59 protein-coding genes (1 of these 59 running past the window's edge) are annotated in these 57671 nt (G+C 41.6%); 20 read left to right on the top strand and 39 right to left on the bottom strand.

Going from position 1 to position 57671, the window contains the following annotated elements; all coding sequences use genetic code 11:
- The first annotated feature begins 107 nt into the window (after positions 1-107).
- Entirely contained in the window at positions 108-998 is an 891-nt protein-coding gene (locus QT716_RS04645) for a hypothetical protein (RefSeq protein WP_317934800.1), read from the top strand.
- 105 nt (positions 999-1103) lie between these two features.
- On the opposite strand, the gene coaD is transcribed toward QT716_RS04645, so the two are convergent.
- Both coaD and rsmD read right to left on the bottom strand, forming a co-directional pair.
- Complete coding sequence (gene coaD / locus QT716_RS04650) at positions 1104-1583, bottom strand: pantetheine-phosphate adenylyltransferase (protein ID WP_317934801.1); 480 nt, start codon at positions 1581-1583, stop codon at positions 1104-1106.
- Positions 1584-1592: 9 nt separating this feature from the next.
- Positions 1593-2186, bottom strand: coding sequence for a 16S rRNA (guanine(966)-N(2))-methyltransferase RsmD (gene rsmD, locus QT716_RS04655; protein WP_317934803.1), 594 nt, complete (start codon positions 2184-2186; stop codon positions 1593-1595).
- 53 nt (positions 2187-2239) lie between these two features.
- Between rsmD and QT716_RS04660 the strand changes: the two genes are divergently transcribed.
- The gene (locus QT716_RS04660; RefSeq protein ID WP_317934805.1) at positions 2240-2656 is read left to right on the top strand and encodes a DUF7147 family protein; all 417 of its coding nucleotides are present in this window, start codon (positions 2240-2242) and stop codon (positions 2654-2656) included.
- Here the strand turns inward: QT716_RS04660 and QT716_RS04665 are convergent.
- Positions 2638-2910, bottom strand: coding sequence for a YlbG family protein (locus QT716_RS04665; RefSeq protein ID WP_317934807.1), 273 nt, complete (start codon positions 2908-2910; stop codon positions 2638-2640). The genes QT716_RS04660 and QT716_RS04665 overlap by 19 nt on opposite strands.
- A gap of 127 nt (positions 2911-3037) precedes the next feature.
- Between QT716_RS04665 and QT716_RS04670 the strand changes: the two genes are divergently transcribed.
- Positions 3038-3814: a PI-PLC domain-containing protein gene (locus QT716_RS04670; protein WP_317934809.1), complete on the top strand. Its 777-nt coding sequence runs from the start codon at positions 3038-3040 to the stop codon at positions 3812-3814.
- Positions 3815-3878: 64 nt separating this feature from the next.
- Here the strand turns inward: QT716_RS04670 and QT716_RS04675 are convergent, their stop codons facing one another.
- Complete coding sequence (locus QT716_RS04675) at positions 3879-4322, bottom strand: YlbF family regulator (protein ID WP_317934810.1); 444 nt, start codon at positions 4320-4322, stop codon at positions 3879-3881.
- Between the two features lie 64 nt (positions 4323-4386).
- Positions 4387-5814 (bottom strand): UDP-N-acetylmuramoyl-L-alanyl-D-glutamate--2,6-diaminopimelate ligase, encoded by a 1428-nt coding sequence (locus tag QT716_RS04680; RefSeq protein ID WP_317934811.1) that lies wholly within the window; start codon positions 5812-5814, stop codon positions 4387-4389.
- Positions 5815-5899: 85 nt separating this feature from the next.
- On the opposite strand from QT716_RS04680, the gene QT716_RS04685 reads away from it, so the two are divergent.
- Positions 5900-6667, top strand: a complete 768-nt coding sequence (locus QT716_RS04685; protein WP_317934812.1) for an amino acid kinase family protein — start codon at positions 5900-5902, stop codon at positions 6665-6667.
- Between the two features lie 7 nt (positions 6668-6674).
- Here QT716_RS04685 and QT716_RS04690 read toward each other — a convergent pair whose 3' ends face one another.
- Positions 6675-7739 carry a CAP domain-containing protein gene (locus QT716_RS04690; RefSeq protein ID WP_317934813.1) on the bottom strand — a complete coding sequence of 355 codons (1065 nt, stop codon included), beginning with the start codon at positions 7737-7739 and terminating at the stop codon, positions 6675-6677.
- A 205-nt stretch (positions 7740-7944) separates the two neighbouring features.
- Between QT716_RS04690 and QT716_RS04695 the strand changes: the two genes are divergently transcribed.
- Positions 7945-8304, top strand: a complete 360-nt coding sequence (locus tag QT716_RS04695) for a YugN family protein (RefSeq protein ID WP_317934815.1) — start codon at positions 7945-7947, stop codon at positions 8302-8304.
- A 100-nt stretch (positions 8305-8404) separates the two neighbouring features.
- The gene (gene ytvI / locus QT716_RS04700) at positions 8405-9463 is read left to right on the top strand and encodes a sporulation integral membrane protein YtvI (RefSeq protein WP_317934817.1); all 1059 of its coding nucleotides are present in this window, start codon (positions 8405-8407) and stop codon (positions 9461-9463) included.
- A 60-nt stretch (positions 9464-9523) separates the two neighbouring features.
- Here ytvI and QT716_RS04705 read toward each other — a convergent pair whose 3' ends face one another.
- From QT716_RS04705 to cyoE, 7 genes are all read right to left on the bottom strand, one after another.
- Entirely contained in the window at positions 9524-9985 is a 462-nt protein-coding gene (locus QT716_RS04705) for a DUF420 domain-containing protein (RefSeq protein WP_317934819.1), read from the bottom strand.
- Between the two features lie 31 nt (positions 9986-10016).
- Entirely contained in the window at positions 10017-10931 is a 915-nt protein-coding gene (gene ctaG, locus QT716_RS04710; RefSeq protein WP_317934820.1) for a cytochrome c oxidase assembly factor CtaG, read from the bottom strand.
- Between the two features lie 137 nt (positions 10932-11068).
- Entirely contained in the window at positions 11069-11416 is a 348-nt protein-coding gene (locus tag QT716_RS04715; RefSeq protein ID WP_317934821.1) for a cytochrome C oxidase subunit IV family protein, read from the bottom strand.
- 1 nt (position 11417) lies between these two features.
- A complete protein-coding gene (locus tag QT716_RS04720) occupies positions 11418-12044 on the bottom strand; it encodes a cytochrome c oxidase subunit 3 (protein WP_317934822.1) in 627 nt (208 codons plus the stop codon).
- Positions 12044-13924, bottom strand: coding sequence for a cytochrome c oxidase subunit I (locus tag QT716_RS04725; protein ID WP_317934824.1), 1881 nt, complete (start codon positions 13922-13924; stop codon positions 12044-12046). Before QT716_RS04725 ends, QT716_RS04720 begins: the two co-directional genes overlap by 1 nt.
- Positions 13925-13959: 35 nt before the next feature.
- Positions 13960-15024, bottom strand: coding sequence for a cytochrome c oxidase subunit II (gene coxB / locus QT716_RS04730; protein WP_317934825.1), 1065 nt, complete (start codon positions 15022-15024; stop codon positions 13960-13962).
- Between the two features lie 97 nt (positions 15025-15121).
- The gene (gene cyoE, locus QT716_RS04735; protein WP_317934827.1) at positions 15122-16042 is read right to left on the bottom strand and encodes a heme o synthase; all 921 of its coding nucleotides are present in this window, start codon (positions 16040-16042) and stop codon (positions 15122-15124) included.
- A gap of 322 nt (positions 16043-16364) precedes the next feature.
- Between cyoE and QT716_RS04740 the strand changes: the two genes are divergently transcribed.
- Positions 16365-17276, top strand: a complete 912-nt coding sequence (locus QT716_RS04740; protein ID WP_317934828.1) for a COX15/CtaA family protein — start codon at positions 16365-16367, stop codon at positions 17274-17276.
- A 68-nt stretch (positions 17277-17344) separates the two neighbouring features.
- On the opposite strand, the gene pyc is transcribed toward QT716_RS04740, so the two are convergent.
- Genes pyc through QT716_RS04755 form a run of 3 tightly spaced genes read right to left on the bottom strand, consistent with a single transcriptional unit; the run spans position 17345 to position 22311 of the window.
- On the bottom strand, positions 17345-20782 hold the full coding sequence (pyc, locus tag QT716_RS04745) for a pyruvate carboxylase (RefSeq protein WP_317934829.1): 3438 nt from the start codon (positions 20780-20782) through the stop codon (positions 17345-17347).
- Positions 20783-20805: 23 nt separating this feature from the next.
- Positions 20806-21969, bottom strand: a complete 1164-nt coding sequence (locus QT716_RS04750) for an FtsW/RodA/SpoVE family cell cycle protein (protein ID WP_317934830.1) — start codon at positions 21967-21969, stop codon at positions 20806-20808.
- Between the two features lie 60 nt (positions 21970-22029).
- On the bottom strand, positions 22030-22311 hold the full coding sequence (locus tag QT716_RS04755; protein ID WP_317934831.1) for a YlaN family protein: 282 nt from the start codon (positions 22309-22311) through the stop codon (positions 22030-22032).
- 180 nt (positions 22312-22491) lie between these two features.
- On the opposite strand from QT716_RS04755, the gene QT716_RS04760 reads away from it, so the two are divergent.
- Together QT716_RS04760 and QT716_RS04765 are read left to right on the top strand one after the other, a co-directional pair.
- Entirely contained in the window at positions 22492-22989 is a 498-nt protein-coding gene (locus tag QT716_RS04760) for a peptidyl-prolyl cis-trans isomerase (protein WP_317934833.1), read from the top strand.
- A 14-nt stretch (positions 22990-23003) separates the two neighbouring features.
- Entirely contained in the window at positions 23004-23207 is a 204-nt protein-coding gene (locus QT716_RS04765; protein ID WP_317934835.1) for a YlaI family protein, read from the top strand.
- 18 nt (positions 23208-23225) lie between these two features.
- On the opposite strand, the gene QT716_RS04770 is transcribed toward QT716_RS04765, so the two are convergent.
- Positions 23226-23558 (bottom strand): YlaH-like family protein, encoded by a 333-nt coding sequence (locus QT716_RS04770; RefSeq protein ID WP_317934837.1) that lies wholly within the window; start codon positions 23556-23558, stop codon positions 23226-23228.
- 24 nt (positions 23559-23582) lie between these two features.
- Positions 23583-25415: a translational GTPase TypA gene (gene typA, locus QT716_RS04775; RefSeq protein ID WP_317934838.1), complete on the bottom strand. Its 1833-nt coding sequence runs from the start codon at positions 25413-25415 to the stop codon at positions 23583-23585.
- 100 nt (positions 25416-25515) lie between these two features.
- Between typA and QT716_RS04780 the strand changes: the two genes are divergently transcribed.
- Positions 25516-25701: a YlaF family protein gene (locus tag QT716_RS04780; RefSeq protein WP_317934839.1), complete on the top strand. Its 186-nt coding sequence runs from the start codon at positions 25516-25518 to the stop codon at positions 25699-25701.
- Positions 25702-25739: 38 nt separating this feature from the next.
- On the opposite strand, the gene QT716_RS04785 is transcribed toward QT716_RS04780, so the two are convergent.
- Both QT716_RS04785 and QT716_RS04790 read right to left on the bottom strand, forming a co-directional pair.
- Entirely contained in the window at positions 25740-26534 is a 795-nt protein-coding gene (locus tag QT716_RS04785) for an inositol monophosphatase family protein (protein WP_317934841.1), read from the bottom strand.
- A gap of 136 nt (positions 26535-26670) precedes the next feature.
- Complete coding sequence (locus QT716_RS04790; RefSeq protein ID WP_317934842.1) at positions 26671-26865, bottom strand: hypothetical protein; 195 nt, start codon at positions 26863-26865, stop codon at positions 26671-26673.
- 153 nt (positions 26866-27018) lie between these two features.
- Between QT716_RS04790 and QT716_RS04795 the strand changes: the two genes are divergently transcribed.
- Positions 27019-27642: a YktB family protein gene (locus tag QT716_RS04795; protein WP_317934843.1), complete on the top strand. Its 624-nt coding sequence runs from the start codon at positions 27019-27021 to the stop codon at positions 27640-27642.
- Between the two features lie 115 nt (positions 27643-27757).
- Here QT716_RS04795 and QT716_RS04800 read toward each other — a convergent pair whose 3' ends face one another.
- The 6 genes from QT716_RS04800 to QT716_RS04825 form a co-directional block, all read right to left on the bottom strand.
- Positions 27758-28027: a UPF0223 family protein gene (locus QT716_RS04800; protein ID WP_317934844.1), complete on the bottom strand. Its 270-nt coding sequence runs from the start codon at positions 28025-28027 to the stop codon at positions 27758-27760.
- 81 nt (positions 28028-28108) lie between these two features.
- Positions 28109-29521: a dihydrolipoyl dehydrogenase gene (lpdA, locus tag QT716_RS04805; RefSeq protein WP_317934845.1), complete on the bottom strand. Its 1413-nt coding sequence runs from the start codon at positions 29519-29521 to the stop codon at positions 28109-28111.
- Between the two features lie 3 nt (positions 29522-29524).
- Positions 29525-30913: a dihydrolipoamide acetyltransferase family protein gene (locus tag QT716_RS04810; RefSeq protein ID WP_317934846.1), complete on the bottom strand. Its 1389-nt coding sequence runs from the start codon at positions 30911-30913 to the stop codon at positions 29525-29527.
- A 36-nt stretch (positions 30914-30949) separates the two neighbouring features.
- The gene (locus tag QT716_RS04815; RefSeq protein ID WP_317934847.1) at positions 30950-31927 is read right to left on the bottom strand and encodes an alpha-ketoacid dehydrogenase subunit beta; all 978 of its coding nucleotides are present in this window, start codon (positions 31925-31927) and stop codon (positions 30950-30952) included.
- A 3-nt stretch (positions 31928-31930) separates the two neighbouring features.
- Positions 31931-33046 carry a pyruvate dehydrogenase (acetyl-transferring) E1 component subunit alpha gene (pdhA, locus tag QT716_RS04820; RefSeq protein ID WP_317934849.1) on the bottom strand — a complete coding sequence of 372 codons (1116 nt, stop codon included), beginning with the start codon at positions 33044-33046 and terminating at the stop codon, positions 31931-31933.
- 212 nt (positions 33047-33258) lie between these two features.
- Entirely contained in the window at positions 33259-33897 is a 639-nt protein-coding gene (locus QT716_RS04825) for a YkyA family protein (RefSeq protein ID WP_317934850.1), read from the bottom strand.
- Positions 33898-34006: 109 nt separating this feature from the next.
- Here QT716_RS04825 and def point away from each other — a divergent pair, with 109 nt between their 5' ends.
- From def to rnjA, 3 genes are all read left to right on the top strand, one after another.
- A complete protein-coding gene (gene def / locus QT716_RS04830) occupies positions 34007-34561 on the top strand; it encodes a peptide deformylase (RefSeq protein WP_317934852.1) in 555 nt (184 codons plus the stop codon).
- Between the two features lie 248 nt (positions 34562-34809).
- On the top strand, positions 34810-35019 hold the full coding sequence (locus QT716_RS04835) for a DNA-dependent RNA polymerase subunit epsilon (RefSeq protein WP_317934853.1): 210 nt from the start codon (positions 34810-34812) through the stop codon (positions 35017-35019).
- 3 nt (positions 35020-35022) lie between these two features.
- Positions 35023-36690, top strand: coding sequence for a ribonuclease J1 (rnjA, locus tag QT716_RS04840; RefSeq protein ID WP_317934854.1), 1668 nt, complete (start codon positions 35023-35025; stop codon positions 36688-36690).
- A 48-nt stretch (positions 36691-36738) separates the two neighbouring features.
- On the opposite strand, the gene QT716_RS04845 is transcribed toward rnjA, so the two are convergent.
- The 4 genes from QT716_RS04845 to QT716_RS04860 form a co-directional block, all read right to left on the bottom strand.
- Positions 36739-37398 (bottom strand): potassium channel family protein, encoded by a 660-nt coding sequence (locus QT716_RS04845; RefSeq protein ID WP_317934856.1) that lies wholly within the window; start codon positions 37396-37398, stop codon positions 36739-36741.
- Between the two features lie 113 nt (positions 37399-37511).
- Positions 37512-37961: a redoxin domain-containing protein gene (locus QT716_RS04850; protein ID WP_317934857.1), complete on the bottom strand. Its 450-nt coding sequence runs from the start codon at positions 37959-37961 to the stop codon at positions 37512-37514.
- A gap of 79 nt (positions 37962-38040) precedes the next feature.
- Positions 38041-38583, bottom strand: a complete 543-nt coding sequence (locus tag QT716_RS04855) for a peroxiredoxin (RefSeq protein WP_317934859.1) — start codon at positions 38581-38583, stop codon at positions 38041-38043.
- 149 nt (positions 38584-38732) lie between these two features.
- Positions 38733-39065, bottom strand: coding sequence for a hypothetical protein (locus tag QT716_RS04860; protein WP_317934860.1), 333 nt, complete (start codon positions 39063-39065; stop codon positions 38733-38735).
- 233 nt (positions 39066-39298) lie between these two features.
- Between QT716_RS04860 and QT716_RS04865 the strand changes: the two genes are divergently transcribed.
- The 6 genes from QT716_RS04865 (at position 39299) to QT716_RS04890 (ending at position 45293) form a co-directional block, all read left to right on the top strand.
- Positions 39299-39841: a helix-turn-helix domain-containing protein gene (locus QT716_RS04865; protein WP_317934862.1), complete on the top strand. Its 543-nt coding sequence runs from the start codon at positions 39299-39301 to the stop codon at positions 39839-39841.
- A 17-nt stretch (positions 39842-39858) separates the two neighbouring features.
- Positions 39859-40962 (top strand): ABC transporter ATP-binding protein, encoded by a 1104-nt coding sequence (locus QT716_RS04870; RefSeq protein WP_317934863.1) that lies wholly within the window; start codon positions 39859-39861, stop codon positions 40960-40962.
- The gene (locus QT716_RS04875) at positions 40952-41779 is read left to right on the top strand and encodes an ABC transporter permease (protein WP_317934865.1); all 828 of its coding nucleotides are present in this window, start codon (positions 40952-40954) and stop codon (positions 41777-41779) included. Before QT716_RS04870 ends, QT716_RS04875 begins: the two co-directional genes overlap by 11 nt.
- Positions 41763-42563 (top strand): ABC transporter permease, encoded by an 801-nt coding sequence (locus QT716_RS04880; protein ID WP_317934867.1) that lies wholly within the window; start codon positions 41763-41765, stop codon positions 42561-42563. The genes QT716_RS04875 and QT716_RS04880 overlap by 17 nt, the downstream gene beginning before the upstream one ends.
- On the top strand, positions 42560-43633 hold the full coding sequence (locus tag QT716_RS04885) for an ABC transporter substrate-binding protein (RefSeq protein WP_317934869.1): 1074 nt from the start codon (positions 42560-42562) through the stop codon (positions 43631-43633). The genes QT716_RS04880 and QT716_RS04885 overlap by 4 nt, the downstream gene beginning before the upstream one ends.
- 463 nt (positions 43634-44096) lie before the next feature.
- A complete protein-coding gene (locus QT716_RS04890; RefSeq protein ID WP_317934870.1) occupies positions 44097-45293 on the top strand; it encodes an MFS transporter in 1197 nt (398 codons plus the stop codon).
- Between the two features lie 54 nt (positions 45294-45347).
- On the opposite strand, the gene QT716_RS04895 is transcribed toward QT716_RS04890, so the two are convergent.
- The 9 genes from QT716_RS04895 to QT716_RS04935 form a co-directional block, all read right to left on the bottom strand.
- Positions 45348-47933, bottom strand: coding sequence for a VWA domain-containing protein (locus tag QT716_RS04895; protein WP_317934872.1), 2586 nt, complete (start codon positions 47931-47933; stop codon positions 45348-45350).
- Complete coding sequence (locus QT716_RS04900; protein WP_317934874.1) at positions 47917-49665, bottom strand: vWA domain-containing protein; 1749 nt, start codon at positions 49663-49665, stop codon at positions 47917-47919. Before QT716_RS04900 ends, QT716_RS04895 begins: the two co-directional genes overlap by 17 nt.
- A gap of 15 nt (positions 49666-49680) precedes the next feature.
- A complete protein-coding gene (locus QT716_RS04905; RefSeq protein WP_317934876.1) occupies positions 49681-50547 on the bottom strand; it encodes a DUF58 domain-containing protein in 867 nt (288 codons plus the stop codon).
- Positions 50547-51539, bottom strand: coding sequence for an AAA family ATPase (locus QT716_RS04910; RefSeq protein ID WP_317934878.1), 993 nt, complete (start codon positions 51537-51539; stop codon positions 50547-50549). The genes QT716_RS04905 and QT716_RS04910 overlap by 1 nt, the downstream gene beginning before the upstream one ends.
- Positions 51540-51565: 26 nt before the next feature.
- Positions 51566-53101 (bottom strand): hypothetical protein, encoded by a 1536-nt coding sequence (locus QT716_RS04915; protein WP_317934880.1) that lies wholly within the window; start codon positions 53099-53101, stop codon positions 51566-51568.
- Between the two features lie 13 nt (positions 53102-53114).
- Positions 53115-53963: an ABC transporter permease gene (locus tag QT716_RS04920; RefSeq protein ID WP_317934957.1), complete on the bottom strand. Its 849-nt coding sequence runs from the start codon at positions 53961-53963 to the stop codon at positions 53115-53117.
- Entirely contained in the window at positions 53944-54894 is a 951-nt protein-coding gene (locus tag QT716_RS04925) for an ABC transporter ATP-binding protein (protein ID WP_317934881.1), read from the bottom strand. The genes QT716_RS04920 and QT716_RS04925 overlap by 20 nt, the downstream gene beginning before the upstream one ends.
- Positions 54891-57287 (bottom strand): hypothetical protein, encoded by a 2397-nt coding sequence (locus QT716_RS04930; RefSeq protein ID WP_317934883.1) that lies wholly within the window; start codon positions 57285-57287, stop codon positions 54891-54893. Before QT716_RS04930 ends, QT716_RS04925 begins: the two co-directional genes overlap by 4 nt.
- Before the next feature lie 61 nt (positions 57288-57348).
- Positions 57349-57671, bottom strand: partial view of a LysR family transcriptional regulator gene (locus QT716_RS04935; protein ID WP_317934958.1) — the 3' portion only. The gene runs 595 nt beyond the window's last position; 323 of the gene's 918 nt are visible here — the last part of the coding sequence; the start codon falls outside the window, past its right edge; the stop codon is at positions 57349-57351.

Below are 57671 nucleotides of genomic sequence, written 5' to 3' on the forward strand. Positions count from 1 at the left end.
ACCATTTGAAAATTGAACGGCACAATGATTTTTATTTGGACTGAATACACAAGAGAGAAAGGAGACGCAAGCGTGAATTCATTGCAATCTGTACTTGCACAAGACGCATGATAAATGTAATCATGATTTGGTCACTTATCGCTTTGTTCATCTTACAGCCAGGTATTGCACACGATGGAGCAGAAACAGGAGTAAAGTTATTTGTGCAGGCGCTATTGCCTTATTTACTTCCTTATATTATTTTAACTCAGTGGCTCTTAAAATTGCCTGTTTCAGAGAAATCGTCTCCAGCTTGGATGCGGTATATAAAAGCGTATACGCTTGGTTCGTTTGGGGGATTTCCTGTTGGAGCTGTTACAGTAAGTGAAATGAAAAAAAATGGACAGCTTTCTAAATATGAAAGCAGCCTGCTGCTTGCTGCATGTCATGCACCAGGACCTATGTTCATCGTCGGATATGTTGGTCTTGAGCTGTTCGGTGATTCTATGTCCGGTTGGAAATTACTCTTCGCAATCCACGCAGCTAATATTGTCTTCTTCTTATTCGTATTGCTATTGATGGCGTCTCGGCGTACTCCTGATGGAGAGAGGAAGCATAGTTCTATTACGAACCCCAGCTCTGCACCTTTGCTGGACGCATTTAAGGAAAGCTCTACAATCATCATTTTAGTGGCAACCACCGTGGTTTTCTTTTCTTCACTAGGCAGCGTTTTGACAAACGTGATTCAAGCTGCTGCATCTGTTGAAATGGGCATTGTGAAAACGTTCGTCTTGTCGATATTTGAGATGACCTCGGGTGTACAATCCGCCGCCTTACATTTTTATGGTGCCCCTATCTTTCCTTATTTAATCGCTGCGATTCTATCCATAAACGGCCTTAGCATCCATATGCAAGTTTTTGTCATTGCGCGTTCAGCTGAACTGTCACTGAAACCTTATGTGATTGGTCGAATCTGGAGCGTTCTTGCAGTGCCCGTTTTTCTATATATATTGCTTTAAGAAAATTTATGGTTATTGAATTTATGGGAACCTTAAAATGGCAGATGTATAAAAAAAGCTGAACCGGGAAGTCATGGTTCACGACTTCTCAGCACAGCTCACTTATTATGTATACATTTTCTTCAATGCTCTATTTACAGTTTCCGGTACAAGTGCAGAAACATCCCCGCCGTATTTTGCAACCTCTTTTACAATACTAGAACTTAAAAAAGAATATTGGTTCTTCGTCATAACAAAAAACGTTTCGATGTCTTCATCTAAAAATCGGTTCATAGATGTAATTTGCATTTCATACTCAAAATCCGATACTGCACGCAACCCTCTAACTATTGCAGCTGCATTAATGGTTTTTGCGTAGTCAATCAGCAAACCAGATGATGAGTCAATCTTGACAGACGGATACTCAGCAGTGGCTTGTGCAATAAGCTGCTGACGTTCTTCTACTGAGAATAATGGATTCTTAGACGAGTTATTCATCACCACTACATGAACTTCGTCAAAGATTTTTACTGCGCGCTTAATGATATCCAAATGACCATTCGTCAGTGGATCAAAGCTTCCTGGCACAACTGCCACTTTAGACATTTCAGAACCTCATTTCTTATAAATTGTAATTGCACTTCCACCGTAAACAGTGGTTCCTGTTGACTCAAAACTGCCATATGAAAGGGGAAGTGTAAGCTGCTTGTCATGCTCGCAAACAATTATCGCGCGGTCCGTCAATAAGCCTTCGTCGGCGAATTGAGCTGCAATGTCGTAAAATTCTTTTTTTGCATAGGGAGGATCTAGAAAAAGCAAGTCTGCTTGGATGCCCTCTTTACTAAGTTTAGCAGCTGCAGAGCGAGCATCCCCTCGAATAATTTGAAGTTCGTTCACAAACTTACACTTCTCAGCGTTAGCTTTAATAACAGCAATTGCTTTAGGATTCCTTTCAAAAATCCATGCGTGTTCTGCACCTCGAGAGAGCGCTTCCAATGACAAAGAACCGCTTCCGCCAAATAATTCAACAGCAGTGCCTCCATCAAAAAATTGGCCGATTTTACTAAACAACGCTTCTTTTACTTTGTCTGATGTAGGACGAGTATCTGTACCAGTAATCGACTTTAAAGGAATTCCTCTTCTCGTTCCAGCAATAACTCTCATTTTTGTAACTCCTTTTGTCAACCCTTCAAACCATTCTGCAAACAATGTGCACGCGTGCTATGATATGAATTATACTTTTTGAAAGGTGTGGTTCTGTCATGCGACAACAACGATTCATCGAGCTTGGTGAAGGGTACTCAGATATTTATGAACTATGCGAACTGATATCCGCCAATTCTTCTAGACTAAAACGAACATTTTTATTTACCTCAACAACACCGGATGGGAAACGGGTTGTTTCACTTGCAGCCTCTTTTGCTCCAGCAGGTGAAGGCGGGCTGTTCCCTATCTATATCTGTCGTGAAGGCATTCCATCCAGAGAAGGCAGTATTTCAAAACGGCAACAAGTATTCGAAGAGGCTGCAGCCAGTGTTGACAGCAAGCCAGTCCCAGTAGACATTAAGCATTCCTCAGAATTTCCAGAAACGAAGTTATTCTATCAATACTTGACTGGCATATTACGCCTTAACCATTTACTGCCGCCTCTTGACGATCCTTATAGACCGGTTTTGTAATCATATTCCTTCGCTTTGTCAGGACGTGCATTCTCGTATTCTGTGCGTACAAACGGCCGGTAAGATGGGATTGCTTTTTTTACTGATGAAAGCCGTTCCACTTTGCGAATGACGTCCTCGACATCGCTTTGACTGCAATAGAGGACTACATACTTCATACGACGTGATATATAGTGAACGTGTCCGTATTTACGAAACGATTTCGCCTGTTTCAAATGATGGAGATAAATGATAACTCCTTGACGATCTACCAATAGTATCCCTCTTTTCTATCCCTAACAATACCATAAGTTTTAAAAAAGCCGCAACCAGACTTTACTGACAGTTCATCCAATTTGTCTTATAATGAATTCAAAGGATTTAACAGAGGAGGAATTAGAAGTGGGAAGAAAAACAAAAGTTGCACTGTCCGTAGGTGCCGCAGGTGCTGCAGCCTGGGCTGCTTCCAAAGCAATTATCCGTCCAACGGCCCGGCCTAGTAAGGAAGCACTTCACTTTGAAGGTCCCATTGTAATCCAACAACTTTCCGGTTCAACAACTGTTAAACAAGCAGCAGAAGCTGCCGCACTTGGTGTACAAGGTCTAGCGATGAACGTAAGACTTACAGCTGATGAGGAGATTATTCTGACAGACAGCACCTTGTCAGAATCAGCCCGCTGCTTATTAAAAGATATGTTGGAGCGCTATCCCCACCTGCTATTCCTCATTAGAATTGTAGATTCTCCTGATACGTATGAGGGGAGCTTAATGCCTTCAAAACTTTGGAAGTTACTTGAAGAATGTAATGCACAAAACCAAGTCGCAGTCATTAGTCATTATGATGAGCAGGTTGATCGCTTTAACTTATATACACAACATCTCGCAGCGGTCGGAGCTGGCGCAGAAGAGATGAAACAAGCATATGCAGCTTATTCTAGCCGCTTCGGTCATCTTTACAACCCGCGCACAGATCTTTTTGTGTTGTCCGATAGGATTGGACCATTCCAGCCAGCAAGTGTTGGCTTCATCCAATTTCTCAAGAAACTGAACGTTTCGGTATACATTGATCATGCAGAATTTGACGATGTGTTGAAGCTCGCACATGCTGGTGCTGCAGGGTTCATAACGGATACACCGGAGACAGTTATGAGTCAATTGGATACGTTACACGAACAATAAAAAAAGCAGAGGCTGCGAAACATTCGCCCTCTGCTTTTTTGTATTTGCGGTGAAGCACTATTCGTTACGCCGAACACGAACAGCCTCCGCCAGTGCCGCAACTTCCTCCACATGAAGAATCCGTTACGAATGTATTGTCTGTCGGCAACTTCACCGATTCAGATACAGAATGTGCGATACCTGCGCTGATTTCATCCAGCAAATATTGTACATCATTTTCTGACAAACGCAGTGCAGCTACTTTCTCATTCATATCTAATGCTCGTTTGTCGAGTCGAATCGATTTCATTACTCTATTGTAATCCGGATGGTATTTTCCAAATCGTTGTACCTCTTCATAGCGTTCTTTCAACTCCGAGAAGTCTCGAATCTGTTTTACCAAATCCGGATCGCTATAAACTTGCTGATGAGCAGAACGGTAGTCTAACAGAACATCGGATGTCATAATCATCTCTGCTAATTCATCTGTATGCTCGATGATGGTAAGCCATTCATCGGTTATCATCATAAGTGGTTTCCCTCCATTCACACTTATTATACCAAATAGAGGGAGTAAGCGCATCACTTGAAAACTACTTCACCGTTCCTAACTGATTGAGAGCTGCCATTACTTCTTTAAAATCAGACAAAACGGTTTCTTTGCCAGACACGAGTTGAGATGTTTCATGTCCTTTTCCTGCAATCAGAACAATGTCTTGAGGCTCACTTAATTCGATCGCCTGTTGTATCGCACGCTTTCTGTCAGTTTCTATGATGACAGCTGAAGAATTCTTCATTCCGCTTACGATGTCTTGAATGATGTGATCCGGATTTTCATTCCGAGGGTTGTCAGAGGTTACATAAATCTTATCACAATAATTCTCTGCTACCTCGCCCATAATGGGTCTTTTGTCTTTGTCACGTTCTCCGCCACAGCCGAATACACAGATAAGCTGTTTCTTTTTTAACGATGTCAATGCTTGTAAAACAACTTCTAGCGCATCCGGAGTATGAGCGTAATCCACAAAAACTTGGCGTCCAGCCTGCTCCGCCAGCTGCATTCTGCCTTCAGGCAAACGCAGCTCTGAAAACATCGAAAATACGTGTCTCTCCGGAAAACCGAGTAGACAAACTGCCGCTGCAGCAGCCATTGCATTTAAACGATTATGCTCTCCAGGAGGAAGTGTCGCTATCAGATTTTCGCTAGGCATAAACCGGCCCGCAACTTTTCTTCCAAATTCATGGACAGGCACATTCGCATCTGCAACAAGTTTCATGCATTCCGCATCTTCACGATTCACAAGAATTTGGTCGGATAGTTCACATAGTTTCTTTTTAGCATTTAAATAATTGTCCCTTCCGCCATGTTCTTCGAAATGATCGACCCCAATATTTAAGAACACGCCAACAGCTGCCCTGCAGTGAGCGAGGCGCTCCATTTCCAGCCCTAGGGAGGACGCTTCAAGCGCCACGTGGGTGACTCCTCTTTCGAGACATGTCTTTAATAAAGGGTGCAAATACTCCGCAGTCAATGTAGTAAGCGATGGTGTTTCCACATCTAGTTTCTCTCCATTAATATAGCAGCCCGTAGTTCCAATTACTGCTGCTTTAACACCAAAGTTTGCAAGTAATTGACCGACGAAATGCGTAACTGTAGTCTTTCCGTTTGTTCCTGTTACCGAAATAATTGTAAGTTCTTCTGCTGGGCTTCCCGCAAGTTGTGCACAACTATAAGACAAAAATTGTTTGCACTCAGGGACAGTTACAACTGCAACTCCACGACTGACCCAATTCGAAACCTGCTCTTTCGGTACAATTCTGTCCACTACAATTGCAGCTGCACCATTGTGAATTCCTTCTTCAATGGAATCCAATCCATCATGGCGGGCACCTTTTCTAGCGACAAACAAACTTCCTTTTGTAACCCGCTTTGGATGCTCTGTCACTGCATTAATCTCAATATCTCTCCAATTCCCACTTATCGTACATGGCCAATCTTTTAGCAATTCAATTAGGTACAAACCCGTGTCTCCTTCCCGAACGTTTTTCTTTTCAAGGAATATAGTAAGGATGAACATACTTCAGCGTATGAAACGATTCGTGTGAATGTCACGAAGAAAGTTGGGAGACGATATGATAATTCAAAAATTTGGCGGCGCTGCGATGAGAGATCGTACGATGCGTCGCTTATGTATTGAAAGAATTCAAGATGGACTGAATGTACACAATCAGGTAATCGTCGTTGTCTCTGCAATAGGCCGTGAAGAAAGCCCTTATTCTACAGATCGGCTTCTCACCATTACCCCTGACTTTGAAGTAGGTACGGCTGCATGGGATCTTGCAGCATCATGCGGTGAACTGATCGCATCAGCAGTACTAAGTGCGGAGCTAGCTAAACTTGGCATTCAAAACAAAGTGATGCACAGTAATAACTCTGGTTTACAAACAACGGGTACTTTTGGAAATGCAACTATCCATCGTGTCGAGACAAGCTATATTGATAAAGCACTTCAAACACAGCAATGTCTGATCGTCCCTGGATTTCAAGGAATGAATACTACAGGCGATTACATGACACTTGGACGCGGAGGAAGTGATTTAACGGCGATTGTACTGGGGAGCAGCCTTGGTGCGTCTTGCGTGGAATTTTTTAAAGACGTTCCTGGGGTTATGTCTGCCGATCCGAACGTTGTTGAAGATGCGGTAAAATACGATTCGCTGACAATTGATGAATTCATTCCGTTACTTGACTGTGACCGTCCTGTCATTCAAAAACGGGCTGCACTTTATGCAAAAAAAACAGCAATCCCCTTATGCGTCAAAGGAATTGCCGTCAGCGAAGAAGGTACGTGGATCATCCCATCTACTGAATGATTTCACGTTAAGGTGTTGGCTTCTCTACTTCTTGTATTAAATTTTGGGTATAATAGTTACCATAGACACCCGTACCAATATGAGTGAAATTTTTGTCCAGCAATACTTCTTGGTGTGCAGGAGAGTTTAACCAGCCATGAACCGCTTCAATAGCATCGGTATAATTCAACGCTATGTTTTCTCCTGCTTTTTTGACTTCAATATTGGCAGTTTTTAAACGATCTGCGAGAGTACCTGACGTGGGTGAATCTTGAGAAAAATAATTCTGCAGCGCCATTTCTTTACTATGTTCTCGTGCGACGACTTGCAGACCGTAGTCTTTCTTTAATTTATTCACACTATGATTTGTTCGATATATATTCGTAATATCGAGTATTTGACGCTCCAGAGCACGATCAACGGCAAACTGGTCCTCCGATGAAGGTTTTTTCACTTCAACCAGCTCACCCTTGTAAAACAAATCATAAGGCTGCTGCATAACTAGTGTCATTGGTTCGATGAAACGCACCCCTTCTAACTCTTCACCTTTTTCATCCATATACAATTGAGTGAACAGTCCATCTGATTGAATGAGCATCTTATTTTTAATATCATCGCCATTGAGTACGAATGTATATTGGTTATCTCCTACCACTACTTCCAATTCTGATTCAATAATCGTACTCCGGTAAATGTCTTGGCTGCTTTGACCATTGATATATGGATAGACATCTACTTCACGATCAGGACTATAAATTTGGTTGACAACACCGTCAGCAACTCCTGCCATTAACATGGGATTCGTCTCATAAATCCACCACTCGAAACCGAACACGGAGAGATCTACTCGGTCAGGTTTCCCAAACTTTTCACTTAACTTTTCAGAAGATTTTCCTACAAGTGTAGAAATCCCTTTTTCAGGTCTTTTTGCATCAGTGACTCCTTGTTGTATAGGGGATTCTCCCCCACTAATAGCAGTCCCTGGCTTGACAGGTGATTCCAATGGATCATTTTCGCGAATGCCATCATCCCAAAAGTAAAACGTTAGAATAACAACCAATAAGACTAAAAGTACTTTCCATAACCGTTTCACTTCCCCCACACCTTCTTTCTATATATATTCCCCACTTGTTTCTCTATGCAATATCGTGATTTGACTAGTAATTTCATCATTTTCTTCTTGAATACGTTGTTATCCATCTCGGACACAATGTTGCCATTGCAACCGACTTCTATTTGTTCTATGATTATAAACGAATAGCAATCGATTGATGGTTATATAAGGAGGAAATTGATCAATGGACTTTATAAACACTGGTATTGAAGAGATCGCTGTAGATATCCGAACTCTTGAAGAACTCGTTAAAAAGCATGATTTGGTTCTTGCTGGACAATGGGACTACGAGCGTATGACATTCGACAAAAAGTATACTGTCAGCGATGGTGTATACTATCTTCGTGTCTACGGGATTACTCCTGGGGACGTCGGCAAAGATGAAGGCGTCGTTGAATTCATCACTCCTCAACTCGGGAAACACTATTATCCACACGGTGTTGAATATGGCGAGGACGAATTTTATCCTGCTTTTGTAGTCAATGATAGTAAAAAAACATTGGCGGCGCTAGTAAAGGACCTGCAAACTTTCAACTTAAAATAATTGTCGGAAACCGGGGAATATTTTGTTCCCCGGTTTTTTATATGCATTTACATTTGTTTTGGCTATAATAGAAATAATACACCATTTGGGGGAATGCCGGGTGACAAAACGGTTAACAAAAAAGACTTTGATTATCATCGTAACTGTAGTTATCGCAGTTGCCGCTTTATTTTTCATACTCCCGGTTTCCATACCGCTAATATTAGCATTGTTGACAGCGCTGATTATTGATCCACTCGTCAAACTAGTGGAGCACCGTTTCAAATGGAAACGAAAACTTTCTGTAATCTCGGTATTCATCTTCGTCGTCTTAATCGTTGCTGGCGGTGTTTATTTTTCCGTCACATCTTTAATTGGCCGAATCATTCAATTCACCAAAGATGCTCCGGATTACTTAAACACTCTTTCAATTGCTTGGATCGACGTGCAAGAAAAAGTATTTACGTATACATCTGGACTTCCTTCAGATATTGTTTCTGCTACACAAGAACAGCTGACAGCTGCGCTCACCTCTTTCAAAGATTCTCTTCTTGAACTGTTGAGCTATGAAAAGATTATTGCTCTCGCTTCTGAAATTCCGAATTTCCTCGTGAGTTTTATCGTCTTCTTAATTGCGCTGTTCTTATTCATGCTAGAACTTCCACAACTGAAACAAAGAGTCTATAACCGATTCACTGATCGGACCGCAGAAAAGGTCAAATATATGACTACGAAATTGAACGCTACTGTGAAAGGCTTTTTAAAAGCGCAATTGCTTGTAAGTTTCATCATCTTAGCCGTTGCTTTCGTTGGACTACTACTCATTGTTCCAAAGTATGCAGTGGTGATGGCTATCATTATCTGGATTATCGATGTAATCCCTATTTTGGGATCGATTATTGTGTTGGCACCATGGGCTCTGTATGAGTTTGTCAGTGGTGATGTCGCTATGGGGACGAAACTTTCTATTTTAGCAGCAGTGTTATTAATCATCCGTCGAACTGTTGAACCGAAAGTGATGGGTTCACAAATCGGCTTGTCTCCTCTTCCGACGTTAATCGGGATGTTTATCGGATTAAAGCTATTTGGAGTTCTTGGTTTCTTCATAGGGCCAATGGTAGTCATTCTGTTTACCACAGCAATTGAAGCAGGAATCATCAAGCTCAACTATAAAATTTAACTTGATGAAAATCGATACAAAAACACGCATGTCCCCTAAAGTGGGGCATGCGTGTTTTTGTTAAAATCCTAATATCGCTTTAAGCATCGATGTAGTTTCGCCGCCTGTATAAAAAACGTAAAGAAGCAAGTACACCACAACACCTGTAAGTGCCGCAAAAACCCACACCGTGCTCGTTACAGGTCCGAGACGTCTGTGCCTAGGTAAGTTATCCTTAAAGCCCGACACAAGCGACAGAACACCTAGAAACGCTCCGAAAGTCGCTAAGCATATATGGAATATCAAGAAAATTGTATAGTAAATCTTAATATTGTCAGGTCCGCCAAATGAGGTATTCCCAAGGATCGCTGTCCTTGATAGGTAAATCACTAAAAACAGAAGCGCTGAAATGGACGCGGCAATCATCACTTTCTTGTGTGCCTCTTTACGCTCATGACGTATCAATATCCATCCAATCACCACTAAGACTCCGGATATAATGATGAGCAAAGTACTCAACGTCGGTAGAATTGGTAAATTCATGCTAGTTCTCCATTTCTATTCAGGTATCGAATTACCCGTGTACAGAAAGATTTTTACGATTGATCAGATCTTGTCGAGTGATCTCATCGGCATTGTTTTGCTCATCACGGTACCAAGTAATGAAAATTTTACCGATTATGAACACATACAATAGCTCTTGCATCACTTTCATAATGATTCCGCCAAGCTGCTGGTCATAAACTGCAGGCATATTTGTAAATAACTCCGGACCAGAAATGGACAATCCGGATAAAGTCCCCGCCGGAACACAAAGAGCCATCGCTTGAAGCCACGCTTCTCCACTCGCATACGTTGCGTATACTGGGACATCCGCAAAGATGATCAATGAGCATGCGGGAGTCAGCAAAATAGCACTTAGAATTACATAGCCAATCTTTTTCAACCCATGTAATTGCGGTTCACCGGGCAGTGTGTTAAATATTGGCCACCATAAGAACAAAGCAGACAAAAACAATGTCAATGTAAATAACGTGTGCAATGTAAAACTAAGTTTAATCGTATCCAACACCAACGGATAGTGGTTCATGGAAAACATAAGTGTAAATAACATTAAACTGATGACAGGCTTTGTAAAGAAGTGAATCACTGCAGCTAATTTAGGATAGCTGAAGATTTTCTTCCATATAAAGTTCGGTACTCCCATGATGAATAGCGGAGCAATCATCAACAATAAAATTGCCATTTGCGCCATGTGGACCGAGAACAAAATATGACCCATTAAGTCCATCGGAGACCCTTTTACAATATATAACAGCACAACAGCAGAGATGAACAACGCAGTTTGCTTTGTTGTAACGGGCTCAGTCCCTTCAAATTTCGACCTCCACTTTTTAGTCAGTAAAAAGTAAAGGATAGTCAACACGACAAGAGATAAGAAAAAGTACGGGCTCCATAACGCGCGAAAGCCAAATATACTTAACGGCAAGTGCCCCAGCTCCTTTTATAAGTTCTCTACTTATTATAGATCGTTTCTATGTCTAAAACAATGAACGTTCCTTGACATCGTGAAAAGAAAAACCTCTGACAATGGCAATTGGCCAAAGTCAGAGGCTTTCTAAAATTTTACCACCAAACAATTGTAACGAAAGTCAGTGGAATCAGGAATGCAAACACAGCTCCTGTAAACATAAACATTTGTGGTACACCGTGTCCTTTATCTTTCATGTGCATGAAATAATAAAGTTGAAGTGCTACTTGAACTGCTGCAAACAGGAACAGAACAGGGATTACCATATACTTAGTAAATCCTTCTACTCCTTGCTGGAAAGCTACGACGAATGTAAATGAACAGATGGTCATAAAGATCATCAGCGAGAACATCATCACTTGGCCGCGCATTGTTTCTTTTGAGCGACGGACAAATAAATCTTGCTCAATCGGTGATCTTTTATACATTTCGATTTCAGCCATGTTATCCGATCACTCCCATCAAGTATACTACCGTAAAGATGAATACCCATACGACGTCAATGAAGTGCCAGTAAAGTGAGAAAGTATAGTATTTAGTTGCATTATACAGGTTAAGTCCGCGTTTTGCATTACGGAAGATTAGAAGTGTAACCCAAACCAATCCGATTGCTACGTGGAAACCATGCGTTCCAACCAATGTAAAGAACGCTGAACTAAATGCACTATTTCCAAATGTAAAACCTTCTTTAACATAGTGAGAGAACTCATATACTTCAAGCCCTAGGAAACAAAGTCCTAAAATTGCAGTTATCGCAAGCCATAGCTGCATTTTCTTGAAGTTGTAGTTCTTCATGTGGTGCATTGCATACACACTTGTAAGAGATGATGTTAATAGCAATAACGTCATCACGAATACGAGTGGCAATTGATAAAGCTCTTGTGTTGAGAATCCAAAACCACTTGGCCCCTTATTCTTAAGAGCCATGTAGGTTGCAAACAATGTTGCGAACAAAATTGTCTCTCCGCCAAGGAAGAGCCAGAAACCAACAAACTTATTCTTGGCTTCAAGAGTCGCACGCTCAGGATGTTCAGGCCAAGTTTCTGGAGTGAATTTTTTATTCAAATCCATCAGTTACGACCCCCTTTACGAGCATTGTCAATATCACGCTGAATTTCTTCTTTCGTTACATAGAAACCAAGATCATCTTTCACTGAACGCATCGCCATCGACACGAATATCCAAGCAAGACCAAAGATCAGTAATGGCAATCCCCAAGAAGTTTCTTGGTGGAACATTGCACCGAAACCAGCGATGAACAAACCAAATGTCATAAAGAACGGAATGATTGAACCATTCGGCATGTGGATGTCTTGAACAGGTTCTGCTGGTGTAAGCATTGTTGTGTTACCCTCCATTTTTTCAATATAAACTGTATCAAGACCACGTACAAGTGGCGTTTGAGTAAAGTTATAGAATGGCGGCGGTGAAGGAATCGCCCATTCAAGTGTACGTCCGTCTCCCCAAGGGTCGTTACCTACACGTACGTTTTTAACAGTTGTCATAATGATATTGATAACCAATACGATAACTCCGATTGCCATAAGAAGCGCACCAATCGAACTGATTAAGTTCGCTGTGTTCCAGCCCTGCCCGTCCATATATGTCCAAACACGACGTGGCATTCCCCAGAATCCGAGCCAGTGCTGGATAAGGAATGTACAGTGGAACCCAACAAAGAAGAATACAAATGTAATTTTACCAAGTGTTTCACTAAGCATCGTTCCAAACATTTTAGGCCAGTAAAGATGTACACCTGCTAAAATCGCAAGTACAACGCCACCAACAATAACGTAGTGGAAGTGAGCAACAATGAAGTAACTATCATGCAACTGATAGTCAAGTGGTGCTGCACCCTGCATAACACCTGTAACTCCACCCATTACGAATGAAGGAATGAAACCAAGTGCATATAACATTGGCGTTGTCATGCTAATACTACCGCCCCAAATAGTGAGCAACCAGTTAAAGATTTTAACACCTGTCGGTACTGCAATGGCCATCGTCGCTACTGCGAAGATGGCGTTCGCTGTTGGTCCAAGACCTACTGTGAACATGTGGTGAGCCCAAACCATGAATCCTAAGAATCCAATCAATACCGTCGCAAATACCATCGCTGGATATCCAAATAGGCGCTTACGAGAGAAAATTGAGAAGATCTCAGAGAAAATACCGAATGCCGGTAAGATCAGGATATATACTTCAGGGTGACCAAATATCCAGAAAATATGCTCCCAGATAATTGTATTTCCACCCATCGTATGATCGAAGAAGTTACCGCCGAACATACGGTCAAACGTTAGGAAGAACAAACCAACTGTAAGTGGCGGGAATGCGAAAAGAATCATTGCTGAAGCGACAAAAGTCGTCCAAGTGAACAATGGCATTCTCATATACGTCATACCCGGCGCACGCATATTAATAATGGTTACGAGGAAGTTAATCCCGGCCATCAGCGTACCACCACCCGCGATTTGAAGTCCTATCGCGTAGAAGTCAATACCATGTCCAGTGGAAGCAAGTGATAGTGATGCATATGAAGTCCATCCTGCATCAGGAACCTGTCCAATTAACCATGAAATGTTTAGGAATAATCCTCCGAAGAAGAACATCCAGAAACCTAACGAGTTAATGAACGGGAACGCAACGTCACGCGCTCCAATTTGTAATGGCATAATATAGTTCATAAAGCCAAATAATATCGGCATGGCTGCAAGGAAAATCATCGTTGTACCATGCATCGTGATTAAATCATTGAAAAGACCTGCACTAACTAGGTCATTGTTCGGCTTTAACAGCTGGAGACGAATAATCATCGCTTCAATACCACCAACGACGAAGAAGAAACCGCCGCCAATGAGATACAGAATTCCGATCTTTTTATGGTCGACAGTGGTCATCCAATCCCACAGTGCTGCGCCGAATCCTCTTTTTTGAGCAACAGAACTCACGTTGTTTTACCTCCTCTTCAATATCGCATTACGAATTACTGCTCAACAGACAAGCCAAGTAAGTATTCAGCTAAGTCATTCAATTCTTGATCAGACAGCTGATCTTCGAAAGAAGGCATTGTGTTGCCTGGTTTAATTTTTTGTGGATTCTTAATCCATTCTTTTAACTTCTCTTCATCGTGTTCCAAGAAACCAGCGATACGGTTACGATCTCCAAATGCTGCGAGGTTCGGACCTTGAGATCCACCTTCACCTGCACCAGAAGTTGCGTGACAGCCGATACAGCTTGCTTCGAACACTTCTTTACCATCTTCGTTCGCAACAGCGGTTTTGTCTGCAGTCGCTTTCATGTTTTTAGCCCAAGCGTTAAACTCATCACGTGGTAAAGTTTTTACCTTGAAGTCCATTAGTGAGTGAGATGGTCCGCAGAGCTCCGCACATTTACCATAGAATACGCCATCTTTAAGACCTTCTGATTCTTGGTCGAATGTAAGGTAAAACTTATTCAAGTTTTCTACGTTCGTATCCAACTTACCGCCAATTGCAGGAATCCAGAAGGAGTGCTTAACATCTGCTGCTTTAAGGTTGAAGAATACTTTCTCCTTAGTTGGTACAACAAGTTCTTGAGCTGTTACGATCCCTAGATCCGGGTATTCGAATTCCCACCAGTAAAGTTTAGCAGTAACGTCAACAACTAAATGTTTCGCATCCCCGTTATCATCTACTTCTTCCATTGCTTTTACGTCTCCAAGTTTATATGTGTAATACACAGTAGGGACAGCAAGAATAAGAATGAGGATAATCGGAATGATTGTCCAGATTAGCTCTAATTTCTGACTGCCTTCAACCTGTTCAGGTATGAAGTCATCTCCAAGTTTTGAACGTCTGAAACGAATCAGTGCTACTACATAAATTGCGACTACAACAAGAATGACGAACAGCATGATACCTGAAGAAAGCATCAGTAGCTTAAACTGATCTTTACCAACTTGACCAGCTGGTAGAAGCGTGGATAGTTCCTGCTGGCCGCATCCTGCTAGAAATACAGTCAGTACAGCCAATAAGGAAAAGAGACGCCATTTTTTGAGTCCTTTCATCATCGCTTCATAATCCCTCTCTTTCTAATAGTGTTTTCTTTCACTGAGGAGTAAAGACCTCTCTATAATGAATTCCTGTCAAAGAAAGAATTCCAAACGTTTAGATGAAAATCGAAAAGATAATCATCGAGACAAACAAAATAGTCATGTAATTCAATGAGTAGATGAACATGGAAGTTGCCCATTTCAAATCATCTTTTACACGGAACCCTTTAAGTGCGAAGAATAACCAACCCGCATTTAACAGTGTTGCCAATACTAGAAACGCCGTCCCTAATTCACTAAGTAAGAATGGCAGCGGAAATAGTAAGACAACCCATGCAAGCATGGACTTTTTTGTTCGGGCAAACCCTTTTACTACAGGTAACATCGGAATACCAGCGGCTCTATACTCTTCTGTCTTTTTCATAGCAAGCGCATAAAAGTGAGGCGGCTGCCATACAAACATAATAAGAAATAGTGCCCAAGCTTCCAGACCAAGAGACGGATTTACAACCGCCCAGCCGATTAGCGGCGGAATAGCACCTGATAAGCTGCCTACAATTGTGTTCGAAACGTGTCTGCGTTTAGACCACATTGAATACAAAACAACGTAACTAAACACTCCCGCAATACCAAGCAATCCTGCAGTTGCATTTGCTGAAAACAGCAATGCTTCTCCTAGAACTATAAAGGCTAACGCTGCAGCAAATACAGCAGGTGCTTTAAAACGTCCCGTCACTGTAGGTCTAGTTCTCGTACGTGTCATGATGGGATCTATATCCCGATCAATCAGGTTATTGAGTGCTGCTGCGCCGGCAATGATAAGGGCAGTTCCAAATAATGCAGCAAACACTAGATCCAGTCTATGTACAAAGTTAATGTTCGCAAACTGGAATGCCAGGAAAAGACCCGTAAAAGCTGTTATTAAGTTTGAATTTACAATTCCAATCTTAATGAGTGCTAAAAAGTCTTTCAAGAATGTTGGTGTTATTGCAGTTTCCGGTACCGATTGTGCAGCAGTCGAACGACCGTTTGACATTTTCGTCCCCCTTTCAAAGCCTGTTAAAAATGACCGCTATAATTAACTATATCGAAAATCCTTCACAATTTCTATACAAAATAGCAATTTGTATAGAATTGCACAATCTTTCGAGGAATTATACAGTGCACATACTATAGTAAATCATTACACCCTGTCATTTGTGAAGTTATGAAGTCTTTTTTATGAACGTTTTGTGAAAAACTTATCTTCAATACAGGTTATCTATTTATGCCATTGTGTTTTAGAGCGTGATTCTCTATCATTAAAAATTAGAGACCTACAACAGCGGTCGATATTTCATAGAAGAAGGTGTCTTTGCTTGAAACGATATAACTACTTAAAATGGTTCGCAGTTGCTGCAACAATCGGGATGCTGCTTATTATGCTGGGCGGTGCGCTCGTTACGAAAACAGACAGTGGCATGGGCTGCGGCAGACATTGGCCAGGCTGTAACGGACAACTGATTCCAGATGAAATAACTACAGAAGTTCTAATTGAGTTTTCTCACCGGCTTGTAACAGGGGCTGTCGGAATCTTAATTTTAGTATTAGCGGTCTGGTCATGGAAAGCAATTGGACATGTCCGTGAAACAAAATTCCTTGCAGTCATGGCGGTCTTCTTCCTTATCTTGCAAGCACTTATTGGAGCTGCACAAGTTAAATGGGGACAAGGAGATTTCATTCTGGCACTGCATTTCGGAATTTCACTTATTTCTTTTGCAGCAGTTCTGCTTCTCACTCTTCTTATATTTGAAGTCGATAAAAAGTTTGAGGCTGATAAAATCCAAGTTGGACGGAAACTTAAGTTCCATACAATTGGCGTAACTGTCTATTCGTATATTGTGATTTACACGGGGGCCCTTGTACGACATACGGAATCCGGACTAGCGTGTGCGGATTGGCCGCTTTGTAGAAACGACCGTTTTGCAATGCCCTCCAGTTTAAATGAATGGGTCCAAATGGGACACAGGACAGCCGCTGCACTCATAGTCGTTTGGCTTATCTATATTGCGATTCATGTCATACGCAATTATAAAGGTCAAAAAGTGTTAGTATGGGGTTGGAGCATGGCATTGATTCTTGTTCTTGCACAAGCAACAACCGGTATGCTTTCTGTCTTAACCCGACTCAATTTATCAGTAACATTACTTCATACCTTATTAGTCACGTTGTTATTCGGATTGCTGACGTACATGATATTATTGTTATCAAGAGTACGTATTCGAAAATAATGATAAAAACAGCCACTCGAGCATTTTAACCGAGTGGCTGTTTTTATCTGTCTCATTTACTTTACAGCTTAGTGTTCCAATTCTATCAATAAATCACCTGTTGAGATTGCTTCTCCGGGAGTTACATAGATTTCTTTCACGATTCCATCGTATGGAGTTTGAATGGTTGTTTCCATCTTCATAGCCTCTGTAATGAGCAGATGCTGCCCCCTGCGGACACGGTCTCCTTTTGCTACTGCAAGCTGCAGCACAGTACCAGGCATTGTTGCCGCGATATGAGCGTCATTAGTCGGGTCAGCCTTTTGTTTTTTAACTAAATCCGTTTCAACATTCACATCTTGGATAATCACTTCGCGAGGCTGACCATTCATCTCGAAGTAGACAACTCTAGTTCCATCATTTTGCGGTTCTCCGATAGAAACCAATTTAATAATGAGCGTTTTACCTACTTCAATCTCAACTTCAATCTCTTCGCCCAATCTCATTCCATATAAAAACTCTGGTGTTTGAATGACCGATAGATTGCCAAAGTCTTTGTTCATTACTGTATATTCTTCAAACACTTTCGGATATAATGCATAGGCTAATGCATCATGCTTAGTCGCTGGTCTTCCCAAATCACCTGTAAGCTTTTCAATTACTTCATCAAAGTCAACCGGTTCCAGCAGCTCACCAGGCCTTACGGTCAAAGGCTCTCTCCCTTTCAATACAACTTTTTGCAGCTCTTCAGGGAATCCGCCGTATGGCTGGCCAATATATCCTTCAAAGAACTCAATAACTGACTCTGGGAAGTCGATTGAGTTCCCTCTTGCTAACACTGCTTCTTCATCCAACTCGTTTTGAACCATGAATAATGCCATGTCTCCCACTACCTTTGATGAAGGAGTCACTTTTACAATATCTCCAAAGAGCATGTTAACACGGGAGAACATTTCTTTTACTTCTTTCCAGCGGTTTCCTAGACCTACTCCTTTAGCCTGTTGCTGCAAATTGGAATACTGACCACCCGGCATTTCATGTACATACACTTCAGAATGTGGACTGTTCATCCCACTTTCAAAATGACCGTAATACTCTCGTACATCCTCCCAATAAAACGATAATTCTTCAAGTGATTTCACATCTGTACGTACGTTGCGGTCTCCATACTGAAGTGCATAGTAAAGTGAATTCGCTGAAGGCTGGGAAGTCAGTCCAGACATTGCACCTAGAGCTGTATCAACAATGTCTACTCCAGCTTCAATTGCCCGTGTATACATCGCAATACCATTTCCACTCGTGTCATGTGAGTGAAGATGTATCGGAATGTTTACCGTGTCTTTCAATTCGGAAATAAGCTGATAAGCAGCTTCAGGTTTCAGCAGCCCTGCCATATCTTTCAATGAGAGGATATGAGCTCCTGCGTTTTCCAGCTCCTTCGCCATTTCTTTATAGTAAGCAATCGAATATTTCGTTCGAAGTGGATCTAATACGTCACCTGTGTAACACAAAGCGGCTTCGGCCACTTTTCCTTCTGTGCGGACAGCATCTATCGCCACTTCCATTCCTTTTATCCAGTTAAGGCTGTCGAAAATACGGAAGACATCGATTCCCGCAGAAGCGGACTCTTTTACGAACTCCCGAATGACATTATCCGGATAATTTTTATATCCGACTGCATTCGCGCCTCTAAAAAGCATTTGGAACAATACGTTCGGAATTTGTTTGCGCAGAATCGCAAGACGTTCCCAAGGGTCTTCTTTCAAAAATCGATAGGAAACATCGAATGTTGCTCCGCCCCACATTTCAAAAGAGAAAAGATCAGGCATTAATCGTGCGGACTCTTCTGCGATATTCGTCATATCAGAAGTACGGACGCGCGTCGCAAGTAAGGATTGGTGTGCATCTCTAAAGGTTGTATCTGTTAGTAATACATCCTTCTGGTCTTTAACCCAATTCGCCAATCCTTCAGCACCCTGTTCTTCTAGGATTTGTTTTGTTCCTGGTTGCGGCGGTGTAGATAAATCCACTTCAGGCTTTCGAGGCACCGCAAAAACTGGTTTTGACTGTCGGCCAATACCCGGAAACCCGTTGACAGTAATCGTGCCTAAATAATTTAATACTTTCGTTCCACGGTCCTTTCTGACTGGGAATTCAAATAATTCAGGAGCTGCGTCTATAAAGCTTGTAGTATAATCCCCTGTTAAAAAACATTCATGACGCACTACATTCGCTAAGAAAGGGATGTTTGTCTTGATGCCGCGGATTCGGAACTCTTGCAGGTTTCTGTCCATTTTCGCAGCTGCTTCTCTGAAAGTGCCGCCCCATGTTGAAACTTTAACAAGAAGTGAATCATAATAAGGTGTTATTACCGCTCCTTGGAAACCATTCCCTGCATCTAAACGAACACCGAAGCCGCCTCCTGATCGATAAACCGAAAGCTTTCCAGTATCAGGCATGAAGTCATTCAATGGATCTTCAGTCGTGACTCGTGCTTGAATCGCATATCCAAACAAAGGGATAGCATCCTTTTCAGGAATGGCCGCTTGTCCAGAATGGAGGTCTTCCCCATCAGCTATAAATATTTGTGAGTGAACAATATCGACTCCTGTAACCATTTCAGAAATCGTATGCTCAACTTGAATACGCGGATTTACTTCTATAAAGTAAAACTCCCCGTCAGCGACTAAGAATTCCACTGTACCTGCATTTATGTAACTAACATTCGCCATAAGTTTTACAGCCGAGTCACAAATTGCTTGTCTTAAATCATCTGTCAAAGAGATGGATGGTGCGATTTCAACTAACTTTTGATGGCGCCGCTGCACAGAACAATCCCGCTCATACAAATGTACAATATTTCCGTGGGTATCCCCTAAAATCTGTACTTCAATATGTTTGGGTTCTCTGATCAGTTTTTCTACATACACTTCATCAGACCCAAATGCAGATTTCGCTTCAGACTTTGCGCGTGTGTAAGCTTCTTGAACTTCGTCAGCATGCTCAACGATTCTCATTCCGCGTCCTCCGCCACCAAGTGAAGCTTTAATAATAATTGGATATCCATGGGACGTTCCAAACGCTTCTACATCCGCCACAGAGCTAACGGGTCCGTCTGTACCCGGAATAACAGGTATACCTGCTTGTATGGCTTGTGAACGTGCTTTGACTTTGTCTCCAAACATTTCCAGATGCCGTGAAGTGGGACCAATAAAAATAATTCCTTCTTTTTCAAGTCGTGCAGCAAATTCCTCATTCTCCGCTAAAAATCCATAACCCGGATGAACTGCGTTTGCTCCAGAGCGTTTCGCAATTTCAATAATGCCCTCAATATCCAGATAAGCATCAATCGGTTTTTTTCCTTCCCCGATCAGATAAGACTCGTCCGCCTTATAACGATGAAATGATCCGCGGTCTTCTGCAGAGTAAATACCTACTGTAGGGATCTGAAGTTCTGTACAAGCTCTAAAAATACGAATCGCAATTTCCCCACGATTCGCTACAAGAATCTTTTTAATGGATTTCATTTCCACCGGAGGCACGCCCTTTTCTATTTATTTTTCTCATATCTAGTGAACATTGAAACATTCATCAATATTCCTAAAGCTAAAGATAACAGAATAATCGAAGTTCCGCCATAACTAATAAAAGGCAGGGTAACTCCGGTTAGCGGAATAAGTCCCGTCAATCCGCCTAGATTGACGAACGTTTGGATTCCAATAAGGGCCCCAATTCCAGAGGCTAGCATTCTTGCATGCGGATCACGGGTTTTTAACGCGATCATAAATGCCCGGATGACTAAAAAACCTAATCCCCCAATAACAATCGTAGTTCCGAAGATTCCAAGTTCCTCAGAAATGATTGCCATTATAAAGTCCGTATGCGGTTCTGGCAAATATCCCATCTTTTGAACAGAGTTACCTAGCCCAAGTCCGAACAAACCGCCAGCACCGATAGCAATATAGCCATTAACAATTTGCAATCCTGATCCTTGAATGTATTTAAATGGATCTTTATAGGCAGTAAACCGTCCCATTCGGCTTTCTGTCATGACAGAATCCCATGAGAAATATAAGAAGATCGCAACTAGCACTAGAATTCCTGCTACAAAAACGCTTAGTTTACCAAACGTTTTAATATTGATACCACTTGTTGCCATGACACAAAGTGAGACAGCGATAATGATAAATGTTGCTCCGATATCGGTTTCTGACATAACAGAAGCAACCGCGATTCCCAATATAATGACCGGCGGTACGATTGCAGTGTTAATGCTGTTAATAGTTCCTGCATCATACTTGTTCGCAAAAACTCCGGCAAAGTAAATTACCATGACAATCTTTGCAAGTTCAGAAGGCTGCAAACTCCCGATTGGCAAGTTAATCCAACTTTGTGAGCCGACTGCTCCACCAAAACCGATAACATGAACGAGACCGAGCAATATAAGCATAAGTGCTACAGAAAACATCATGAAATACTTTTTTCGGTAAAGCTTATATGGAAGAAAAGCAGTGACAAAAAAAGCTGGAATCGCAATGCAGACACTTGCCAATTGCTGATTAAAAAACTTATCGGGTTCCCAGCCATAACGATTTACAGCCCATACCATACTTGAACTGTAAATCATGATTAGACCAAACAAGCAGAGTACTAAATATGTAAAAAATAATGGGAAGTCAAAATGGCGGAATAACCGCTTCGCGTAACTTTTCAAGAAAATCCCTCGTATCTGTAAATAAAAAACTCAAACCTTAGGAAAGTTTGAGTCTTTAGTTTATTTTTTTATGCTCAATTCATGTAAGATATTCATTTCCTTTTCTAAAGCAGAAAGAATAAGCTTTCCACGTTCTCTCTCAATAAGACCAAGTTTAACAGCAAAGTCGATTTCACGGGAAAGTCCATACATTTGTGTATCCAAAACTTCCTCATATAGAGGACACTGCGGCATCGTCAAATTATCCATTTGCACTTTAATGAGCTGGGCAATCTTGTCTGCATCCGCCTGCAGCTGCATTATCGCTTTTTCCTGATAGGTTTCCTGTACTTCTATTTCCATGAGGACGCCCCCATTACTCTTATTTCAACAATATGTTATAGAGTAAATTGTATCTGTAGAAAGCCTAAATTGCAAGTAATTCCCGTATCCACCCCACACCTTCTAACCAGAAAACTTTCGATAAGAAAGAAAAACCGGTATACTGTAAACGAGATACGTTAGAATTGGGAGGATATATATATGGAAACAATTGTACCAATTAAGGGAAATGTGAAGCATACAATTACGTTAGACCCTACTGTGTGGATTTTTGATGATCGACGTCTGGATTTAGAAACTTATTTCACAGCTGCGCGTGAAGAATTTGACGAAATGGAAGATTACAAAGAGCGTATGGGAAAACACTGGTCCCGTGAAATTATGGAAGGCGCGACTTACCCTCCAACAATCAAAACGGAGAAAAAATACGAAAAACAAAAAATGCTGACTGGCACTTTTGGTATTCTTTTCGAACCATTTTTAAAAAATGCAGTTCCAGCAGAAGACGCTTCTGAAATCATTTTTGAGACGGCAGACGGCGAATTCAGTTTTCCAATCGAAGATTCCGCTAATTTACTTTTCCAATTTAGTCTGAAAGGCAAACCATTAAAGGAAGACGGCCCAATTCATGTCATGATGAAAGACGGCTCCATGCGAAATGATCCCATTCGCAATGTAACAGGCATTCGGATCAGCTGAAAAGAGGTGCAGCCATGCGTGTCAAATGTGTAATTTGTGATGAAATCGGTAATTTGAATGATGAAGATCCATTAGCTAAAAAGCTGCGGAATCGACTTATTCATACGTATATGTGCAAGCCATGCAGAGATCGGATTGGAGAGTTAACTCAAAAACGCATTGAAACTGGAAATTTCAAGTTTCGACGCAGTTCCCATCCTGCAGAAAATGAATTCTAAAAAAAGAACCAGTCGGATTTATGCGACTGGTTCTTCTTTATGTTCATTCAATCTGCGTACTCTATAAATGATCAAAATCAAAGCTGCAACAATCAGCCCTTCTACAATCGGAAGGAAAAATGCTAAGAATGTCAGCGCGAGGCAGCCTATAAACAAAAACGTATAAATCACAAGGTTTTGCAATGGCTTGATTTTTCTAGCAAACCCCAGTTTATAGACAAGGGCAGCGAGCAAAAACACGAGGGCGAACAGTACGTAGCCGGCGGCATCGAAATTCGGCATCATTTCATAGATAAATTTTGCGATACCGGACATCTTCGTCGCTACGAGCTCTGAATCCTCTACCTTCATTTAATACATCCCTTTCCCTACTGCTTATTTACTCTTTTTCTGTGACTTTTCACGTTCGTTCTTATCAAGAATCTTTTTACGAATCCGAATCGAAACAGGTGTTACTTCGCAGTATTCATCATCGCTTGCATATTGCAGCGCTTCTTCAAGCGTCATAATCTTAGGTTTCTTAGTTGAAACTGTCTGATCTTTTGTAGCTGAGCGTACGTTGGTTGCGTGTTTAATGCGCGTTAAGTTGATAGTGATGTCACTTTCACGAGTATTCTCCCCAACAACCATACCTGCATAGATGTCCGTACCCGCTTCAACAAACATGATTCCACGGTCTTCTAGCTGCATAACACTATAAGCAGTTACTTTACCATTCTCCATTGAAACTAGAACACCATTACGGCGTCCGCCGACTTTTTCAGATGTCATTGGCTGATAAGAATCGAATGTGTGGTTAATGATTCCGTATCCGCGAGTCAACGTTAAGAAGTCAGTAGAGTATCCGATCAATCCGCGTGCAGGTACTAAGAACGTCATACGGACTTGTCCGTTTCCATTGTTGACCATATCCAGCATTTCGCCTTTACGTTCACCCATGGATTCGATAACTGCTCCTGTATATTCTTCAGGTACGTCAATTTGAACATTTTCAACTGGCTCACAGCGTTTACCATCGATTGTTTTAACAATAACTTCCGGTTTTGAAACTTGAAGTTCAAATCCTTCTCGTCTCATGTTTTCAATCAAAATGGACAAGTGAAGTTCACCACGGCCAGAAACCATCCATGCATCCGGAGATTCTGTTGGGTCAACACGCAACGATACATCTGTTTGCAATTGCTGTTCTAGACGCTCTTCGATTTTTCTTGAAGTGACCCATTTACCTTCACGGCCAGCAAACGGACTGTTGTTCACGAGGAACTTCATTTGCAATGTCGGCTCATCTACGTGCAGCAAAGGCAGTGCTTCTTGATGGTCAGTAGGACAAACTGTTTCTCCTACGTCAATGTCATCCATACCAGAAACGGCAATCAAGTCACCAGCATATGCTTCTTGAATTTCAATACGTTTTAATCCTAAGAAACCATACATTTTAGTAACACGGAAGTTTTTAGCTGAACCATCACGCTTCATAACACTAACTTGCTGTCCTACTTTCATCGTTCCGCGGAATACACGTCCGATACCAATACGGCCAACATAATCACTGTAGTCAAGAAGTGATACTTGGAATTGAAGCGGCTCTTCGCGGTTGTCAATTGGAGCTGGGATTTTATCTAGAATTGCTTCGTACAATACTTTCAGTGTATCTTCCTGATCAGCTGGATCTGGAGAAAGACTCGCAGTACCGTTGAAACCTGAAGCGAATACAACTGGGAATTCAAGCTGCTCATCGTTTGCATCCAATTCGATGAAGAGTTCAAGAACCTCATCCACTACTTCTTCCGGACGTGCAAATTCACGGTCAATTTTGTTTACGACAACGATTGGCTTTAAGTTAATTTCCAGAGCTTTTTTCAATACAAAACGAGTTTGCGGCATACATCCTTCAAATGCATCAACAACTAGAACTACGCCGTCAACCATTTTAAGAATACGTTCTACTTCTCCGCCGAAGTCAGCATGTCCTGGTGTGTCCAAGATATTAATTTTAGTGTTTTCATATTCGATCGCAGTATTTTTCGCAAGAATCGTAATTCCACGCTCACGCTCAATTTCGTTTGAATCCATTGCGCGTTCTTCAACTTGCTCATTTGAACGGAAAATACCTGATTGCTTCAATAACTGGTCGACAAGTGTCGTTTTACCATGGTCTACGTGGGCGATAATAGCTATATTTCTAAGATCATTGCGTGTGTTTGTCATTATTTCACTCCATCTGTCTTTATTCAGTTGATTAACTGTGTTATTATAGCACAAGATACTTCTAGAAAAAAAGATTTACTTTATCAGGAGGCGAATTTTTTTGAAAAATATCAAATGGGTGTTCGTTTTATACTCCTTAGGCGCTATTTTATCCATGTTTATGATTGGGGTTGCAGTCGGTGTAAAAAGTTACTTGCTAGCACTCGCAGCAATCATTTCACTTATCATGATCATGGGAAATGGATTTAAAACAAAAAAGAAATACCGCGAACAAGGATTGCTTTAATAGATGGGTGAAGGACGTTAGGTAAAACTAATGTCGCTTCACTTTTTTAATACAATGAATTCGTTCAGTAATTCTGAGTGGATGCTTTCATTTGCTGCAATAAATGTCTCTTGTCCAAGCATACCAAGCGGCTCTCCCGCCATTGTAGAAGAAATCGCACCAACCTCATTTGCAATAACCATCCCTCCCGCTACATCCCACGGCGACAGCCTCATGGACATATACGCATTGACTCTCCCTGAAGCCACATGCATCATTTCAAGAGCTGCAGATCCATATGAACGCGTGCCTCTGCATTTGTTAACGAGTTCTATTATAGGTTCATGATCCACATAACGATTCGGCGCCACCCAACTTGCATTGACTCCGATAATCGATTCCTCGATTGACACTGGCTCAAGACTTGGCAGACGAACATCGTTCAGATAGGCCCCCTCGTCTTTCATAGCAGCGTACAAATCATCATTCATCACATCATAGACATACCCAAGCATTCCTATACCATCCACGTAAATCCCAAGTGAAATTGCGAAATTACGCTTTTGATGAATGAAGTTCATAGTTCCATCTATTGGATCTAAAAACCAAATGGTACCATCTAAAGATTGAATATCGTCACCAAAACCTTCTTCTCCCATAACCCGATGATCTGGAAAGTCTCTTCGAATGCGTTCGATGAAAAACTGTTCTATCTCACGATCAATATTCGTCACTAAATCATTTTTTGATGATTTTGAGTTGATTTCAATTTCGATGAAAAACGAATGCTTGATTTGTTGCCCCGCTTCTTTTATCAATGATTTCGCATAACGGTCCATTGAACCCCAATTCATCTTAAATCCCTCCAGTTCATCTCCCTTCAGTATAGCATAGCAAACAAATGCCAAAACAAAAAAGGCTTCTGTTCACGATCCCTGTTAAGAGAATGGTGTCCAGCAGCCTTTCTAATAGTGAATGATTTGTTTCAACTCAAAAGCCATTCAACTTCTCCAATTCACTGTGAATTTCAGACAATCTTTTCTTACTCTTAGCAATTTGTTTGGAATCCTCTTCCTCCAATGCATCATGCAAGGTAGCTAATTCATAATCCAATTCCAGATTTAACACTTTCAAGAATTCCTTTTCTACGTCAGCTTTACGAATAACATGGACGACTTGTTTCATCGAAAACACCCCTTTTTTGAAAGTATGTGCAATTTCCTGTTACCATAAGATATGCGGGAATCGTTAGGACAGCTAGATAATATGTCCTCTTGTCTTAAATTGTTCCCCAAAATTCTTACATATAAACGTGGTATAAAGAAAGGAGATTTGAAATTGTCAAAAAACTTTTGGACTCAAGAAGACTTTTCGGTTTTTGAAACTGAAGGATTAGATGCTCGTATGACTGCTTTACAAGACTTAATCCAACCTAAATTCACAAAACTGGGGGAACTTTTCACTCCATTATTATCTGCACATGGAAAAGGTGAATTTTTTCCACATGTAGCAAAACATGCAAGACGTACTGTAAATCCCCCATCAGACAGCTGGGTAGCTTTCGCACCTGCCAAAAGAGGTTATAAAGCTTTGCCACACTTTCAGATTGGCCTTTGGAGATCACATTTATTCATAATCCTAGCAGTCATTTACGAAAACCCTGACAAGAAAGGAATCTCGGAGCGTTTACAAAATGACTTGTCCATATTAACTTCTTTGCCTAACGACTACATCGTCTCGGGAGATCATATGAAGCCTGAAGCCCAGAAAATTAATGACCTCGGCACAGAAGGACTCGTCACACTTTTGGAACGTCTGCATGATGTGAAAAAAGCTGAATTTCTAGTCGGACGCCACCTTGACTGTAACTCGGCTGCTGCAATGACTGAAAAAGAATTTTTAACTTACACTGAAAAAACTTTCGAAATGCTTCTTCCTGTCTATGACCGTATTGTTGGTTAAAACAATGGAAATTATACAAAAAACGATTCAAGAAACTCACGCTGCGTGAGACACTTGAATCGTTTTTTAATAACAAGATGAATAGGGCTTATACTATTGTATTCGTGCTTTCTCATCAGCCTTTTATTAGGTCGCCGCGAGAGCCCTCTTTAGAGCGTTTTACTACTTTATAACATTCGTAACTACTAGCTTCCTTAAACTCTTTAAAAAGCGTTTTCTCTTCCGCCATTGAAGGAACTACTTTCTTAAACGTGTTATAGGCATTCAGCAGTTCATCACGCTCTATACCTTGTTCAAATGCTTTTTCAATTTTCGTGAAAAACTGAGTGACAATCATAATCTCTTCTGTAGACCAATCGGGTCGTAGTGGATAACTATACTCCATTATCGAATCTCACTCCTTTGCAGTAGTATACGTATAATTTAAAAATCCTATCCGGCATGGCCGGATAGGATTTCCAACTGCTTATTTAGAAAGTATGTGAATTGGCGTACCAAGAGCGACTTCGGCAGCTTCCATTGTGATTTCTCCCAATGTCGGATGCGCGTGAATAGTCATGGATACATCTTCCAATGTCATTCCGCCCTCAATAGCAAGTGCCATTTCAGCGATCATATCAGAAGCATTTTCTCCAGCAATTTGTGCACCAATTAGCAGCCCGTCTTCCTTACGTGCTACTAATTTCACAAAGCCATCTGTAGCATTCAGTGCAAGCGCACGGCCATTTGCAGCAAATGGGAATTTGCCGACTGATACTTCATATCCTTCGTCTTTTGCTTGTTTTTCATTTAAACCGACTGTAGCTAGTTCTGGATCCGTAAAGCAGACTGCTGGAATCGCCATGTAGTCCACTTCAGATTTTTCTCCAGCAACTGCTTCAGCAGCAATTTTACCTTCATAAGATGCCTTATGGGCAAGCTGAAGACCTGGGACGATGTCACCAATTGCGTAAATGTTAGGGATGCTTGTGCGACATTGCTTGTCGACACTAAGAAGGCCTCTCTCTTCGAATTTCAAGCCAAGCTCTTCTAATCCCATTTCGTCTGTATTAGGACGACGGCCAACTGTTACAAGTACATAGTCAGCTTCAACTGTTTTTTCTTCACCTTTAGCTTCATACGTAACTTTCACACCTGTGTCTGTCTCTTCAACGCCTTTTGCAGTTGCTTTCACAACTACTTCAACGCCTTTTTTCTTCAATCCTTTTTTAACAAGCTGAGTCATCTGCTTTTCGAAACCTGTAAGAATATCGTCAGCACCTTCGATGATTGTAACTTCAGAACCTAGATTCGCATAGGCAGAACCTAACTCCGTTCCAATGTATCCTCCACCGATGACAACAAGCTTTTTAGGAAGCTCTTGAAGTTCAAGAGCCCCAGTAGAATTGACAACACGTTTTGAAAACTTGAAGTTTGGAATTTCAACAGGACGTGCACCCGTTGCAAGAATTACATTTTTGAATTTATAAGTCTGTGCTGAATTATCGTCCATAACACGAGCTGTGTTTGCATCAACAAAGTACGCTTCACCTTTGACGATATCGACTTTGTTTCCTTTTAGAAGTCCTTCAACACCGCCAGTAAGCTTTTTCACAACGCTTTCTTTAAAAGCCATTGCTTTAGAAAAGTCTAATTTAACATCAGATGCTGTAATGCCCATTGCATCTGCCTCTTGTGCACCGACAAAACGGTGACCGACAGAAATCAATGCTTTTGAAGGAATACAGCCTACGTTTAAACAAACGCCGCCGATTGTATTTTTTTCAACAATCGTCACTTTTTGTCCAAGCTGTGCTGCGCGAATTGCTGCTACGTATCCTCCAGGACCTGATCCGACTACGAGCGTATCTGTTTCAATTGGAAAATCTCCTACTACCATGGTTTACGCCTCCATTAATAAAAGTTCTGGATTTCCGAGCAAGTTCTTAAGATGATTCAATGCCTGTTGGCCTGTAGCCCCATCGATTACTCGATGATCAAACACTAAAGATAATGCTAACATAGGTGCGGCTACGATTTCACTATTTTTAACAACTGGTTTTTCAGAAATACGGCCAATTCCTAAAATCGCAACTTCAGGATGATTAATGATTGGTGTGAACCATTGACCGCCTGCTGAACCAATATTCGTGATTGAGCATGACGCACCCTTCATCTCTGAAGCAGAGAGTTTACCGTCACGCGCTTTTCCGCCAAGATCAGATATTTCTTTAGAAATTGCAAACATAGATTTGCGATCAGCATGCTTAATAACAGGGACAAGTAGACCACGATCCGTGTCTGCTGCAATTCCGATATTATAATAGTGCTTTTGAATAAGCTCTTGAGTTGCATCATCCAGAGATGTGTTCAACTCAGGGAATTTGCGTAAAGTGGAAACGAGTGCTTTCACGACGTAAGGCAAGTACGTAAGTTTGATATCTTGCTCTGCTGCAATTTCTTTGAATTTCTTACGGTGTGCTACAAGTTCTGTAACATCTACTTCATCGAGTAATGTTACGTGAGGAGCTGTATGCTTCGAGTTGACCATTGCTTTTGCAATTGCCTTACGAATACTTGTGAGCTTCTCTCTTGTTTCCGGGAAGTCACCTTCAGGAACTTCAATTGGAGCAGATTGTGTCTGCTGCTCCAATTGTGAGTCCGCGACAACATTTTCTTCTTTCGTTTCAGTCTCAGTTTCCATTGCAGCGGATTTGTTTCCACCTGCTTTAAACGACTCAATATCTTCTTTTAATACTCTACCGTTTTTACCTGAACCTGCAACTTGATGAATGTCAACGCCCTCTTCCCGAGCAAATTTCCGAACGGATGGCATTGCGATGACACGGCGATTCGGATCCACTTCTTGACTGCCTGCTTGCTGTTCAACGTTAGGCGTTACATCCTTACCTTCTGAAGCCTCTTCTTGAGGAGCTTCCTCCTTATCAACAGGCTGCCCTTTTTCGGCAGTACCTTGCACTTGAGATTCAGTTTCTTCTTTCGAATCAGCAGGTGCTTCCTCGACTGGTATGTCTTCTTCCTCATCTTCGTGATCCGGAGAGTCGATTCTAATGAGCTTATCTCCTACGACCGCTACTGTACCTTCTGTAACTAGTATCTCTTCTATAGTTCCGGACACGGGTGAAGGAATTTCAACAACTGATTTGTCGTTTTGTACTTCTAGAAGGGTATCGTCTTCATTAATGGTATCGCCTTTTGCTACGAACCATTTTACGATTTCACCTTCATGTATTCCTTCTCCGATATCTGGCAAACGAAAATGATAGGCCACGTAATTCATCCTCTCTTTAGTCCATAAGACTAGCTATTAAAATTCAAGTACTTTTTTCGCTGTTGCAGCGATATCTTGTGCGTTAGGCAGCCACGTATTTTCACCTTGTGCAAACGGATAAATCGTATCAGGAGCAGCGACACGTAAAACCGGCGCTTCCAGACTTAAAACTGCGCGTTCCATGATTTCAGAAACAACATTGGCAGCAACTCCAGCTTGACGCTGTGCTTCTTGAACAACGATTGCACGATTTGTTTTCTCTACAGAAGCAATAATTGTCTCGACATCAAGCGGTTGAATTGTGCGCAAGTCAACAACTTCAACTGAATGCCCCTCTTTTTCAAGCGCTTCAGCTGCTTTCAAACTTTCTTGAACCATCGCGCCGTAAGTAATAATTGAGAGATCTGTTCCTTCACGTTTCACATCCGCTTTTCCTAGAGGAATTGTATACTCTTCTTCTGGAACTTCTTGACGGAACGAACGATAGAGCTTCATGTGTTCTAAGAAAATAACAGGATTATCATCTTTAATAGCAGAAATCAGGAGCCCTTTTGCATCGTAAGGAGTCGAAGGGATCACTACTTTAATACCTGGTTGTTGAGCAACAAGGCCCTCTAAGCTGTCTGCGTGCATCTCAGGTGTAGCAACGCCGCCGCCAAATGGGGAACGGATAGTAATCGGTGCATTCAGCTTTCCAGCACTGCGGAAACTCATGCGTGCAGCTTGTCCGCTGACAGAATCCATTACTTCAAATAAGAAACCGAAAAACTGCAGTTCCATCACTGGACGGAAACCAGTCAATGCAAAACCTATTGCAAGTCCGCCGATACCTGATTCTGCAAGTGGCGTATCAAATACGCGTTCTTCTCCGAATTCTTTTTGAAGTCCTTCAGTTGCTCGGAAAACGCCGCCATTTTTACCAACGTCTTCACCGAATACGAGCACGTTTTCATCATTTTTCAATTCCGTGCGCATTGCATCGGTAATTGCTTGGATCATTGTCATTTGTGCCATCGGTTATTTCGACTCCTTTTCAGTGTAGATATCGTACTGTTCTTGTACATTAAAAGGCATATCTCCAGAGTACATAATTTTCAAGAAATCAGTAACTTTTTGTTTAGGTGCCTGATCTGCTTGTTTGATTGCGTCCTTAATTTCTTGTTTTGTGCGTTCAATTACTTCATTTTCTTTTTCTTCATTCCAAAGATTCTTATCTTCCAAATATGCTCTGAAACGAACAAGCGGATCACGCTTTTCCCATTCGTTGTCAATGTCGGAAGTACGATACCTTGTAGGATCGTCTCCTGCCATTGTATGTGGACCATATCGGTAACACATTGTTTCAATCAATGTAGGTCCGTCACCTTTAATTGCACGTTCACGAGCATCTTTTGTTGCTACGTAAACAGCTAAAGGATCCATTCCATCTACAAGTACACTTGGAATTCCAGCCGCGATGCCTTTTTGAGCAAGTGTTTTCGCTGCAGTTTGCACTTCACGCGGTGTGGAGATTGCAAATTGGTTATTCTGTACAATGAAAATCGCCGGAGCACGGAATGCGCCTGCAAAGTTAATGCCCTCGTAGAAATCACCTTGAGAAGTACCGCCGTCACCTGTGTATGTCATGACAACAGATTTAGTACCTCTTTTTTGATAACCTAGTGCAACTCCTGCAGCTTGAACGTATTGCGCTCCAATAATAATTTGCGGTGGGAAAATGTTCAAACCCTCTGGAAGTTCACTACCTAGGAAATGTCCACGTGACCAAAGGAAAGCCATATGTAAAGGCAAGCCATGAAAAATCAGTTGTGGTACGTCACGATATCCAGGAAGAATAAAATCATCCTTCTCTAAAGCGAAATGAGAAGCAAGTTGTGATGCCTCTTGACCAGCAGTTGGCGCGTAAAAACCAAGACGTCCTTGTCTGTTGAGAGCAATTGAACGCTGGTCTAGTATACGTGTGTAAACCATGCGCTCCATTAGCTCTGTTAACTCTTCGTCTGATAACTTAGGATCCGCTTCTTCGTTGACAATCTTTCCATCTTCATTCAGAACCTGAAACATTTCAAATTTATCTTCGATCTCATGTAATACACTTGTTGGATCGAACTGCTTATTCTTTTCTGCAGCCATTTCAGCAACTCTCCTTCATATATCTGTATTAGGCGAAACGCGATATTCTAGTGGTACAATCTATCTTCCACACTCAGTATACTGAATCACAAAGAAACGGTCAATCCATGGAGCATCTAGTCAAACTCATATTTTTATCGGACGGGAAATTCAATCACTCTGTACTAACACAACGATTTGTCTGTCTTATAATAGAATTTCTTTAAGCCATTCTAATCGGTTTCTATTTGCTGCGTTTCACTTAACGCACTGTTTACTTCGTTCGTGGATTGGTTAAATACCTGTGTCGCGTCATCAAGCTGAGCTTTCGTTTTATTAACTAGCAATATCGCCTTTTCCAGCTTTACCCGTTTTACATTTTCGTCAATCAGAAAGTTGTAAACAGCTAGTTGACGCCCAGTCATTTCGATATAGATTTCAATAACTTTATGATGCAGTTCATATCTCTCTGCCAACGCCTTTTTCAATTTTGCAACAGCGCGCGTGCCATCGTCGCTCTCAGCTGGAGGCAAATCAGAAAGTCGCGCAGCTTTCTTTTCAGCTTCATCTACAATTATCCGTTCTTCTTCTATTAACTCTTGTCGCTCACTCAACAATGTTTTCATGCGCGTGACGTTCGATTCTACAAGGTTTTGGTCTTCGACTTTTAAATTCAATGTTTTTTCAAAAAGTATTTGTTCTTTCTTTTCAATCGCCGCCAGCTGGGTTTCAAAATCTGCGGCTTCTTTCTCGTGGGTTTGAACTTCATTTAATATCTCCGAAAGTTCTTGCTGCATTTCATTTTCATTTTCTGTACAACCCCCGAGTGTGAGCAACCCGCACAATGACACAGCTAAAATCATTTTCTGCATAGAATCCCCCGTTTTCATTATATTTTTTCGTTCAGCAGTAAATCCTTTATCACAATTCCTTCTTCCATTATACTAATACCATGCATTAAAACGAAAAGGAGCCACCATCATGATACTAATGAGCGATATTATACGAGAAGGTCACCCAACACTTAGAGAGCGGTCTGAAGAAGTTAAGTTCCCTTTGAGCCAGAACGACAAACAGTTAGCAGCAGATTTATTGGAATATGTTATAAACAGCCAGGACGACGAGATTGCCGAACAACATGACTTACGCGCCGGTATCGGTCTAGCGGCACCACAAGTAAACCAGCCAAAACGAATATTCGCTTTGCATATTGAACAAGAGGACGAAAAAGATTTAAGCATAATTGCTATCAATCCTAGAATTGTTAGCCATTCAGTAGAACAATCCTATTTACCAACAGGAGAAGGATGTCTCTCAGTCGATCGTGAAGTCGAAGGCTTTGTACCACGTTATGCCCGAATTACGATAAAAGCATTCGATATCGAAGGAAAAGAATACAAAAAGAGGTTAAAAGGGCTTCCCTCCATCGCTTTCCAACATGAACTTGATCATTTGAACGGCGTGATGTTTTATGATCATATTGATTCGAAAGATCCTTACAGACCTATCCCTGGTGCTTCACCATTAGAAAAATAATAATTCAGACTTGACAGAAAGTTATAAATGCGTTATGCTTCTTTAACAAGGAGTGATATGGCCATGTATAAACGCCTGAAACGTAAATTGTTGAAACGGCTGAATGGCATACTCGGGAAAAAGTCTATCGCATAACGCATATTCGCCCACCCTACTAAAGGTGGGCTTTTCTTTATTTTCCATGAATGTCGTGGTATTATTAAAAGTATCAGTCCAAAAATCGAACGTTAGAAAAAGGAGAGCACAACATGATCTATAAAGTTTATTATCAAGAAAGCAAAACTCAGGTACCTGTCCGCGAAAACACACAAACGATGTATGTGGAAGCAGCATCACCACGTGAAGTACGTAAAAAATTACAAAGCCGCGCTTTCAACATCGAATTCATTCAACAGCTTGAAGGGGAGCATCTCGAATATGAGCAAGCTTCTGAATACTTTGAGCTTGAGCAGGTGTAATGCATGAAATCCATTAAAAACAATGAAACAGCCGTTTTCGCTCTAGGCGGACTAGGTGAAATCGGTAAAAACACGTATGCTGTGCAATTTCAAGATGAAATCATCTTGATTGATGCTGGTATTAAATTTCCTGAGGATGATCTGTTAGGTATCGACTACGTCATTCCAGATTACACGTATTTGAAGCGAAATGCCGATAAAATCAAAGGTCTATTCATCACTCACGGTCACGAAGACCATATCGGTGGAATTCCTTATTTACTTAAACAAGTGAATATGCCTGTATATGGCGGAAAACTTGCACTCGGTTTGCTCCGCAATAAATTAGAAGAACACGGTTTAGTACGCTCTACTAAATTGATCGAATTCGGTGAAGAGGATGTATTTAAGTTCCGTAAAACTTCTGTGTCGTTTTTCCGTACAACACATAGTATTCCTGACGCTTTTGGGGTAGTTGTTAAAACTCCATCAGGCAATATTGTGCATACAGGAGATTTTAAATTCGACTTCACGCCTGTTGGCGAACCTGCCAATCTAGCTAAAATGGCTAAGATTGGAAGTGAAGGCGTCCTTTGTTTACTTTCAGATAGTACGAATGCTGAGGTTCCTAACTTCACGATGTCTGAGCGTAAAGTCGGAGACAGTTTAAATGACATTTTCAGAAAAGTAGATGGACGTATTATTTTTGCAACGTTCGCTTCTAATATTCACCGTCTTCAGCAAGTAATTGAAGCGGCTCAAATTCACGGTCGTAAAGTTGCGATCTTTGGCCGCAGTATGGATAATGCGATTACGATTGGACGAGAGTTAGGTTATATAGATGCACCTAAAGATCTATTCGTAGACACTCAAAGCATTAACCGTTTACCTGCAAACGAAGTAATGATTTTATGTACAGGCAGTCAAGGTGAGCCTATGGCTGCATTATCCCGAATTGCAAACGGGACACACCGTCAAGTCCAGATCCAGCCTGGTGATACAGTGATTTTCTCTTCATCACCTATCCCTGGTAACACTCTAAGTGTAAACAAAACGATTAATGCACTTTTCCGCGCAGGCGCAGAAGTGATTCACGGTGCATTGAATAACATTCATACCTCCGGCCACGGTTCTCAAGAAGAGCAAAAACTGATGTTGCGTCTGATTCAGCCTAAGTTCTTCATGCCGATCCACGGTGAATACAGAATGTTAAAAATGCACGAGGAACTGGCTATCGCATGTGATGTGGAGCCAGAGAATATCTTCATCATGTCAAATGGTGATGTGCTTGCACTCACAGAAGATTCAGCCCGTCTTGCAGGACGTGTTCCTTCAGGGGATATCTATATTGATGGCAGTGGTATTGGTGATATAGGCAACGTGGTATTACGTGACCGGAAAAACTTATCTGAAGATGGATTAGTCATTGTCGTCTCCACAATTGATAAAAAACGGAATCGTGTTGTTTCAGGGCCAGACCTCATTTCACGAGGATTCGTCTACATGAGAGAATCAGGTGCAATGATTAACGAAGCTCAATATATGCTTACGCGTCAAATGCATCGAAAACTAGCTTCGGGTCCAGCTGATATAGGTGTATTGAAGAGTGACATTATTGACTCTTTAAGTTCTTATCTTTATGACAAAACAAAACGCAGACCTATGATTCTTCCAGTTATTTTGGAAGTATAAAAGAAAAACAGCCTTTCCCGACGACTCTCGTCAGGAAAGGCTGTTTTATTAATGTAAAACTTTTTTCTCGAATCGGTGGATGTCTACGTCTGATCCGATCACAATAAGAACATCGTTTAACTGAATCTCTTCAATCGCTTGTGGAGAAACTAAAATATGATCTTCCCGTTTAATTGCAACGATGTTAACGCCATATTTTGCGCGGATGTCGAGGTCTATCAAAGTACCTCCCGATAATTTCGAGTTTGCCCGAATTTCCACAATTGAATACTCATCTGAAAGCTCCAGGTAATCAAGAATATCATTCGATACCATTCGGTTTGCAATTCGTCTGCCCATATCGCGCTCCGGATGGATTACATGGTCTGCTCCAATTTTACGCAGCACTTTTTCATGATAGTCATTTTGCGCTTTCACTGTAATGGTTTGTACACCAAGTTCTTTCAAAATAAGCGTTGTTAAAATACTCGCTTGAATATTTTCTCCAATCGCTACAACAACATGTTCAAAATTACGAATACCTAATGACCGCAAAGATGATTCATCGGTCGTATCCGCCGCGACAGCCTGTGTTGCAATTTGAGCAAATTCATCTACCCGCTCTTGGGATTTATCGATCGCCATGACGGACGCATCCAATTCGATGAGCTCATTTACAATACTTCCGCCAAAACGGCCAAGACCGATTACGACAAATTCTTTTTTCATATCTCATCTCTCCGATTCGCTATAAGAATGCGTTAAGTTTACCACAGCTAGGCTACTCGCTCAAATATCGAGAAAACCCGACGGTCCGTAAAACGGAACGCCGGGTTAGCAATTTACTTTTTCATTTCATCGAGTACACGGTTTACTCGTTTTTCCAGCATCTTCATGCCGCTTCCGCCTGCTTGGAAGTGACGAAGCTGACCGTCTTTGTCAAACACATAATAAGCAGGTACATATTGGTTTTCGAACGCATCATTCAACTTAAGTTCACTGTCAACGTAGATTGGTTGTGTAATATCGTGTTCAGCAGCGACTGCTTTAATATTATCCAAATCTACATCGTCTTCAGAACGCGGCATATGGACAGCCACAACATTCAATTCATCTTTATACTTATCGCGGAATGCGTTAACTTCAGGCATTGCCTCTTTACACATATGACAGCTTACAGACCAGAAGTGAATAATAGTTGGCTTTTCACCAACAAGTTCTGATTTCGTAACTTCACCGTTTAACCATGCAGTTGCGCCTTCTAATTCAGGCATTTGTTCACGTAATTTCATGTATTCGTTCCTCCTCTTGGATAAAAATCCCCGCTCCATTACTCAGCGGGGAATTACAATCAATTGTTAGTGTATGGAATTATAGTGTTTCTTGACCGGGACGCCAGTTTGCTGGGCAAAGACCGCCAGTTTGAAGCGCTTGAAGTACACGAAGTGTTTCGTCTACATCACGGCCAATGTTGTTGTGGAATACTGTTTGGTATTGCATTTCACCTTCAGGATTGATGATGAAAAGTCCACGCAAAGCAATTCCCTCTTCTTCAATTAAAACACCGTAGTTACGAGCCACTTCGTGGTTTGTATCTGCAGCAAGCGGGTAATTCAAGTCCCCTAGACCGTTATCTTTACGGTCTGTATTGATCCAAGCTTTATGTGTATGGATAGTATCCGTAGATACACCGATTACTTCTGCATCAAGGTCTTCGAACTCATCGTAACGATCAGACATTGCAGTAATTTCTGTCGGGCAGACAAATGTGAAATCCATTGGATAAAAGAACAATACTGTCCACTTATCATTTTTCATGTTTTCTTCTAGGCTGACTTTGCCGAATGACTTGTCCTTCATTACAGCTTCCATTTCAAATGTTGGAGCTTGTTTACCTACCATGCGTTCTACCATTCAAAATCCCTCCAATTATCTTAAGAACAGAATTCTCACCTGTTCAATTCCTCTATATCTTATCAAATCCTATTTATAAATTCAATTAGAATGACTTACAGGTAATAATCATTCTCGAAAACTGGTGGTTAATTGAGAAAAAGGATACTCTATCCGTCCTTTTCGTTTTCGGAACACATAGACGGCTTTGCTGGACGCGTGTTGCAAAACTCGCATTCTTCTTCATTGCACGCTTCTTCTCTCCACTCGTCGCAAGAAGGACAATAGACAGAGTCGAATTCTTCATTATATACAAGGGATTGCATGCAGTGAATGCAATGATCCGCCATCTCTGACCATTCGATGACCTTTTTATTATTAGCCAAAAACACGAGCTTATTCCCATCATTTATAGGAGGCATATCCTGACTCAATGCAAATTTCATTAGATTATTCCAGTGCCGGTCTTCCGGGTCTAAATAAAAAACTTTTTTCTCGCCCAATTGAAGCCCTCCGTTTCTCTACTATTATTTTACTACTCTCTTCTCAGTAATACAACGAAAGCAGTATTCCCTTAAATTCTTCTACTTAGAAAAGTAAAAAAGCCGATTCAGCAACTTTTTGCAGGCCTTATCAAAATCCCCTTGCTTTCCAGTGACGGTTTTGTATAATGATAGATGCTAAAAGTAAACTTGAAGTACAGTTAAACTAAACTTCCGAGAAAGAAGGGGACGTTATGGAAATCGGCAGCAAAATTAAACGGCTCCGATTACAAAGTGGGCTCACTCAAGAAGAACTCGGTGAACGCACGGATTTAACGAAAGGCTATATTTCTCAATTAGAACGTGAGTTGAATTCTCCTTCCATTGAAACGTTGTTTTCTTTACTCGAAGTACTCGGAACAACGCCAAAAGACTTTTTTGATGAAACAAAGAAAAGTGATCCTGTCGTTTATTCACCTGAACAGCAAACAACGTATACCAATGATGAACTGAATTATAAAATACGTTGGCTCATCCCCAGGTCAAATGAGAATGAAATGGAACCCGTTCACATCACTTTTTCTCTTAAAGGGGAACTAAAACAATTTAATCCCTCCCTATCCGAAACGTTTATCTACGTTCTTGTAGGGAACGTGGAAATAGAGATTGGTACGCGTGTATACCACGCAAGTGCAGGAGATGCTGTCTATTATGTGGCAGAAGATCAGCATCGCATTTCAAACGCACACGAAGGGGTAAGTGAACTCTTACTTGTCGCGACAGAATCTTATTTATAAAAAAAGGGGGACCTTCATTGTCCACACAACCAATCATTCGTTTTGAGAATGTCAGTAAACGTTTTAATGAAGATACTACAGTTTTGGATGGCGTCTCATTTGAAATGGAACGCGGAAAGTTTTATACATTGCTTGGCCCTTCTGGCTGCGGGAAAACAACTATTCTTAGATTGATTGCAGGATTTTCGGAACCGTCCGAAGGAACAATCTATTTTAATGGGAAATCAGTGAACCAAACACCAGCTAACGAGCGTCAAGTCAATACAGTTTTTCAAGATTATGCATTATTCCCTCACTTGAACGTTTACGAGAATGTCGCGTTTGGACTGCGTATTAAAAAGGTCAAAAAAGCTGAAGTCGACCGCCGTGTAAAAGAAGCTTTAAAATTCGTCAATCTATCCGGGTATGAAAGTCGCGAGATCACTGAAATGTCAGGTGGTCAGCGTCAACGGGTTGCGATTGCACGCGCAATTATCAACGATCCTGAAGTCATCCTATTAGACGAGCCCCTTTCAGCACTGGATTTGAAATTACGTTCTGCGATGCAGTATGAATTACGTGAACTGCAGCAGCGGCTCGGCAAGACATTCATATTCGTTACACACGACCAAGAAGAAGCACTTGCAATGTCTGATGAAATCTTTGTTATGAACTCCGGACAAATTCAGCAGTCCGGAACGCCAATCGATATTTACGATGAACCCATTAACCGCTTTGTAGCAGATTTCATCGGTGAATCGAACATTGTATCAGGCGTCATGATTGAAGATTATGTAGTTGAATTCAATGGGAAACGATTTGAGTGCGCCGATGCCGGACTGCAGCCAAATGAGAAAGTGGACATTGTATTAAGACCAGAAGATCTCGAAATCACACCATTGAATACAGGAAAACTTACGGTTACAGTCGATACCTCCTTGTTCCGTGGGGTTCATTATGAGATTTCAACATACGACCAAGATGGAAACGAGTGGCTCGTTCACTCGACGAAGAAAGCCGACGTCGGCATGCAAATCGACTTGGATTTCATCCCGGAAAATATTCACGTAATGCGTCTCAACGAGTCTGAGGAAGACTATGATGCGCGGCTTGAAGCGTATGGTGCGGCGGATGAAAACTAATCGACTAGGACTGCGTTTGTCGACAGTCCCCTACACTCTCTGGATTTTACTATTTGTCATCGCACCAATCGGACTTATCGTCTACTACTCATTTTTCGATTTAGGCGGACAGTTTACGTTCGATAACTACAAAAACTTTTTTACATCTGTCTATCTCAAGTTAACGATCAGTTCATTTTGGTATGCGTTTCTTATTACATTTTTCTCGTTGCTCATTTCATACCCTACCGCTTACTTCTTAACAAAATTGAAGCATAAGCAATTGTGGCTGCTGCTTATTATCATCCCATCTTGGATCAATTTATTATTGAAAACCTATGCATTTATCGGATTAATGGGGTTGTACGGTCCAGTGAATGCGTTGCTCGAATCTGTAGGAATCAGAAAGCAGCAAATCCTGTTTACAGATTTCAGTTTCGTGTTCGTGTCTGTTTATATCTTTATTCCATTTATGATCTTACCGATTTTTAATGCACTTGATAAATTGAATCCTGCTTTAGTAGATGCTTCGAGAGACCTTGGAGCGAACGCTTGGACTACTTTTACTCGCGTTATTTTGCCTCTTACACTAAACGGTGTGAAGTCAGGAGTACAAGTTGTGTTTATCCCTGCCCTCTCGTTATTCATGATTACTCGGCTAATTGCAGGGAACAAAGTAATTACACTCGGTACCGCTATTGAACAGCAGTTCCTCGTTACACAGAATTGGGGAATGGGATCGACGATCGCTGTATTCCTAATCTTGTTCATGGTTATTATTTTACTGCTCACGACTGCAAACGAAAGGGGGGTGGCTGGAAGTGGAAAGAAACGGTAAACTCCCTAAGATCTATTTAACAGTCGTCTTCCTCGTTCTCTATGCGCCTATCTTTTACTTAATTTTTTATTCATTCAACTCTGGCGGCACGATGTCTCATTTTGAGTCATTCACATGGGAGCATTACGCTGCTGTATTTGAAGACAAGCGGCTAATTATAATCGTTCTCAATACTGTAGTGGTTGCCTTACTGTCGGCGTTAGTATCTACTGCCATCGGCGTCATGGGTGCCATTACAATCCATTACATGAAAAACAAAGCGATGCGGAACGCCATGCTGTCGATGAATAGTATCTTGATGGTGAGTCCCGATGTTATCATTGGTGCCTCGTTCCTCATTCTCTTTACATTAGTTGGCATTAAACTTGGATTTGCGTCTGTTTTGCTTTCGCACATTGCATTCAGTATTCCAATTGTCGTCATCATGGTATTGCCAAAGTTACAAGAAATGAGTCCGACGTTAATTGACGCAGCACTGGATCTTGGAGCAACTCGAAAAGAAATTATGTCACGCGTCATTTTACCGTTCATCAAGCCAGGGATTTTCGCTGGATTTTTCCTCGCATTAACATATTCCCTTGATGACTTTGCTGTAACATTTTTCGTTACTGGAAACGGATTCTCCACACTGTCCGTCGAAATTTACTCGATGGCGCGTACAGGTGTAACGTTGACCATTAACGCACTATCTGGGCTCATTTTCGTGATCACTGCTGGCTTGATTTTAGGATATTATTTCATTACCAATCGGCCTAAAACTCCAGCTGCGGGGGTGAAGCGATGAAAGGGTTAGTAAGAGGAGCAATTTTAATAGCTTTTACCGCCGCGGTCCTAATGATTGTCAACGCTCAGCTTGCGAAGAGCGGTGCACAATCCGGTGGAAACACACTGACAGTTTACAACTGGGGAGAATATATTGACCCGGATCTCATTACGCAATTCGAAAAAGAATCAGGGATTAATGTGATTTATGAAACATTCGATTCCAATGAAGGTATGATGGGTAAAATTGAGCAAGGCGGTACTTCTTACGATATTACCGTGCCTTCAGAGTATATGGTGGAAATGATGCGCGAAAAAGATTTACTTATTCCACTGGACTACGACAAGATTCCAAACATCAAAAATATTGATCCCTATTTCATGGACCTTCCTTTCGATCCTGACAATACGTATTCCATCCCCTATTTCTGGGGCACACTAGGTATTGCCTATAATCCTACGTTGCTAGAAGGGCAAACTTTTGAGAGCTGGGATAACTTGTGGGATCCTTCATTGAAACAGGAAGCGGTGCTAGTAGATAGTGCTCGTGAAGTGATTGGAATGAGTTTGAATTCTCTTGGATATTCTCTCAACTCAACGAATGTTGCGGAACTTCGTGAGGCAACAGACAAACTGAAGACGCTAAGCCCGAATATTAAAGCGGTTATCGGTGACGAAGTTACTCAAATGATGATGAATAACGAAGCTGCCGTTTCGCTGATTTGGTCTGGCCAAGCCGCGGATATGATGTCAGAGAATGAAGACATCACGTATGTCGTTCCCGATGAAGGCTCCAATCTGTGGTTCGATAATATTGTGATTCCGAAGACGGTTAAAAACATTGACGGCGCATATGAATTCATCAACTTCATGTTACAACCCGAAGTTGCAGCGCAAAATGCGGATTATGTAGGCTATTCAACACCTAATGAAAAAGCATTGGACTTCTTAGATGAAGAAGTCACTTCCGATGAACGGTATTATCCCGACGAAGCAGCACGGGACCACCTGGAAGTATATAAAAATCTAGGTCTTGAAATGCTTGGTACGTACAATGAATTATTCCTGGAATTCAAGATGGATATGAAGTAATTGTGGGAATTACGGCGGGAGCGCTTTGGCGCTTCTGCTTTTTTTGTTGCGTGTGGGTTGCTGAAGGGAAGATTTTTTTGGGGATGAATTGCGGGCATCACTTTCGCTTTATGTGCTCGTTTTGTTGGTTTATGAGCTCTTTCTTTGTTTTATGAGCTCTTTCCCTGGTTTATGATCACTTTTTTTGTTTTATGAGCTCTTTCTCTCGTTTATGATCACTTTTCTTGGTTTATGAGCACGTTCTCTGGTTTATGAGCTCTTATCTTGCTTTATGAGCACTTTCTCTGGTTTATGAGCTCTTTTTTTGTTTTCTGAGCATTCCACTGGCTATGATTACTTTAAAGATTTTTTATCACATCTATAAATTAAGCTTGGAGAGTCGTCCGAGTTGTTCGAATACTGTACGGACAGGCGGTATGATACACTAGGACGAGTACATAATTGAAAATAAGGAGGAACGCGATTGGCCAGTAAATCCACATCATTTGCAATTTACATCCTGATGTTTAACATGTTCATCACTATGTCAGGAATTGGACTTATTATCCCGATCATGCCTGATTATTTGGGCACTTTTGGTGTAGCTGGTGCAGCACTCGGTTCCCTGATTGCCGTGTTCTCATTCGCTCAATTTATCTTTTCTCCTATTTCCGGCTCGTTGTCTGACCGGCATGGTCGGAAGAAGATTATTATTTTTGGACTCGCTCTCTACGGGGTGTCTCAATTAGCTTTTGGACTATCTACCGAATTGTGGATGCTCTTTGCTGCACGGTTCTTCTCAGGTATCGGCTCCGCATTCCTGATACCTCCAATGATGGCATTCGTTGCAGACATTACCACGTTTGAAGAACGAGGACGCGGTATGGGATTACTTGGTGCTTCGATGTCACTTGGGTTTATGATCGGTCCTGGAATTGGCGGGTTTCTTTCCAAGTTCGGTCTGCAGTTTCCTTTCTACTTCGCTGCAGGAGCTGCACTATTTGCTGCGATTTTGTCCCTTTATATTTTACCGAATCCCGCTCCTAGTCCTGCGGCTGAAAATGGGCCAAGACGGTCGGAAAACTTGTTCACGCAAATTGTCCAATCGACTAAGAAATCCTATTTTGTCGTCTTGATCGTAATGTTTGTATTCTCTTTCGGGTTAGCAAACTTCCAATCGACAATTTCGCTGTATGTCGGCATTAAATATGATTATACACCTCTCATGATTGCCGTCGTTATTACAGTCGGCGGCTTTGTAGGAGTCATCATTCAAACTTTTATCATCAATCGATTATTTAAACGATATGGTGAGATGCGTATTATCCTAGTCAACTTGGTTGTAGCCGCAGTCGCCATGCTCGGGATTACATTTGTGAATATGTTTTGGTCGATTTTATTGGTGGCAACGATTTTCTCGACTGCGACTGCTTTACTGCGACCTGCAGTCAATACATTAGTCTCTAAATTGGCAGGTGACGAACAGGGCTATGCAGCAGGAATGATGAATGCGTATATGAGTTTAGGAAACATGGTGGGTCCTGCCCTTGCAGGGTTTGTCTTCGATTGGAAAATGACAGCACCTTATTTCCTGGGTACTACTATTCTTTTAATCTGCTTCCTGATCGCTGCCACATGGGCGAAACGCAACGTTCAAGTATTATCAACAACACGATCTTAACCACAAAAAAGTTCCAAAACGCATTCACGCGCTTTGGAACTTTTTGTATGGAATTCAACGCTTTCTTTTTTGCTTCAATAGCTCGCTCACGCTAGTTTGCGGAGATGGTTCAGGCATTTCCGAAACTGGTTTAGCCCGCAGCCTCGGCACCAAACGACTGAATCGCCGCAATGTGATATCAGCGAAGAAAAGAAGTAAAGATGCGAAAAGCAACCAATTCGTAATAGTTCTATTTTCTTCTCCTTTAAATGGATGTGGACGAAATGCTTCTTTTGGATCTCTTAAAAGGGTTCCCCCAGTTTGCGACATTACCTTTTCTAAGAGTTGTTCATCAGGTTCTCTTGGCATATACTCTTCTCCGTAAGGTATAGTGACGCCTGTTTCAAAAAGACTGCCTTGGTCATCTGTAACACTTAGATAGACAAGTCCCGGGTCTGACTCAATAGTTACTGTTGTATTGCCCGGCGTTGTTTGCTCTTGTTGGACTTGTACTTCTTCCCCATCTTCAGTTACAGCAGAAACTTCCAAAAATGCGGCTTCTCCACTTGTATCTGAAATTGTAAACTTCCCGCCATCACGTTGTGTTATGACATAGGGAGCTGACCGATACGAAGGTAAAATACGGGTCATAGCCGTACTCCAGAAATCAGGATACTGAGACCATGATGCTAAATCTCCTGACCACTTCCCAGAAGAATCTGAGGTGAAAGCAACCGTGCGACCAAGACCATATTTCCATTCCGCTATAATTGGATCCTCTTTCGGACTCATAGCTGCAACACGTGCTGTTTGTTTCGCAGTGGTTGCAATATATGCATTCATCTGAGGCACTCCTTCTGCAAACAGCTGATTCCACTCAGCTACTCCCCCCAACTTCATCCTGAATGGATTATCCTCAATATAAGTTCTGGTCATTGTAATAGTTTCACGGGATAGAATCGCAGGTACGGTTGATTCATCGATGACGCCGTAATACCGTCCCCCTCCTGCTTCCGCCATTTCTTCCAATAATCTTTGGTCGGCATCTGATCCGATCCCTACTGTAGACAGTGTTGTATTATTCTCTTTACCTTCAGCCAAAACATCCAAATAGCCCGGAGGCATTTGAGATTGCCCATCTGTTAATAAAATTATATGTTTTCTTTGTAATGAGAGATCTGATAAATCTTCATATGCTTTCGCAACAGAAGGAAAAATTTCAGTGCCCCCGCCTGCTGGTACGGACAAAATTTTAGAGGTTACATCTTTCTTATTTTGTAGTGGGGCTAAAGGTACGATTTCCCAAATGTTTTCATCGAATGCCGTAAAACCGAATGTATCTTTTTCACGCAGAAGGTCGACTGAACGGGCGGCTGCTTCTCGGGCAAGAATCAGTTTTGAACCGCTCATACTTCCTGATCTGTCCATCACAATCATAAGTCCTAGAGATGGAAGTTCCTCTTTTCCTTTCACTTCCATTTCAACAGGAAGCAGCTTTTCAATTGGCGTTTTAAAATATCCACCCAATCCAAAACTGTTCGAGCCCCCAGTCATCATGAACCCTGTTCCGAAGTTCTTAACAGCTTGTTCAATGAGGCCCATCTTTTCTTCTCCAACAATCGTGCCTGGTACATTATCAAAAATAATAGCTTGATAAGGTAAGTACCCTGATAGTGTCGAAGGTAACTGTTCAGCCCGCATCGTTGCTACATTTAACGCATTGTTGTCTAAAAGATCCGGGATAACTGAAGGGTTATCTTCTGTATCCACAACTAAAACGGATGGTTGTCCTTGAACGGATACTGCTGCGAACATTCGATTGTTTTCAAGAAAATGATCGTCTTCTACGACTAGCTTCGCTTCATACTTCATTAAGCCCGTTTCATAATCAGTGATTGGATAAGTAAACTCATTTACCCCCGGTGCAAGGTCAATTTCCTTTTCACCAAGCGGCTGATCATCTTTATATAAATAAAGGGTGCCTGAAGTTCGGTCAGATGCGTTGATTTCCACTTTCAACAATTGCTGTTGGCCAGCATAAGAAGTTCTCGGTAGTTCCAGTTTCGTAAGTGCTGCGTCTGAATAGTGTTTACGTTCAAGTTGTGCGACGTCTATCTGGACGCGGCCGTCGGTGAATTTACGTAAATAATTCGCGACGTTTCCGTTTGTCTCTAACCCATCCGACAGTAAGACAATACGAGTTGCTGAGTCTGGTTTGCCTGTTGAAGCCGACAGTGAAATTGCTTTTTCAATGTCTGTTTGTCCGGCTTCGAGCATTGGTTTCGTTTCGGGTAAGCGCAAATGGTCTTTAGTTATCGCAACATCTGTTCTGAAATCCCCGGCAAATGAATAGATCCCTGCAGATTGATCCGTTTTTTTGGCGGATAGACCTTCTTCTATCCAACGATCGATTTCTTCCTGTACGCCATCATTCGAAGCAGAACGATCTGCAAGAAATAGAATTTGTTCTTCATCGTCATAGAGAAGCAGATAGGGCGTTGCGAGTGCAGCAAGCAGTAAAACGATCGCTCCGCTTCTAAGGATGAAAAGAATTCTAGTTCTTGCTGTCTTGTGTGTCACTGATCGCCAGCTGAAAATCAGATAGGCAGCGGCTGGTACTAAAAGAAGTAACCACATTGGATGTTCAATACGGATATCCACGTCTGCGCTGCACCTCCCATTCTAGTAGTAACAGAAGCAAGAGAGGCAAAAGAAATGGCCATATTATTGGAGTTATTTGCTTCGTTTTTTTATCGGTTCCTACTATGTTGCCGATTGTATACGTTTCACCAACTGCAACATTTTTTTCGGAAGATTCGAGTTGAACAGCGAATAATTTCTCCGTGTCTCCATCTGTCACTTTGTAAATTCCAGGCTTGGCTGGAGCTTGTAATGTATTAGAAGACTCAGTCGTTGTTAAAAAATCCCCTTCCATATCGTACATGTCTGCTGCATTTGCCATTACTACAGATTTTCGCTGCAATGGTGTAAATACACTGAGGGAATCCGATTCTTCTGCTAACGAAGTCATGACACTCCATACAAATATTGGAAAAGTAGGCTGCAGTGGCCAATCTGTAGATTCCAAATCTGCAAGAAACACAACATCCCCTCTAGGAGATCGTTGTATGAGAGGTTCGCTCCCTATTGTAGCAAGCACCTCATACCCATCAAAGGCGGGGTAGATTTTCTCCACATACATTTCTTTTGGTGATGCGATTGAGAACAGTGAATCATCGGTAACTTCGATATCACCGACCGCCTTCACGGGCTCTGCATCATCTCTTCCGATCAATAATACTGGCCGGGATCCTTTATGTAACCAATCAGCGGAATTCGTAATTCTTAATACATCATCTGCTGTCTGTTCGGCTTCGCCATCCTCCGATACATCGTCATGAATCGCTTCTACTGCTTTTTTAAGCAGCTCATGAAGTGCGGGATCGATGACGACTCGTGTACGTTCAGACGCTAAAAGTGTAAACTCATGATCATCCGCACTATAGGAATCAGCTTCTTCAAGCTCAGCAACTAGTGAAGAAGCATCGGTTTCAATCCCTTGGAATGAAATCAGCTCCTCAGTTCCCGGCTCTCCTTCGAACTTTTTTACCCCTAACAGTTTTCCACTTTTTGCTTCTTTCAATTGAACGGATCCTGACTCTTTTTCAACCGTATCATGCTGCACTTTTACGATTGCTGACACAGTATCTTGTTTACGCACTGCCCCAAATCGGCTAATTGAATGATTAGTGATTTTTTGCTCATTCGCATGAACGTGCCATCTGATTTTGTTATTGTCATTCGATAGCGCCGTTCTTTCAAGTGAATCCGTAAAAATATGAACTTCAGCACCTTGGTCATGATAAATGGACTCCACAAGCTCAATGGAATTTCCTATATGGCTTTGTTCGTACTGTACAGATAATTGTTCAGCCTCACGGAGGGCTTGTGTAACGCCAGTATCTTGAGCTGCAAATTTCGGTTCTTTCCCTGTCACTACTATCGAGATTGGACGGCGCTCCGCTACTTCCACTAACTTCTTCATTGTGTCCCGGTTTGTTTCAAATAGAGTGCGATCTGTCGGCTGCGCAAGCATAGTCGCGGAGCTGTCGATGATGAAAACAAGAGGAATACCATCTGTTTTTTCTTGTTTGACGAATGGCCCCAGCAATAGGAATACGAGAAGGAAGAGTGCGAGTAACTGAAGATAGAGTAACAAATTGCGCTGCAAGTTTTTAATGTACGGAGAGACTTGTTCTTCTCTTCGGTCATGCGTCCAAAATAACGTAGAAGAAACCGTTTTGGATACAAACCGTTTTCGGAACAAATAGTATGCGATGACTGCTAGTGGAAAAACCAATGTCCACAAGTTAGCTAAACTGCTAAACCCCATCTTTCGACCTCCTCTCTAGCGAACCCAGCCAATCTTACGCATCTGCATCGTGAATACATCGACCGGTCCTGTTTGAGGGGTCGTTTTTAAAACGCTTATGCCGTATTTAGCTGCACTTTCCATCATGCTGATTTCATGGGATTGCATACGTTTTTGATAGTCTGCTTCTGTAGAGTGCATCATGGTTACTTCTGCATTGGCATTACTTTCACTATCAATCAACCTCAAATCCCCTTGATAATCAGGTTGAAGTTCTGATTTAGATCGAACAGTGACAAATCGAATGTCAGGACATCTGCTTGAAAGATTTTGGAACAGTTTTGTAAGCTGTTCAATCGTTTCTAAAGCATCCGTTAACACAAACAAAATTGTAGTCCCTCTAGGAATAGAAGGAATTGCGTCTATCAGTCCATGTCCTTCTCTTGGCGGCTCCATTTTACTTATATAAGATGTCCATGCTCCAGATTGTCGAGCACCTTTTCTGTTGAACATCTGTTTTTTTCCATCGAGCATTCTACTAATCGATACCGTATCCCCATTCTTTAAAGCGATTTGACCGATACCTACAGCTAGTTTCTGTGTGAATATCCACTTATCTTCAAATCCCATAGAACAGCTAGTGTCTAGCAAAATATGAATACGCATCTCTTGTTCATCTAGAAATTGTTTAATGAAGTAAGAATCCGTTCGGGCATAGACATTCCAATCAATATGGCGTATGTCATCACCGGGATGGTATTCCTTGAAATCGGAGAATTCCAAGGAAGCTCCCGTCTTTTTGGAAACGTGACTTCCCTTGTGATGTCCTAGACGTCCACTGCGTTGAACAAACGATAATCTTCCAAGACGGGATGCCAAGCTTGCAGGGAAAAAAGAAGTCATTAACCAACCGCCTCTTTCCGCATTTCAGCAAGTACGTGATCTAAAAACTTATCATTTGTAATCCCTTCAGCCTCCGCTTCATAATTCAATTGAATTCGATGAAGCAATGCGGGTTTTGCAACAGTCCGTATGTCCCCAATGGACACGTGGATTCTTCCGGAAAGAAAAGCTCTTGCTTTTGCTAACCGAATAATCGCCTGCAGACCGCGAGGACCGCTTCCGAACTGGATATAAGGTGAATAGGAGTTAGCATCCCCTATCTCTTCATGCGTCATCGATACAAGTTGAACAGCGTAGTCGATCATTTCTTCAGCAATTACAATTTCACGCACTAACTGCTGAGCTAATAGGAGCTGGTCGTCATTCATTACTTTTCGAATGGAAATGACCGCCGTTCCAGTTGTACGTTTCACAATTTCTTTTAATTCACCGGCTGTTGGATTTTCAAGGTTGATCTTACATAAAAACCGATCCAATTGGGCTTCTGGCAATGGATACGTCCCTTCCATATCAATTGGGTTTTGAGTAGCTAAAACGAAAAATGGTTTAGACATAGAATAGGTCGACCCTAATACTGTTACTGTTTTTTCACCCATCGCTTCAAGTAAAGCACTTTGTGTTTTAGGAGTCGCTCTGTTAATTTCATCCGCTAATACAAGCTGGCTAAAAAGCGGTCCCTCATTGAATGTGAATTGTTGACGTCCATCGTCTGTTCGCTCTAATAGAGTTGTGCCTGTAATGTCGGATGGCATTAGATCGGGTGTAAACTGGATTCTTTTGAATGACAGATCCAACGCTTCACTAATCGTACGGATGAGCATGGTCTTCCCGAGTCCCGGTGCTCCTTCTAATAATGCATGCCCGTCCGCAAGGATTGACAGCAATGCGTATTCAATAGCTTGTTCTTGTCCGACAATGAATTTCTCGATTTCAGTTCTCACTTCAATCATTTTTTGACTCATCTCTTCAAATAATTCCAGGGATGCTGTCATCTTGTGTTCCCCCTTTTCCACATTCACTATTCAATCGATGAAAAGTAGTCTGTCAAAATTTTCTCCAGCTCAGGTGAAAGCGGCAGCTGGTCTGTACGTTTTAAATAGGCATCCTTATACTGACCAACGACTTCTTCGTATGGCCGAATGGTGCCCCGTTCATTCGTGGTCTGCTTATCCTTCGAATCCACAGAATCACCTTTGCCTAACTTTCCGTTATCGCGGTCCATTCCAGAGCTGTTTCCGAAGCGTGAATTCGGGATTGAGAGCAGGTTTCTGCCACCTTCGCCTTTGCCTGGTCCATTGCCTTGTCCCTGACCTTGACCTTGCCCTTGACCCTGACTTTGGCCTTGCCCTTGGCCTTGGCCCTGTCCTTGGCCTTGGCCTTGACCTTGGCCCTTGCCTTGTCCTTGGCCCTGTCCTTGTCCTTGGCCATGGCCCTGTCCTTGGCCTTGATCTTGACCTTGGCCCTGACCTTGGCCCTGTCCTTGATTTTGACCTTGGCTTTGACCTTGACCTTGACCCTGGCCTTGACTTTGCTCTTGGCCATTATTCCCATCGGGGTTTCCGTTTTCAGAGGGCGATTGTCCTGGTTTCGTTCCCTGGCTACTAGGGGAAGGGTTACTGTTCCCCTTTGAAGGATCGTTCGCACCTTGTTGACCGCCAGCGCCGCTTTGTCCTCCTGCTAATTGAGGGATCGATGGCGCTTTACCAATTGCTGTTAGTTCTTCATTCGCCACATCTGATTGTTGTGCGAGAGATTTTGTTATCTTTTCCAATTCACCGAGCTGCTGTTTTTGTTGAGCAGTTAAATTAGATTGTGCATTCGTACTCGGTGCGTTTCTTTTCTTTTCAACTAACTGCATTTGCTGGAGCTTTAATTCTTTTTGCGCCTTCACAAACTTTTTAAGTGCTTCTTCTGAGCTGTCCGCTTTTTTTAAGTCTGATGCAAGTTGGTCTAATTTCTTTTTCACTTCAGGATTTTTTACCCGCTTGAGTTGGCTGGCCGTTTCTTTCGCCAGTTCGCTCACTACTTCTTTTTCCTTTTGAATCACTTTCGCTTCTTGCTGAGCAGGTGAGGGAAATAGCAGAAGAGTTATAAGGAGTAACCCTGCACCTAATGCAGCCAGTGCAACTTTCCCCTCTGGACGTTTCTTTTTTCGAGTGTAAAACAAACTTAATGCAGCTGGAATTCTAGCAACAGTTCTTTGTATTAGCAAATCTCCGAAGTCGGTTTTCTGGATTTCTTTATCCAACGATGTAATTAGTAAGTTGTCAGGTAAATAGCCATCCAATGCATGGATTGCATGTGCTGATTTGATCCGCTTCTGCAAATACATTGCGACCGTTCCTAGTGCAATAACGAATGCAGCTAGCCACGCATATCGTTCATAGTAAGGAAACACAAACAATCTCGAGACCAAAATGACTGCAGCAGCTGCTCCAATGGCAGCAGCAATACCTCGAAGGGCTAAAATACTCGCTTGTTCCAGCCGTAAACTTCTTTTAACTTTAGTGATTGCCCGGTTGATTACTTTCAGAGCTTCAGAACGCACAGCCATTTTGGTCTCCTCCCTATCTACGTTTTTTCATATTCACTCGTAACCGCTTAGTTGCAATCCAAATAGAAATGATGGCCACCAATCCGTAAAACACTAAATAACCAATCCATAACGGAAAATGGACCTGAGTCACTTCTTGCAAACTCATTTCAAGTTCCGGTGACAGTAACGTGGCAAAAAATATTTCGGGATTAATGCTTGCAAGTACGTGACCAAGATAAGATTTGGAAAGAGTAGACCCCATAGCCCCCAGCTGGTTTACTTGTATCACAATAAGAAACAAAAATGGTACAACTGCTGTGAAAAATAGCATACTTCCATAAGCCGCAATCATTGAAACCGTCGTACGCCGAATTAATGTTGAAAACAATATTCCAAGGCTGCCAATCGCAAGTAACGTCACAATCAAAAACAGTAAAGACTTGACGAACAGTACAGGAGATATTCCTCCGAACAAAAACACCATACTGTAGACAGGTAATCCAGCAACAATTAGCAGCAGTAAAAACAGGACTGAAGATAACAACTTACCCGTTATAATTTGAAATGAGCTTTGTGATGTTGTTAATAACATAGGCAAAGTTTGTCTTTCCCGCTCCCCGCTAATTGTTCCCGCTGTCAGACCAGGCGTGATAAATAACACCAGTCCTAATTGTATGAAAGTTAAAAAGGTAAACAAAATAACACTTTCTGATGGTTTGAAATAGACTGTTCCTGAAAGTGATGTTGTCGTATAGATGAATCCGAATACGAATATGCACATCGCGATCAAGTAAAGCAGAATACCAATGAAACTTTTAGAGCTGCGAAATCGAAGTTTAAGTTCTTTAGCGAGAACGGGATTAGTTAGATTTGCTTTCAACATGACCCACTCCCTTCGTGATTTCCATGAATACATCTTCAAGATCTGCAGAGTTTTCGGAGAACGAAACGATTTGAATCCCTGACAATATAGCTTCCCTCAATAATTCAAATTGCTGCCGGTCGTCTCCTTTAAACGTGAACGTTAAGCAGTCGCTTATACTGTCTTTTGAAATTGCCGAGACATTCGGGTTGTTTTCCAAGAATGTAATTGCCGCTGGAATGTTCCCATTAATGCGGGCAGTAATTGCTTTGTCTCCTTGTAACTGAGTTTGAATTTCCGCCACACTTCCGTGTGCAATGAGCTTCCCATTATCAATGACGCCTATTTCATCACACATCTCCGCAAGTTCTGGCAGTATATGTGATGAAATTAAAATAGTTTTCCCCATTTTTTTTAATGACTTTAAAATGTCACGCATTTCAACACGTGCTCTCGGATCTAAACCGGATGCTGGTTCATCTAAAATAAGAACTTTGGGATCGTGAATTAAACTCCTTGCCAGACAAAGCCGTTGTTTCATTCCTCTAGAAAGCGAGTCAACATACACATCTCGTTTGTCTGTTAAATTCACAAGTTCCAATAACTCTGTAATTAACTGATTCCTCTTCTCTACGGGGATCCCATAACTGGCACCGTAAAAGTCTAAATACTCGTGAGCTTTAAGTTGGTCGTAAATCCCGAAAAAGTCTGGCATATAGCCTATCAGTTTTCTAATCTCTTCAGGCTTTTTAGTATTATCAATTCCATTAATAGTTACTGTCCCAGAAGTAGGTTGCAAGAGTGTTGCTAAAATGAGAAATGTGGTCGACTTCCCTGCGCCGTTTGCACCGACAAAGCCAAATACAGTTCCCTCGTCCAGTGACAATGTCAGATTATCCAGCGCTGTAAATTGACCATATTTCTTTGTTAAGTTTAAGATTTCTATCATTTTGCAACCTCCCCTGTTAAACGAATTTCTGGCGGGTGTACAGGCTCACCCATTTGAGCATCAGAAAAGGTAAGCTTTAACTTCACTTCCCCATCCTTAGACACGTAATTATCTGCAGGTTCAATAGCTGGATTCGCTTTATCTTCCAACAATTCATACTCCCCTGATTTAACATTCAGTAAATGAACTTCATAGCGGTTATAATCCACACCGAATAATTGGAGTTTACTCCATACCTTCACTGTGTCTGTAAAGTCTTTCGGCAATTTCCAAGTTTGTGTATACTCCTTTTCAGAGAAGATATACTCCTTAGTTATTTCATCTAATAAATCCGCTGGATATCCAGAAGATGAGCGCATCTCCATTTCCATCAAATCTCCGTCTGCTCTGACAGTCCCTGTCAATTTTGAGTCAATATCAATGGGTTGAAGCAGCATAGATAGTGGTGAGTTTTTCGCTTTTCGATCTTTCAATGAGAGTTCCATAATCTGAGTCTCTGTCGTTGCTGATAATATCGGCTTCGATGAATCATTCAAATGGGTTGAAGAAAATTCTAGCAGTCCTTCTTTTCTCATCTTCACTAAATCCTCTTGACTCGATGCCGATGGATTCATATACCCACTTTGTGAAACGCTTCGTGCCCCTAATATTGTCGCTTTCACTTCTTCTTGAACATTCATAGTTTCACCAGCTAGAATAGATCCAAGCTCAATCTTTTTACTGCCAGACAAAATCGTTACGTCATTGACTTTGAATGGGAAATTGTTTGTAATAGTGCCCGTTAAGCTATTTTTTTCTAGCGTCAAATCCGTTTCAAAACTTCCAATTGCATTTGTTTCAGTTTTACCATAGACGGAAGCCACGTTCCAAAAGCCTAAGTTTCTAAATGACAGAAGTTCTTCCGTAGCCCCTTTTTCTAAAACTGCCCGATGGTGCGGAGGCGTTGTAGATCCAAAAATGAAACTTGCCGAAGAATTCACAGCAACTGTACTTGGATTTTGAATTGCGAACGTGAAATCACCGCTCTTGTCAGTTAGCAATGCTTCAGTATAATACCCTAATAGGCTCTTATCCGGTTCCACAAAGTAAACAGCGGAATGCTGTAACTGAGCATGACTTAAGCGGTCTTTTCCTCCATAAGCGAAAATCGCAAAAGAGACGACGACTGCAGTTACAGGTATAATCCACCACGCATGCTCTCTTTTGTCCCGCTTTTTCAAAAAAAGATAGAGCAGCGGAATGACCAAAACAATATATACAATAATTATTCCAAAAAGCAGTGGAGTCGAGACTTTAAATGATGGAAATAATTCGTTCGCTTCCCCGACACTCCATGTTAAATCGTCAGTTGGGCTATTGTAATAAGGCTGCATAGGTCGCGAGTTTAATAATTGATCTCGCTTATTCAACAGTTCCGTCCAAAAAGATTTTGAGCCGATGGAAGATCTGAATGCTTCACTTCCCATTGAAAATGAGGTCTGCAAAATCATACCTGAGCCTACAAGTTCGGATGCAGCTAAAATCGTGTCTTCTTTCTGTGAAAGAATAACAGCATCTTTTTTCAACTTTGTGGAGAATCCCGGTATTGGACTTTTAAATTTTTCATTGAACAAAGCCGGTGCAAGTTCTTGATTCCCCGTAATTTCCAGCGGCAGCATTTCGGAAAAAATACCTGCTTCTGCAGAAATATTTTGTGATCCGCCGAGTAGCAGCGTTCCTCCCGATTCCACCCAAGCAAACATTGCTTCTTGCTGCTTTTGAGATAAATCTGCAATCGGAAAACCATCTGCTGCGATAATGTCTACTGCATCCCACCCTTTCTTTTCATTAGGAAGGAGCGTTCGGTCTTGCTTCGTCAAATTAAGAAGTTGTGTGCCCTGTCGATCTTTTAGGTTAATGTCTTTTAAAGAAGAAAGCCGATCAATATTGTCTGATAATCCTGCTATGAATAATGAATCTTGAGGGAAAGAAGACGATGAGACGAGTTGTGATCCAGAGTGCTTAATTTCTTCACCTGAACGCCATCCGTTTTCATAGAAGAAAATGTTTTTCTTAGTTGGGGATCCGTAGTTCATGGGATCATTAATCGAGTCGACGTACATCGTGATTGTTTGTTTTTCACCTTCTCCAATCGTAATGGGCACGGATTGTCCAATACCGCTTGACTGCCCAGATGCAGTATCCACGACAAGATCTCCGGTGAACTCAGTTCCATTATTTTCGATTGTAAAGATGATAGGTGCACCTCTACCCTCTTTCGATTTTTGGTCCAACCCTGCTTGAACAGACACATTAAGGTTTGGCGCGGCATAGGTTGTACTCATTGGCCATAAGAAAACGATTGTGATGAACAATAGTATTCTACGAATCGATTTACACAGAGGATTCGACAATTGGACCACCTCACTTTCTGAATTGTTATTAATTAGTTCGATAATTAGTACGTTCTATTACCTAGAAAGTTCCATCTCCAAGTAAACTCGAATCTGCACGCAATTGTTCTGCATGGTTTTCTATTACTTTTGAAAATGCATCGACTTGTTTCAAGTCAAAAATGGATTCATAGCCGATTAAATACGTATCTCTTGTAAGCTCAAACTCCGCCTCACTATTCAGGAGAGGAATCTTATTAACCTGCTCGTCTCCGCGCAGTGTAATGGATGGTAAAATCGCATATCCAATCCCGTTTAACACAAGTTGTCTGCATGTTTCCATTTGGTCAACTGTCAATTGTCTTCCAGGATTTTTAGAGAAATGCTTCTGCCACCATTGCTGAA

The sequence above is a fragment of the Sporosarcina aquimarina genome, assembly GCF_033253705.1.
GTDB classification, from domain to species: Bacteria; Bacillota; Bacilli; order Bacillales_A; family Planococcaceae; genus Sporosarcina; species Sporosarcina aquimarina.

Excerpts from the sequence above, each read along its gene's own strand:
- QT716_RS04645 (WP_317934800.1), top strand. The coding sequence starts at position 108 with ATGATAAATGTAATCATGATTTGGTCACTTATCGCTTTGTTCATCTTA.
- coaD (WP_317934801.1), bottom strand. The coding sequence starts at position 1,583 with ATGTCTAAAGTGGCAGTTGTGCCAGGAAGCTTTGATCCACTGACGAAT.
- QT716_RS04660 (WP_317934805.1), top strand. The coding sequence starts at position 2,240 with ATGCGACAACAACGATTCATCGAGCTTGGTGAAGGGTACTCAGATATT.
- QT716_RS04675 (WP_317934810.1), bottom strand. The coding sequence starts at position 4,322 with ATGATGATAACCGATGAATGGCTTACCATCATCGAGCATACAGATGAA.
- QT716_RS04685 (WP_317934812.1), top strand. The coding sequence starts at position 5,900 with ATGTCACGAAGAAAGTTGGGAGACGATATGATAATTCAAAAATTTGGC.
- QT716_RS04695 (WP_317934815.1), top strand. The coding sequence starts at position 7,945 with ATGGACTTTATAAACACTGGTATTGAAGAGATCGCTGTAGATATCCGA.
- QT716_RS04705 (WP_317934819.1), bottom strand. The coding sequence starts at position 9,985 with ATGAATTTACCAATTCTACCGACGTTGAGTACTTTGCTCATCATTATA.
- QT716_RS04715 (WP_317934821.1), bottom strand. The coding sequence starts at position 11,416 with ATGGCTGAAATCGAAATGTATAAAAGATCACCGATTGAGCAAGATTTA.
- QT716_RS04720 (WP_317934822.1), bottom strand. The coding sequence starts at position 12,044 with ATGGATTTGAATAAAAAATTCACTCCAGAAACTTGGCCTGAACATCCT.
- coxB (WP_317934825.1), bottom strand. The coding sequence starts at position 15,024 with ATGATGAAAGGACTCAAAAAATGGCGTCTCTTTTCCTTATTGGCTGTA.
- cyoE (WP_317934827.1), bottom strand. The coding sequence starts at position 16,042 with ATGTCAAACGGTCGTTCGACTGCTGCACAATCGGTACCGGAAACTGCA.
- pyc (WP_317934829.1), bottom strand. The coding sequence starts at position 20,782 with ATGAAATCCATTAAAAAGATTCTTGTAGCGAATCGTGGGGAAATTGCG.
- QT716_RS04755 (WP_317934831.1), bottom strand. The coding sequence starts at position 22,311 with ATGGAAATAGAAGTACAGGAAACCTATCAGGAAAAAGCGATAATGCAG.
- QT716_RS04760 (WP_317934833.1), top strand. The coding sequence starts at position 22,492 with ATGGAAACAATTGTACCAATTAAGGGAAATGTGAAGCATACAATTACG.
- QT716_RS04765 (WP_317934835.1), top strand. The coding sequence starts at position 23,004 with ATGCGTGTCAAATGTGTAATTTGTGATGAAATCGGTAATTTGAATGAT.
- QT716_RS04770 (WP_317934837.1), bottom strand. The coding sequence starts at position 23,558 with ATGAAGGTAGAGGATTCAGAGCTCGTAGCGACGAAGATGTCCGGTATC.
- typA (WP_317934838.1), bottom strand. The coding sequence starts at position 25,415 with ATGACAAACACACGCAATGATCTTAGAAATATAGCTATTATCGCCCAC.
- QT716_RS04785 (WP_317934841.1), bottom strand. The coding sequence starts at position 26,534 with ATGAATTGGGGTTCAATGGACCGTTATGCGAAATCATTGATAAAAGAA.
- QT716_RS04790 (WP_317934842.1), bottom strand. The coding sequence starts at position 26,865 with ATGAAACAAGTCGTCCATGTTATTCGTAAAGCTGACGTAGAAAAGGAA.
- QT716_RS04800 (WP_317934844.1), bottom strand. The coding sequence starts at position 28,027 with ATGGAGTATAGTTATCCACTACGACCCGATTGGTCTACAGAAGAGATT.
- lpdA (WP_317934845.1), bottom strand. The coding sequence starts at position 29,521 with ATGGTAGTAGGAGATTTTCCAATTGAAACAGATACGCTCGTAGTCGGA.
- QT716_RS04815 (WP_317934847.1), bottom strand. The coding sequence starts at position 31,927 with ATGGCACAAATGACAATGATCCAAGCAATTACCGATGCAATGCGCACG.
- pdhA (WP_317934849.1), bottom strand. The coding sequence starts at position 33,046 with ATGGCTGCAGAAAAGAATAAGCAGTTCGATCCAACAAGTGTATTACAT.
- QT716_RS04825 (WP_317934850.1), bottom strand. The coding sequence starts at position 33,897 with ATGCAGAAAATGATTTTAGCTGTGTCATTGTGCGGGTTGCTCACACTC.
- def (WP_317934852.1), top strand. The coding sequence starts at position 34,007 with ATGATACTAATGAGCGATATTATACGAGAAGGTCACCCAACACTTAGA.
- QT716_RS04835 (WP_317934853.1), top strand. The coding sequence starts at position 34,810 with ATGATCTATAAAGTTTATTATCAAGAAAGCAAAACTCAGGTACCTGTC.
- rnjA (WP_317934854.1), top strand. The coding sequence starts at position 35,023 with ATGAAATCCATTAAAAACAATGAAACAGCCGTTTTCGCTCTAGGCGGA.
- QT716_RS04845 (WP_317934856.1), bottom strand. The coding sequence starts at position 37,398 with ATGAAAAAAGAATTTGTCGTAATCGGTCTTGGCCGTTTTGGCGGAAGT.
- QT716_RS04850 (WP_317934857.1), bottom strand. The coding sequence starts at position 37,961 with ATGAAATTACGTGAACAAATGCCTGAATTAGAAGGCGCAACTGCATGG.
- QT716_RS04855 (WP_317934859.1), bottom strand. The coding sequence starts at position 38,583 with ATGGTAGAACGCATGGTAGGTAAACAAGCTCCAACATTTGAAATGGAA.
- QT716_RS04865 (WP_317934862.1), top strand. The coding sequence starts at position 39,299 with ATGGAAATCGGCAGCAAAATTAAACGGCTCCGATTACAAAGTGGGCTC.
- QT716_RS04875 (WP_317934865.1), top strand. The coding sequence starts at position 40,952 with ATGAAAACTAATCGACTAGGACTGCGTTTGTCGACAGTCCCCTACACT.
- QT716_RS04885 (WP_317934869.1), top strand. The coding sequence starts at position 42,560 with ATGAAAGGGTTAGTAAGAGGAGCAATTTTAATAGCTTTTACCGCCGCG.
- QT716_RS04900 (WP_317934874.1), bottom strand. The coding sequence starts at position 49,665 with ATGGGGTTTAGCAGTTTAGCTAACTTGTGGACATTGGTTTTTCCACTA.
- QT716_RS04905 (WP_317934876.1), bottom strand. The coding sequence starts at position 50,547 with ATGACTTCTTTTTTCCCTGCAAGCTTGGCATCCCGTCTTGGAAGATTA.
- QT716_RS04910 (WP_317934878.1), bottom strand. The coding sequence starts at position 51,539 with ATGACAGCATCCCTGGAATTATTTGAAGAGATGAGTCAAAAAATGATT.
- QT716_RS04915 (WP_317934880.1), bottom strand. The coding sequence starts at position 53,101 with ATGGCTGTGCGTTCTGAAGCTCTGAAAGTAATCAACCGGGCAATCACT.
- QT716_RS04925 (WP_317934881.1), bottom strand. The coding sequence starts at position 54,894 with ATGATAGAAATCTTAAACTTAACAAAGAAATATGGTCAATTTACAGCG.